42 protein-coding genes, 2 pseudogenes and 1 riboswitch (1 of these 45 running past the window's edge) are annotated in these 57671 nt (G+C 72.0%); of the genes and pseudogenes, 23 read left to right on the top strand and 21 right to left on the bottom strand.

The genetic code is table 11. The features are described from left to right. Positions 1-220, top strand: a pseudogene (locus ACWCQM_RS34785) (coagulation factor 5/8 type domain-containing protein); the annotation flags it as partial. A 193-nt stretch (positions 221-413) separates the two neighbouring features. Here ACWCQM_RS34785 and ACWCQM_RS34790 read toward each other — a convergent pair. Next, a pseudogene (locus tag ACWCQM_RS34790) lies at positions 414-1271 on the bottom strand (FAD-dependent monooxygenase); the annotation flags it as partial. 119 nt (positions 1272-1390) lie between these two features. Further along, positions 1391-4129 (bottom strand): cellulose binding domain-containing protein, encoded by a 2739-nt coding sequence (locus tag ACWCQM_RS34795; protein ID WP_450919067.1) that lies wholly within the window; start codon positions 4127-4129, stop codon positions 1391-1393. A 764-nt stretch (positions 4130-4893) separates the two neighbouring features. On the opposite strand from ACWCQM_RS34795, the gene ACWCQM_RS34800 reads away from it, so the two are divergent. The 4 genes from ACWCQM_RS34800 (at position 4894) to ACWCQM_RS34815 (ending at position 11141) form a co-directional block, all read left to right on the top strand. Further along, on the top strand, positions 4894-5121 hold the full coding sequence (locus tag ACWCQM_RS34800) for a type A2 lantipeptide (RefSeq protein WP_450919068.1): 228 nt from the start codon (positions 4894-4896) through the stop codon (positions 5119-5121). Between the two features lie 83 nt (positions 5122-5204). Next, entirely contained in the window at positions 5205-6011 is an 807-nt protein-coding gene (locus ACWCQM_RS34805) for an HlyD family efflux transporter periplasmic adaptor subunit (protein WP_450919069.1), read from the top strand. Beyond that, positions 6008-8281, top strand: a complete 2274-nt coding sequence (locus ACWCQM_RS34810) for an NHLP family bacteriocin export ABC transporter peptidase/permease/ATPase subunit (protein ID WP_450919070.1) — start codon at positions 6008-6010, stop codon at positions 8279-8281. The genes ACWCQM_RS34805 and ACWCQM_RS34810 overlap by 4 nt, the downstream gene beginning before the upstream one ends. A gap of 1 nt (position 8282) precedes the next feature. Continuing rightward, positions 8283-11141: an NHLP bacteriocin export ABC transporter permease/ATPase subunit gene (locus ACWCQM_RS34815; RefSeq protein WP_450919071.1), complete on the top strand. Its 2859-nt coding sequence runs from the start codon at positions 8283-8285 to the stop codon at positions 11139-11141. Between the two features lie 52 nt (positions 11142-11193). Here the strand turns inward: ACWCQM_RS34815 and tkt are convergent, their stop codons facing one another. Continuing rightward, positions 11194-13395: a transketolase gene (tkt, locus tag ACWCQM_RS34820; protein WP_450919072.1), complete on the bottom strand. Its 2202-nt coding sequence runs from the start codon at positions 13393-13395 to the stop codon at positions 11194-11196. A gap of 221 nt (positions 13396-13616) precedes the next feature. On the opposite strand from tkt, the gene ACWCQM_RS34825 reads away from it, so the two are divergent. Beyond that, positions 13617-15524 (top strand): protein kinase domain-containing protein, encoded by a 1908-nt coding sequence (locus tag ACWCQM_RS34825; RefSeq protein ID WP_450919073.1) that lies wholly within the window; start codon positions 13617-13619, stop codon positions 15522-15524. A gap of 92 nt (positions 15525-15616) precedes the next feature. On the opposite strand, the gene ACWCQM_RS34830 is transcribed toward ACWCQM_RS34825, so the two are convergent. Next, positions 15617-17281, bottom strand: a complete 1665-nt coding sequence (locus ACWCQM_RS34830; RefSeq protein WP_450919074.1) for an IclR family transcriptional regulator domain-containing protein — start codon at positions 17279-17281, stop codon at positions 15617-15619. A gap of 127 nt (positions 17282-17408) precedes the next feature. Here ACWCQM_RS34830 and ACWCQM_RS34835 point away from each other — a divergent pair, with 127 nt between their 5' ends. From ACWCQM_RS34835 to ACWCQM_RS34855, 5 genes are all read left to right on the top strand, one after another. Beyond that, complete coding sequence (locus tag ACWCQM_RS34835) at positions 17409-18179, top strand: CoA transferase subunit A (RefSeq protein ID WP_450919075.1); 771 nt, start codon at positions 17409-17411, stop codon at positions 18177-18179. Then, entirely contained in the window at positions 18179-18826 is a 648-nt protein-coding gene (locus ACWCQM_RS34840) for a CoA transferase subunit B (RefSeq protein ID WP_450919076.1), read from the top strand. Before ACWCQM_RS34835 ends, ACWCQM_RS34840 begins: the two co-directional genes overlap by 1 nt. Then, a complete protein-coding gene (locus tag ACWCQM_RS34845) occupies positions 18823-20037 on the top strand; it encodes a thiolase family protein (RefSeq protein WP_450919077.1) in 1215 nt (404 codons plus the stop codon). Before ACWCQM_RS34840 ends, ACWCQM_RS34845 begins: the two co-directional genes overlap by 4 nt. Positions 20038-20396: 359 nt before the next feature. Beyond that, entirely contained in the window at positions 20397-22208 is a 1812-nt protein-coding gene (locus tag ACWCQM_RS34850; protein ID WP_450919078.1) for a SpoIIE family protein phosphatase, read from the top strand. A 141-nt stretch (positions 22209-22349) separates the two neighbouring features. Next, on the top strand, positions 22350-22961 hold the full coding sequence (locus ACWCQM_RS34855; protein WP_450919079.1) for a dihydrofolate reductase family protein: 612 nt from the start codon (positions 22350-22352) through the stop codon (positions 22959-22961). A gap of 16 nt (positions 22962-22977) precedes the next feature. Here the strand turns inward: ACWCQM_RS34855 and ACWCQM_RS34860 are convergent, their stop codons facing one another. Together ACWCQM_RS34860 and ACWCQM_RS34865 are read right to left on the bottom strand one after the other, a co-directional pair. After that, positions 22978-23118: a hypothetical protein gene (locus ACWCQM_RS34860; protein ID WP_158070897.1), complete on the bottom strand. Its 141-nt coding sequence runs from the start codon at positions 23116-23118 to the stop codon at positions 22978-22980. Between the two features lie 213 nt (positions 23119-23331). Continuing rightward, complete coding sequence (locus tag ACWCQM_RS34865) at positions 23332-26721, bottom strand: CARDB domain-containing protein (RefSeq protein WP_450919080.1); 3390 nt, start codon at positions 26719-26721, stop codon at positions 23332-23334. A 539-nt stretch (positions 26722-27260) separates the two neighbouring features. Between ACWCQM_RS34865 and ACWCQM_RS34870 the strand changes: the two genes are divergently transcribed. Together ACWCQM_RS34870 and ACWCQM_RS34875 are read left to right on the top strand one after the other, a co-directional pair. Further along, positions 27261-27968, top strand: coding sequence for a DUF2470 domain-containing protein (locus ACWCQM_RS34870; protein ID WP_450919081.1), 708 nt, complete (start codon positions 27261-27263; stop codon positions 27966-27968). Positions 27969-28331: 363 nt separating this feature from the next. Continuing rightward, entirely contained in the window at positions 28332-29399 is a 1068-nt protein-coding gene (locus ACWCQM_RS34875; protein ID WP_450919082.1) for a terpene synthase family protein, read from the top strand. 60 nt (positions 29400-29459) lie between these two features. On the opposite strand, the gene ACWCQM_RS34880 is transcribed toward ACWCQM_RS34875, so the two are convergent. Continuing rightward, complete coding sequence (locus ACWCQM_RS34880) at positions 29460-29537, bottom strand: 50S ribosomal protein bL37 (RefSeq protein WP_371604899.1); 78 nt, start codon at positions 29535-29537, stop codon at positions 29460-29462. Positions 29538-29722: 185 nt separating this feature from the next. Continuing rightward, positions 29723-30241 carry a hypothetical protein gene (locus ACWCQM_RS34885; RefSeq protein ID WP_450919083.1) on the bottom strand — a complete coding sequence of 173 codons (519 nt, stop codon included), beginning with the start codon at positions 30239-30241 and terminating at the stop codon, positions 29723-29725. Between the two features lie 182 nt (positions 30242-30423). After that, positions 30424-30605, top strand: a riboswitch (cobalamin riboswitch). Between the two features lie 30 nt (positions 30606-30635). Here ACWCQM_RS34885 and ACWCQM_RS34890 point away from each other — a divergent pair. Genes ACWCQM_RS34890 through ACWCQM_RS34905 form a run of 4 tightly spaced genes read left to right on the top strand, consistent with a single transcriptional unit; the run spans position 30636 to position 33324 of the window. Continuing rightward, the gene (locus ACWCQM_RS34890; protein ID WP_450919084.1) at positions 30636-31346 is read left to right on the top strand and encodes an energy-coupling factor ABC transporter permease; all 711 of its coding nucleotides are present in this window, start codon (positions 30636-30638) and stop codon (positions 31344-31346) included. Further along, the gene (locus ACWCQM_RS34895; protein WP_450919085.1) at positions 31346-31714 is read left to right on the top strand and encodes an energy-coupling factor ABC transporter substrate-binding protein; all 369 of its coding nucleotides are present in this window, start codon (positions 31346-31348) and stop codon (positions 31712-31714) included. Before ACWCQM_RS34890 ends, ACWCQM_RS34895 begins: the two co-directional genes overlap by 1 nt. Positions 31715-31720: 6 nt before the next feature. Then, entirely contained in the window at positions 31721-32470 is a 750-nt protein-coding gene (gene cbiQ / locus ACWCQM_RS34900; protein ID WP_450919086.1) for a cobalt ECF transporter T component CbiQ, read from the top strand. Beyond that, on the top strand, positions 32467-33324 hold the full coding sequence (locus ACWCQM_RS34905; protein WP_450919087.1) for an energy-coupling factor ABC transporter ATP-binding protein: 858 nt from the start codon (positions 32467-32469) through the stop codon (positions 33322-33324). Before cbiQ ends, ACWCQM_RS34905 begins: the two co-directional genes overlap by 4 nt. A 195-nt stretch (positions 33325-33519) precedes the next feature. On the opposite strand, the gene ACWCQM_RS34910 is transcribed toward ACWCQM_RS34905, so the two are convergent. From ACWCQM_RS34910 to ACWCQM_RS34920, 3 genes are all read right to left on the bottom strand, one after another. Further along, positions 33520-34959 (bottom strand): gamma-aminobutyraldehyde dehydrogenase, encoded by a 1440-nt coding sequence (locus ACWCQM_RS34910; protein WP_450919088.1) that lies wholly within the window; start codon positions 34957-34959, stop codon positions 33520-33522. Positions 34960-34975: 16 nt separating this feature from the next. Then, complete coding sequence (locus ACWCQM_RS34915; RefSeq protein WP_450919089.1) at positions 34976-35377, bottom strand: nuclear transport factor 2 family protein; 402 nt, start codon at positions 35375-35377, stop codon at positions 34976-34978. Positions 35378-35537: 160 nt separating this feature from the next. Further along, a complete protein-coding gene (locus tag ACWCQM_RS34920; RefSeq protein ID WP_450919090.1) occupies positions 35538-37073 on the bottom strand; it encodes a purine-cytosine permease family protein in 1536 nt (511 codons plus the stop codon). 101 nt (positions 37074-37174) lie between these two features. On the opposite strand from ACWCQM_RS34920, the gene ACWCQM_RS34925 reads away from it, so the two are divergent. Beyond that, on the top strand, positions 37175-38626 hold the full coding sequence (locus ACWCQM_RS34925) for a PucR family transcriptional regulator (RefSeq protein ID WP_450919091.1): 1452 nt from the start codon (positions 37175-37177) through the stop codon (positions 38624-38626). Positions 38627-38914: 288 nt separating this feature from the next. Here ACWCQM_RS34925 and ACWCQM_RS34930 read toward each other — a convergent pair whose 3' ends face one another. Next, positions 38915-40138: a cation:proton antiporter gene (locus tag ACWCQM_RS34930; RefSeq protein WP_450919092.1), complete on the bottom strand. Its 1224-nt coding sequence runs from the start codon at positions 40136-40138 to the stop codon at positions 38915-38917. 361 nt (positions 40139-40499) lie between these two features. On the opposite strand from ACWCQM_RS34930, the gene ACWCQM_RS34935 reads away from it, so the two are divergent. From ACWCQM_RS34935 to ACWCQM_RS34945, 3 genes are all read left to right on the top strand, one after another. Then, on the top strand, positions 40500-41162 hold the full coding sequence (locus tag ACWCQM_RS34935) for a DNA alkylation repair protein (protein ID WP_450919146.1): 663 nt from the start codon (positions 40500-40502) through the stop codon (positions 41160-41162). Positions 41163-41289: 127 nt separating this feature from the next. Next, positions 41290-42117: a siderophore-interacting protein gene (locus ACWCQM_RS34940; RefSeq protein WP_450919093.1), complete on the top strand. Its 828-nt coding sequence runs from the start codon at positions 41290-41292 to the stop codon at positions 42115-42117. A gap of 120 nt (positions 42118-42237) precedes the next feature. Next, positions 42238-43035 carry a helix-turn-helix domain-containing protein gene (locus ACWCQM_RS34945; protein WP_450919094.1) on the top strand — a complete coding sequence of 266 codons (798 nt, stop codon included), beginning with the start codon at positions 42238-42240 and terminating at the stop codon, positions 43033-43035. Between the two features lie 14 nt (positions 43036-43049). On the opposite strand, the gene ACWCQM_RS34950 is transcribed toward ACWCQM_RS34945, so the two are convergent. Next, positions 43050-44321 (bottom strand): alpha-L-fucosidase, encoded by a 1272-nt coding sequence (locus ACWCQM_RS34950; RefSeq protein WP_450919095.1) that lies wholly within the window; start codon positions 44319-44321, stop codon positions 43050-43052. A 252-nt stretch (positions 44322-44573) separates the two neighbouring features. Between ACWCQM_RS34950 and ACWCQM_RS34955 the strand changes: the two genes are divergently transcribed. Then, positions 44574-45458, top strand: a complete 885-nt coding sequence (locus ACWCQM_RS34955; protein ID WP_450919096.1) for a fructosamine kinase family protein — start codon at positions 44574-44576, stop codon at positions 45456-45458. A 69-nt stretch (positions 45459-45527) separates the two neighbouring features. Here the strand turns inward: ACWCQM_RS34955 and ACWCQM_RS34960 are convergent, their stop codons facing one another. The 7 genes from ACWCQM_RS34960 to ACWCQM_RS34990 all read right to left on the bottom strand — a co-directional run bounded on the left by ACWCQM_RS34960 (position 45528) and on the right by ACWCQM_RS34990 (position 55230). Continuing rightward, a complete protein-coding gene (locus ACWCQM_RS34960) occupies positions 45528-47609 on the bottom strand; it encodes a SpoIIE family protein phosphatase (protein ID WP_450919097.1) in 2082 nt (693 codons plus the stop codon). A 229-nt stretch (positions 47610-47838) separates the two neighbouring features. After that, positions 47839-48903 (bottom strand): peptidase C39 family protein, encoded by a 1065-nt coding sequence (locus ACWCQM_RS34965; RefSeq protein WP_450919098.1) that lies wholly within the window; start codon positions 48901-48903, stop codon positions 47839-47841. A 124-nt stretch (positions 48904-49027) separates the two neighbouring features. Further along, the gene (locus ACWCQM_RS34970) at positions 49028-51118 is read right to left on the bottom strand and encodes an iron ABC transporter permease (RefSeq protein WP_450919099.1); all 2091 of its coding nucleotides are present in this window, start codon (positions 51116-51118) and stop codon (positions 49028-49030) included. Positions 51119-51129: 11 nt separating this feature from the next. Next, the gene (locus ACWCQM_RS34975; RefSeq protein ID WP_450919100.1) at positions 51130-52191 is read right to left on the bottom strand and encodes an iron-siderophore ABC transporter substrate-binding protein; all 1062 of its coding nucleotides are present in this window, start codon (positions 52189-52191) and stop codon (positions 51130-51132) included. A gap of 68 nt (positions 52192-52259) precedes the next feature. Next, positions 52260-53123 (bottom strand): ABC transporter ATP-binding protein, encoded by an 864-nt coding sequence (locus ACWCQM_RS34980; RefSeq protein ID WP_450919101.1) that lies wholly within the window; start codon positions 53121-53123, stop codon positions 52260-52262. Positions 53124-53291: 168 nt separating this feature from the next. Next, the gene (locus ACWCQM_RS34985; RefSeq protein WP_450919147.1) at positions 53292-54131 is read right to left on the bottom strand and encodes a helix-turn-helix domain-containing protein; all 840 of its coding nucleotides are present in this window, start codon (positions 54129-54131) and stop codon (positions 53292-53294) included. Positions 54132-54387: 256 nt separating this feature from the next. Continuing rightward, a complete protein-coding gene (locus ACWCQM_RS34990; protein WP_450919102.1) occupies positions 54388-55230 on the bottom strand; it encodes a helix-turn-helix transcriptional regulator in 843 nt (280 codons plus the stop codon). Positions 55231-55464: 234 nt separating this feature from the next. On the opposite strand from ACWCQM_RS34990, the gene ACWCQM_RS34995 reads away from it, so the two are divergent. Continuing rightward, a complete protein-coding gene (locus ACWCQM_RS34995) occupies positions 55465-56409 on the top strand; it encodes an SDR family oxidoreductase (protein ID WP_450919103.1) in 945 nt (314 codons plus the stop codon). Between the two features lie 147 nt (positions 56410-56556). Here ACWCQM_RS34995 and ACWCQM_RS35000 read toward each other — a convergent pair whose 3' ends face one another. Further along, positions 56557-57671 carry the 3' portion of a protein kinase domain-containing protein gene (locus ACWCQM_RS35000; protein WP_450919104.1) on the bottom strand. 1111 nt of this gene lie beyond the right edge of the window, so 1115 of the gene's 2226 nt are visible here — the last part of the coding sequence; its start codon lies beyond the right edge, outside the window — the gene reads right to left on this strand; the stop codon is at positions 56557-56559.

Raw genomic sequence — 57671 nt, forward strand, 5'->3', positions numbered from 1 at the left:
CGAGGGCTGGGGCATGGGCAGCTACTGCTACTACAACGTCGACCCCACCATCCGCCAGCACCACGGCTTCCAGGCACCCGTGAAACCCGGAGTGAAATTCCACGACCTGCTCGTCGTCTCGCTCGGCGGCAACGGGCAGTACGAACACGTCATCAACAACACCGGCTCCCCCACATCCGGTACATCGACCATCCCGTCGCAGGTGGTGTCCTTCCCCTGAGCCGGGGTGAGATGAGCGGAGTCGGCTCATCGGACGGCGCGGGGCCCGGCAGCGAGTCGCTGCCGGGCCCCGCGTCATGCCCCGTGCGCGGGGCGTACGTGTTCCTGCGCGCCGGCGGCCCTCCGCCTGCGGACGGCGTGGAAGAGGCCACCCCGCGATCACCGCTGCCGCCGCCGCGCCCACCATGGGGAGGGAAGACCGAGGACCAGCGCAGCCGGGACGCGGTCGTGGGCCGGGGCGAGAGGCGGTCGAGTACCGCCTGTATGTGTTCGATCCCCGGCAGCGGGCCCTTCTCGCCGCTCAGGCCGTGCGTCACCCCGTCGGCGTCCGGCCGTGCCTCCCGGGAGAGTTCGGGAGGGGTGGGCATCGATATCCGGTACCGGCGCTCGCCGGGCAGCGGGATGCACACCATCATGTCGTCGGTGTGCCCGTCGAGTACGTGCGAGGCCCTGACGCCGTAACCGGCCGGCAGGTCCCAGTCGACCTCGACGTCTCCCAGCATGTACTCCTCGGGGAGTGCCGCGCCTTCGAAGGACAGGCCCAGCCCCTTGCGTACGGCGCTGTGGGCGCCGTCGCAGCCCACGAGGTAGCGGGTTGTCAGCTCCTCCGTGGCGCCCGAAGGCAGCGAGAGGACGGCCCTGGCCTCGCCGGAGTCCTGCTCGAAGGAGAGGAGTTCGGTCTCGCGCTCGATCCGGCCGCCCCAGCGCTCCAGGAGTTCCTCGAGGAGGCGCTCGGTCTCGTACTGCGGGAGGGCCGCGAATCCGTAGGGCGCCTCCGGCGGGAGTTCCAGATCGATCCGCGGGCCTTCTTCCCCGTTGACATAGAGAAGTTGCCCCTTCAACGGAACAGCGGTCTCCAGCGCCTCGCGGATCATCCCCATCCGGTCCCAGATCCCCAGCGTCCGGGGCTGGACGCCCACCGCCTTCGCGTACGGGAGACGCGCCGGGAGCCGGTCGACGGCCCTGCACGACACCCCGCGCCTGCACAGCTCGGACGCGGCCGTCAGACCGACCGGTCCCGCCCCTGCGACCAGCACATCGACGTCGACCACAGGTGCCTCCCAGGCGAGGTGCGTTCCCTCCAATGCAGCACGCCCGGGGAGCGGTGTCCATTCGGTGACCCGCGGGCCGGTGCGGGAGCCGCTCCCCCCGCACCGGCCCGCGGCGCACGTCAGCTGACGCCGCAGGCCTCACCGCCCAGCGTGAACGCGGACGGCTCGGTGCCGACGGACGTCCCGGTGCCGGTGAAGCCGAAGCCCACCGAGGAGCCCGGTGCCACCGTGCCGTTCCAGCCGACGTTCTTCGCGGTCACCTTCGCACCGTCCTGCGTGTGGGTGGCGTTCCACATCTGGCCGACCTTCTGGTCCCCCGGGAAGGTCCAGCCCAGCTGCCAGCCGTTGTAGGCCGAGTCACCGGTGTTGGTGACCGTCACATCGGCCTGGAAACCCCCGGACCACTGGTTGGTGATCGTGTAGGTCACCGCGCACTCCGTGTCCGCCGGAGGGTCCGTCGGGTCCGGAGTCGGTGTGGGGGTGGGCGTGGGTGTCGGTGTGGGGGTCGGCGTGGGGTCCGTGCCCCCGCCGCCGGTGTCCGAGGACTCGCCGACCTGGATGCCGCGCCCGTTCGTCGAGACGTACACCCGGCCGTAGACCCTCGGGTCGCCGGTGATCGCCGCACCGGTCCAGGCCCACTGGTGCGCGTCGTCGTTGATCCGCGTCCAGGTCGCGCCCGCGTCGGTGGACCGGAAGATGCCGCGCACCCCGCCGATCTTCGCGCTGACGAAGACGGTCTGGTACGAGGCCCCCGACGCGGCCTTGCCGAAGCCGACGCTGTCGGCCTGCTCCACTCCGGAGAATCTGGTGAAGCTCGACCCGGAGTCGTTGGAACGCCACAGTCCGTACGTCCCGTTGGCCGCGCCGCCCGCGAACCAGATGTCGCCCTCGGCGCCGGGGAGCGCCTTGAAGCGGACGTTGCCCTCGGCCGGGAGGCCGGACGCCTTCGCGGTGAACGTCGCTCCGCCGTCCGTCGACACGTAGAAGGTGCCGGCCTTGAACCCGTAGAACTTCTTGGGGTTCTTCCGGTCCGATTCGACCGTCGCCCCTGCCGGGATGCCGGTGGAAGCGGTCCAGGAGTTGCCGTACCCGGTGGTGCGGTGGACCCCCGCGCCCTCCGGGCTCCAGACGAATCCGCTGCCGTCGGCCGCGGCCGCCACCGTGCCGCCGCCGGTGACCCCGGAGGGCTCGGAGCCCTGGAACCAGTTGGCGCCGTTGTCCGTGGAGAAGCCGATGTGCGGTGCCGCGTCGGCGTTGCCGACCCGTACGACCGTCCCGGGCGAGGTCTCCGCGAAGTCCAGGCTGGTGGTCGAGTCCAGGTTCGGCGAGGTGAACATCATCGCGGGCACCGCGTCGAGGTCCGTGTGCCGGAAGCCTCCGATGTCACCGAGCGCGCTGAGCAGCGGCGCGCCGGACGGCGGGCTCGCCAGGTCGTTGACGGCCGTCTCCTCCAGCCCCTTCACCATGGGGGTGATCTTGAACTGACCGCCGGTGTCCCACGCGGTGAGGTTCTCGGTCCCGAAGACGGTCGCACCCGTGCCGTACATCATCCGGTCGGAGTCGAAGGGGTCGATCTCCAGCGACTCCATCATCCAGCCGAGCTTGGGCGCGGTCTCGGGCGGGGAGGGGTTGGCGCCCCAACTGAGCCACGGGACCGAGGAGATGTCCTGGGTGTAGCGGTTCGCGCGGTTCGGATAGCTGGTGTAGTCCCACGCCTTCGTCCAGGTCGCGCCGCTGTCCGTGGACCTGAAGATCTGGGTGTCGGGCCACCAGGAGCTGTAGGCGGTGGCCATCAGCGTGCCGGGCTTCTGCCGGTCGACGGAGAGACCGCTGAATCCGTAGTAGGTGTCGGCGAGGGCGACGGGGCTGACGTCCTTCCACGCGCCGGACGCGGTGTCGTAGCGCCAGACCTGTCCCTTGGCGCCGTCGTACGGGCCGCCGGTGTCGCTCGTCGTCAGATAGAGGTAGCCGGTCGAGGAGTCGAGTACGCCCTTGTGCGCGAGGTACCCGGTCGGCTGGCCCGCGATGCGGGACCAGGTGCTGCCGCCGTCCGTGGAGCGGTAGACGGTGTTCTCCTTGTCGGCGACGCCCACGTAGATGTCCTTCGTGGCGCTGCCCGCACTGCCGGAGCGCTCGTCGAAGGTCACCCACACGATGCCCTGGTTGTCGTTGCCGTATCCGCTGGTGTCGGACGGGTCCTGCGCGTAGTTGCCGGGGTTCGGGAAGGCGGTCACCTCGGACCAGGTGACTCCCGAGTCGGTGGAGCGCCAGAGGCCCTTGCCGCTGGGGGCGCCCAGATACAGCACGGAGTTCTTGTTCGGGTCGACCGCGAGCCGCTCCCCCATCCCTCGTCCCGGCATGTTGCCGCCGAGCTTGAAGGGCAGGGTGGTGGCCTTCCAGGAGGCGCCGCGGTCCGAGGAGCGCAGGACCGCTCCGTTCGTCGGGTCCCAGCTGTTGGTGTACGTGCCCACCGCCGCGTACACGTTGTCGGGGTCGGCGGTGTCCGATGCGAGGCTCACGACCCCGGACCAGCCCCATCGGTCCCAGTCCACCCAGTCCAGCAGCGGCTTCCACTGCTTGCCCGACTGGTCCCAGCGGTAGGCGCCGCCGATGTCGGTGCGCGCGTAGGCGAGGTTCTTCTCGGACCGGTTGAAGACGATGCCGGGGACGAAGCCGCCGCCGTCGATCCGCGCGTTCTTCCAGGTGTAGGTGTCCGCCGCGATGGACACATCCGATGCTTCGGCCGAGGCGGGCCCTTCGTCGGAGCGTGCCACCGCCTGGGTGCCGGTGATCGACAACCCGGCTGTCAGGGCGAGTGCCGCCAGTAGGGCGGCGATGGGTCTGGCGCTCAAGCGCACGGAAACGTCCTCTCCGAGCTGGTCCGCCGCACAGCGGCGGTACGGGACTGAACAGAGGTGGGAGCGCTCCCATGAAGCAACCCGATGGTAGCGCCGCGTGTCGCCCGAGAGAAGGGTGGTGCACGCGTTTCATCGGATGAATCCGCCACCCTCCTCCGCGCACCGCCCGCACCCGCGGGTGCGCGGCCCTCCATGTCGTCCACGGACGACAGGAATGCGGCACAGCTCCTCCACACATCCGCACGCATGTGACCCCGAATACACAGCATCAGGGAAAGCGCTCCATAAATGCGCCGCTCGATCACATTCGACGCACACGAAAAAGAGAGCCGCACTCACCTTTACGCCGTCGTGAATACCGACACCTTCCGAACCGGTCTGGCGGCGCACTCAAATCGACGGGGAATTCGCCTGGCAAACGGAATCGGGAAAACCTGCACACGGCGTGCGCACACCGATCACGCACCCCCGCACGGAACGCCAGGTCCGCACCGGTCCGGACGCCGTTTGAGGTGGGACTGCCCGACTTGAGGGGCATGCGCCCGCGCCGGTGCGGAATTCATCCGGTGAAGTTCGTGAAGGATCTGCCCCCACAGAATGAACAGTTCTGCACGTACGGCCATTCCAGCGGCCCGACAACCACAGATCCACCGCAGTTCGATTGGCTGTTCGTGGTGCAAGCGTGCTTTGATCCTGGGCCATACGGAGGCCGCACAACGGGTTTCCGTATATAAGCAATTTCCATACGAAGGGCAGCGCTCATCATGAACTACACCCCCCAGGTCGAGACCGCCGAGATCTCCGACGCCGACCTCGACAACGTCTCGGGCGGCCTCGTGGGCGGCCTCGTGGGCAACGTCGCCGGCACCGTCGAGGGCATCGTCCCGGTCGCCGGCATCGTCGGTTCGGTCACCGGTCTCGTCGAGGGTGCCACCGGCGTGAACACCGGCGCGGTCACCGGTCTGGCCTCCGGCCTGACCGCCGGTCTCTGAGAGACGGCAGTACCCCGCCGAGCCCCGGAACCACCCGGTTCCGGGGCTCGGTGCCGACCGCTGACAGGTGAGGAAAGAGTTCCGTGCACTTCCGCCAACAGGCCCTTTCCAAGCTGCAGTCGCCCGAACAGCTCGATCTCCCGGTGCGCTTCGCCCGTCCGCAGGGGCTGCTCGTCCTGGCCGTCACCGTCGCGGTGATGGCCGCCGCGTGCTTCTGGGCCGTCACGGGCTCCGTCGCCAGCACCCTCGACGCGCCCGGCATCCTCACGCACGCGCGAGGCAGTTACCTCCTGCAGAGCCCGGTGGCCGGACAGATCACCGAGGTGCTCGCCGACGAGGGCGAGACCCTGCCCCGCGACTCCCCGCTGCTCAAGGTCCGTACGGAGCAGGGCGAGCGCGTCGTCCGGACGATCGACGCCGGCCGGCTCACCTCGGTGACGGCCACGATCGGCGCGGTGGTGACCACCGGCGCGGACGTGGCGAGCGTCGAACGGATCGACGGCGCCGACGACCCGCTGGTCGTCCTCCTCTATGTGTCCGGCAGCAGCGCGGCGTCCGTCCCCGTGGGCGCCCCGGTCGACCTCACCGTCCAGTCCGTGCCCTCCCAGCAGTACGGGGTGCTGCGCGGCGAGGTGGCCGCGGTGGGCAGGTCCGCGCAGACACAGCAGCAGATCACCCGCTTCCTCGGCGACGCGCAGCTCGGCAAGCAGTTCTCCCGTGACGGCAGGCCGCTGGCGGTCCTGGTGAAGATCGAGCGCTCGGATTCCACGGAGTCGGGCTACCGCTGGTCCTCGGCCGAGGGCCCTCCGTACGCGATCGGTTCCATGACCCTGGCCACCGGCTCCGTCCGTCTCGCCGACCAGCGCCCGATCGATTGGCTGCTCCCGTGACCGCACCGCACCCCTCCCCCACCGCCCAGCAGCTGGCGCCTCCCGGGCGCGGCAGACACCGCCCGGAGAGCCTGCCGGGCAGCGGACGGCGCCCGCGTCCCGCGCCGAAGCCCGGGCGGACGAAGACCGTGCGCACCCCCACCGTGCTCCAGATGGAGGCCCTGGAGTGCGGCGCGGCCTCGCTGGCGATGGTGCTGGGCCACTACGGCCGCCATGTGCCCCTGGAGGAGCTGCGCATCGCCTGCGGCGTCTCACGTGACGGTTCACGGGCGAGCAACGTCCTGAAGGCGGCCCGGAGTTACGGTCTCCAGGCCAAGGGCATGCAGATGGAGGCGGCGGCGCTCGCCGAGGTCCAGGGGCCCGCGATCCTGTTCTGGGAGTTCAACCACTACGTCGTCTACGACGGAGCGGGACGCCGGCTCGGGCGGCGCGGGGTGTACGTCAACGACCCCGGCAAGGGACGCCGGTTCGTCCCCGCCGAGGACTTCGACACCAGCTTCACCGGGGTCGTCCTCGTGCTCGAACCCGGCGAGAACTTCCGGCCCGGCGGCCGGAAGCCCGGTGTCCTGTCCGCGATGCCGGCCCGGCTGCGCGGCACCACGGGCACGATGCTGGCCGCCCTGCTGGCCAGCCTGCTCCTGGTGGCCGTCGGTGCGACGCTCCCGGCCCTGAGCCGTACGTACATCGACATGTTCCTGATCGGTGAACAGACCTCCCTGCTGGGTGTGCTGTTCGCCGCCATGGGCGCCACGGTGGCCCTCACCGTCGTCCTCACCTGGCTCCAGCAGGCGAATCTGCTGCGCGGGCGCATCATCTCGTCCACGCTCGGCAGCGCGCGCTTCTTCCGGCATCTGCTCCGGCTGCCCGTGACCTTCTTCTCCCAGCGCAGCCCCGCCGACCTCGTCCAGCGCCTCCAGTCGAACGACGCGGTGGCCGAGACGCTCGCGCGGGATCTGACCGCGGCGGGTGTGGACGGCATCGTGGTCCTGCTCTACGCCGTCCTGCTGTGGACGTACGATCCGCAGCTGACCGTCGTCGGCGTGGGGATCGCGCTGCTCAACGTGGTCGCGATGCGCATCGTCGTACGGCTGCGGGCCACCGGCACCCAGAAGCTGCGGGCCGACAGCGCGCGGCTGACGAACACGTCGTACACCGGCCTCCAGCTGATCGAGACGATGAAGGCCACCGGAGGCGAGAACGGCTGGTTCCGCCGGTGGGCGGGCCAGCACGCGACGACGCTGGAGGAGCAGCAGCGCCTCGGGGTGCCGAGCGCCTGGCTGGGTGTCGTCGCCCCCGCGCTGGCGACGCTGAACAGCGCGCTGATCCTGTGGATCGGTGGTCTGCGGGCCGTCGAGGGGCATCTGTCGATCGGTCTGCTCGTCGCCTTCCAGGCGCTGGTGACCCGCTTCACCGCGCCGGTGACCCGGCTCAACGGGGTGGCGGGCCGGATCCAGGACTTCGCCGCCGACGTGGCCCGGCTGAAGGATGTGGAGAACTTCCCGGTGGACGCGCTGTACTCCCGTCCCGAACCCGCCGCGAGCACCCGCCGGCTGAAGGGCCATGTGACGCTGGAGGACATCACCTTCGGCTACAGCCCGCTCGACAAGCCGCTGCTCACCGGTTTCTCCCTCTCCGTGGGGCCGGGGCAGCAGGTGGCGCTCGTGGGCGGTTCGGGCAGTGGCAAGTCGACGGTCTCGCGGCTCATCTCGGGGCTCTACAGCCCGTGGGAGGGCTCGATCCGGATCGACGGGCAGCGTCTGGAGGACATCCCCAGGGGCGCGCTGGCCGCGTCCGTCTCCTTCGTCGACCAGGACGTCTTCCTCTTCGAGGGGACCGTCCGGGACAACGTGGCGCTGTGGGACCCCTCGGTGCCCGACGAGGCGGTGGCCGAGGCCCTGCGGGACGCCGCGCTGTACGACGTCGTGGCCCGCCGGCCCCGTGGCCTCCACAGCCGGGTGGAGCAGGACGGCCGCAACTTCTCCGGTGGGCAGCGCCAGCGTCTGGAGATCGCCCGCGCGCTCGTACGCCGCCCCAGCATCCTGGTGCTGGACGAGGTGACCAGCGCGCTGGACGCCGAGACGGAGCGGATCATCATCGACAACCTGCGGCGGCGGGGCTGCGCCTGTGTGGTCATCGCGCACCGGCTGAGCACGGTGCGCGACAGCGACGAGATCGTGGTCCTGGACCACGGGACCGTCGTGGAGCGCGGCCGGCACGAGCAGCTGGTGGCGGCCGGAGGCCCGTACGCCGAACTGGTCAGGGAGCACTGACGTGGCATCCGCACATCCCCTGGCGGGCACGGAGGCTCCCGGGCAGGACCCGGTCGTCGGCGCGCTGGGAGCGCTCGGCGCGCCCGTCGACTGCACCGGGCTGCGCAGCCTGTCGCTGGAGGGCCCGCAGGTGCTCTGGCTGGTCGTGGGCGGCGCCCTCGACCTGTTCGCGGTCGACGCGGCCGAGCAGGGACACTGGCACTTCCTGGGCCGCCTGGAACCGGGCACCCTGGTGCTGGGCCCGGTGGAGGGCCCGCAGCACACCCTGGTCGGACGCCCCCTGCAGGAGTGCGTGCTGCGCCGGATCCCGCTGCGTGAGCTGTACCGGCCCCAGTACCCCGACCACGGGGCGTACGACGGGCAGTACCGCAGTCACTACGACACGGGGGACGCGGCGCTGAGTCTGCTGGAGCACGCGTTCTCGCTCGGTGTGGGCCGCAGCCAGCGTGTGCTGTTCGAGGCCCCGCTCGACGGGCGGACCGCCTTCGACGGTTCGGTGGGCGACGACGACATCCTCTGGCTGCCGGTCTCGCCCGGCAGTGTCCAGTACGGCGCGGCCTTCAGCGCGGAGGCCGCCGGTGATCTGCTCGTGGACGCGGCGATGTGGCAGGGGATGGTCGACCAGCAGTACCGCCTGCTGTCGGCGCTGGACCGCTGGATCGAGCAGCTGGAGCGCGCACACGAGGACCGGACCGCCGCCGGGATGAGGGCGGGCGAGGCCGTCCGCAAGGAGGCGGACCAGGCGCTGCTGACCTCGATCGGCCGTTCCGGGAGGGGGACTTCGACTGCCCGGGGGGCCTCGGACGACGCGGTGTACGCGGCCTGCCGCCTGGTGGCCGGGGACTCGGGGATCGTCCTCGCGGAGCCCTCGGCGGGCGGCGCGGTGAGCGAACGCGTCGATCCGGTCGAGCGGGTGGCGGTCGCCTCGCGCGTCCGTACCCGGGCGGTGCGGCTCGACGGGCGCTGGTGGCGGGAGAACTCGGGACCGCTGGTCGGTCGCCGGGCCGCGTCCGGGGCGCCGGTCGCCCTGCTGTGGCGCCGTGGCCGCTACGAGGCGGTGAACCCGCTGACCGGCCGGCGCAGCCGGGTCGACAGCGCGTCCGCGTCCGAGTTCGAGGAGCGTGCCGTGATGTTCTACCGGCCGCTGCCGGACCGGCCGCTGGGCCGACGGCAGCTTCTCCGCTTCGGTCTCTTCGGCACCAGGGGCGACCTGCGGAGGCTGGTCCTGACGGGCCTGGTGACGGTCGTGCTCGGCTCGCTGGTGCCGATCGCGACGGGCAAGGTCCTCGGGGTGTACGTGCCCGACGCCCGGACGGACCTGATCGTTCAGGTCTCGCTGGCCGTGATCATCACCGGCGTCGTCTCGGCGGCCTTCATGCTGCTGCAGAATCTGACGATCCTGCGGATGGAGGGGCGCGTCGAGAGCACGCTCCAGCCGGCGGTCTGGGACCGTCTGCTGCGGCTGCCGACGAGGTTCTTCACCGAGCGCTCCACGGGGGAACTCGCGAGCGCGGCCATGGGTGTCAGCACCATCCGCCGGGTGCTGTCCGGCACCGGTCCCGTCGTGGTGCAGGCGGGGACGCTCGGGGCGATGAATCTGGGTCTGCTGCTGTGGTTCAGCGTCCCGCTGGCGCTCACGGCGGTGGCGATGCTGGTCGTGATCGCCGGGGTCTTCCTCACCATGGGCATGTGGGAGCTGCGCTGGCAGCGCCGGCTGGTGGAGCTGGGGAACAAGCTGAACAACCAGGCGTTCCAGACGCTGCGCGGGCTGCCCAAGCTGCGGGTCGCAGCGGCGGAGAGCTTCGCGTACGGCGCCTGGGCGGCGGAGTTTGCCCGCAGCCGTGAGCTGCAGAAGCGGGCGGGCCGGATCAAGAATCTGACGACGGTCCTCAACGCGGTCTATCTGCCGCTGTGTTCGCTGATCATCTTCGTCCTGCTGGCGGGGCCGGCGCGCGGCTCGCTCACGGCCGGGGAGTTCCTGACCTTCAACACGTCCGTGACGATGCTGCTGACGGCGGTCACACAGCTCACCGGGGCGTTCGTGTCGGCCGCGGCGGTGCTGCCGATGTTCGAGCAGATCAAGCCGGTGCTCGACGAGGCGCCCGAGGTGCGCGGCACCAGCACCCAGCCGGGAGCCCTGTCCGGGGAGATCGAGGCCCGTGGTGTCTCGTTCCGCTACTCCGAGGACGGCCCCCTCGTGCTCGACGAGGTGTCGCTGACCGTGCGGCCGGGCGAGTTCGTGGCCGTCGTGGGCCCCAGCGGCTGCGGGAAGTCGACGCTCCTGCGGCTGCTCATCGGCTTCGACAAGCCGGCCTCGGGCAGCGTCCTGTACGACGGCCAGGACCTGGCGGCGCTCGACCAGGCGGCCGTGCGCCGTCAGTGCGGTGTCGTTCTGCAGAACGCGCAGCCCCTGGCCGGATCGGTCCTGGACTGCATCTGCGGCGCCGAGGTCTACTCCCAGGAGGAGGCCTGGGAGGCCGCCGCCCTGGCGGGTCTCGCCGAGGACATCAAGCGGATGCCGATGGGGCTGCACACGATGATCTCCGGCGGCGGCTCGATCTCCGGCGGCCAGCGCCAGCGTCTGATGATCGCGCAGGCGCTGGTCCGGCGCCCGCGCATCCTGTTCTTCGACGAGGCCACCAGCGCCCTCGACAACGAGACCCAGCGCACGGTGATCGAGAGCACCAGGGCCCTGAGGGCCACCCGTGTGGTGATCGCGCACCGGCTGTCCACGGTGCTGGACGCCGACCGTGTGATCGTCATGGCGGACGGCCGCGTCGTCCAGGAGGGGCCGCCCGCCGAACTCCTCGCGGACACGTCGGGGCAGCTCCATGAACTGGTGCGCCGCCAGATGGCCTGAGGGCCGGCCGTGCTCCCGCCGGGGAGCACGGCCGGGAAGCCGCTCGTAGCGGTCAGGCCGGACCACCGGCGCCCTCGACCCGCTGCCCGCCCGGCCTGGGGGCCTCCACCGCGTCGCGGATGCTGCCGCGCGCGGCGGCGGCCACCGCTTCGGCCGTGATGCCGAACTCCTCGTACAGCCGCTGGTAGTTGGCGGACGCGCCGTAGTGCTCCAGGCTCACGATCCGGCCCGCGTCGCCGACGACCTCGCGCCAGCCCTGGCCGACGGCGGCCTCGACGCTGACGCGGGCGCGCACCTCGGGCGGCAGGACCTCGTCCTGGTAGGACACCGGCTGTTCGGCGAACCATTCGCGGCAGGGCATGGAGACCACGCGTACGGCCAGTCCCTCGTCGATCAGCAGCTTGCGGGCGCCGAGGGCGATGTGGACCTCGGACCCGGTGGCCACCAGGATGACGTCGGGGGCCTTTCCGGACGCCTCCGCGAGGACGTAGGCGCCGCGCGCCGCACCCTCGGCGGGGGCGTGGACACCGTCTGCGCGGTCGAGCACCGGCAGGTTCTGCCGGGTCAGGACGAGCCCGGCCGGGCGGTCGGTGTGTTCCAGGATCGTCCGCCAGCAGACGGTGGTCTCGTTGGCGTCGCCGGGGCGTACGACGTCGAGGCCGGGGATCGCGCGCAGGGCCGCCAGGTGTTCGACGGGCTGATGGGTGGGGCCGTCCTCGCCTAGCCCGATCGAGTCGTGGGTCCACACATAGGTGGCGGGGAGCTTCATCAGGGCGCCGAGGCGGACGGCGGGGCGCATGTAGTCGCTGAAGGTGAGGAACGTGCCGCCGTAGGGGCGGGTCAGGCTCTGCAGCGCGATCCCGTTGAGCACGGCTCCCATGGCGTGCTCACGGATGCCGAAGTGCAGGGTGCGGCCGTAGGGTCCTCCGGCGAATTCGGCCGTCTGCCGGTTCTCGGGGACGAAGGAGGGTTCGCCGTCCATGGTGGTGTTGTTGCTGCCCGCGAGGTCCGCGGAGCCGCCCCACAGCTCGGGGAGCACGGGGGCGAGGGCGTTGAGCACCTCGCCCGAGGCCTTGCGGGTGGCCATGCCCTTCGCGTCGGCCGGGAACACCGGCAGCGCGTCGGTCCAGCCGTCGGGCAGTGCCTGCTCGCGCAGCCGGTCCAGCAGCGCGGCACGCTCCGGGTTCGCGGTGCGCCACTCCTCGTACGTCTGCTGCCAGCGCTCGTGTGCGGCCCTGCCGCGCTCCCCGGCCGCCCGGGTGTGGGCGAGGACCTCGTCCTCGACGGGGAAGTACGTCCCGGGGTCGAAGCCGAGAAGCCGCTTGGTGGAGGCCACCTCCTCGTCACCCAGGGCCGCGCCGTGCGCCTTGCCGGTGTTCCGCTTGGTGGGCGCGGGCCAGCCGATGATCGTGCGCAGCATGATCAGCGACGGCCTGGTGCGCTCCTCCTTCGCCGCCTCGATCGCGGCGAGCAGCGCGTCCACGTCCTCGACGTAGTCGCCGGTGCGGGTCCAGTCCACGGTCTGGACGTGCCACCCGTAGGCGGCGAAGCGGGCCGGGACGTCCTCGCTGAACGAGATGTCGGTGTCGTCCTCGATGGAGATGTGGTTGGAGTCGTAGAAGGCGATGAGGTTGCCGAGCTGCTGATGACCGGCCAGGGACGCGGCCTCGGACGCGACGCCCTCCATCATGTCGCCGTCGGACGCCAGCACGTAGACGTGATGGTCGAACGGGCTGGCACCGGGGGCGGCGTCGGGATCGAGCAGCCCCCTCTCGCGGCGTGCCGCCATCGCCATCCCGACGGAGGCGCCCATGCCCTGGCCGAGCGGACCGGTGGTGATCTCGACGCCCCTGGTGTGCCGGTACTCCGGGTGGCCGGGGGTCGCGGAGCCCCAGGTCCGCAGGGCCTTCAGATCGTCCAGCTCCAGGCCGTAGCCGGCCAGGTAGAGCTGGATGTAGAGCGTGAGGCTGGTGTGGCCGCAGGAGAGGACGAAGCGGTCCCTGCCGAGCCAGCGCTCGTCGGCCGGGTCGTGCCGCATGACCCGCTGGAACAGCAGGTAGGCGAGCGGTGCCAGACTCATCGCCGTACCGGGGTGGCCGTTGCCGGTCTTCTGTACGGCGTCGGCCGCGAGGACACGGACGGTGTCCACCGCCCGCAGGTCCACGTCGCTCCAGCCGGCGCGTTCGGCCACCGGGCGGGCGAGGCCGGGGTCCCGCGACGCGGTGCTGCCGGAAGAGGATCGTTCGGGCGCCATGGTGTGTCTCCCTGTCTCCCCCGGATGTCGCTTCTCGGTGCGACGGGGCCGGTCGGCACGGCTCGCCACTCTTCGCATCCTCTGTTTCCTCCTCACCCTCCGCACCCGGAGCGGGCCCAGCGGTGCGGTGGGCGCTGTCGCCACGCGGTCCACGGGTCGGGCCGTGCCCCGGATTCCGGGACGCCGGGTCCGGGGACCGCTGATGTGGCACAGTCGTGCCGGTGGACGAGCTGCGGCCCCAGGACCCCACGCGCACAGGCGCGTACCAGCTGATCGCCCGTCTCGGGGCCGGCGGAATGGGACAGGTGTATCTCGGCCGGTCCCCCGGTGGGCGGCTGGTCGCCGTCAAGGTGATCCGGGACGAGATCAGCGATCACCCGGAGGCGCTGGCCCGGTTCCGGCGGGAGGCCGCGACCGTGGAGGCCGTACGCAGCGCGTACACGGCCCAGTTGATAGAGGCCTCCCTCGACGCCCCGCCCTACTGGCTGGCCACCGAGTACGTACCGGGGCCGACGCTGCGCGCGGCGGTGGTGGCGGGCGGACCGTTCCCGCCCGGCAGCGCGCTGAAGCTGTTCGCCGCGCTCGCCGAGGGGCTGGCGGCGGTCCATGTCCACGGCGTCACCCACCGGGACCTGAAGCCGCAGAACGTGATCCTCTCCCCGCAGGGCCCGCAGCTGATCGACTTCGGGATAGCCCGGGGCCTCGGGCAGACGGTGCTCACGAGGGACGGGTCGGCGCCGGGAACCCCGGGGTTCGCGGCCCCCGAGGTGGTCCTGCGCAACGAGGTCGGCCCCGCGGCGGACGTGTTCGCGCTGGGTGCGACGCTCGCGTACACGGCCACGGGCAGACCGCCCTACGGCTCCGGGGACGCGGCGGCGGTGAGCTACCGCGCGGTGCACGAGGACGTCGACGTGGCCGGTGTGAGCCCGGCGCTGGCTGCCCTGATCCGGGAGTGCGTCGCGAAGAATCCTGCGGACCGGCCGGACCCCTCGGCCGTGATCGCACGGTGCGCGGTGGATTCTCCCCTCGCGACGGACGCCCACTACCGGTCGCTGACCGGCGACAGGGCGACGGACGTGCGGGGCGGGACGGCGACCGTGGCCCTGCCGACGGCCGACACGGCGAAGTGGGGCGGGCCGGTCGTGTCCGGGTCGCCGGTCGGCCCCGGGGAGTCGGTCGTATCCGGGGAGTCGGTCGTATCCGGGGAAGCGATGGCGCCCGGAAGGGCGGTCGGCCCGGGCGAGGCGGTCGTGCCCGGCGGGACGGCTGAGCACGGAGAGACCGTCGCCCGCCGGGAGGCACGCGTACCCGGGAGCGCCCGTACGGCCGCGAGGGCCGCCGGGCCCGAAGGGCCCCTCACCGCGCCCGTGAGCACGCCGGGTGCCACTCCGTACGACGATCCCGGTCGCACCGCGCGCCCCGCCCGTACCGGCCGCCGGGGAGCACTCGGGCTCGCGGCGGTCGCCGCCGTGCTGGCCGCTTCGGCGACGGCCTGGCTGCTTACGGGTGACCCGGGCGACCGGGCGGCGGAGGGCTCCTCGGGCTCGGCGGGCGGGTCAAAGGCGTCGCCCGGGACCACGGCCACCACCCCGGCCGCGGGGCCGCCCGACCACATCCTGAACGGCCGTGAGTCGAAGGACCGCTGGACCCTGTCCGAGGACCCCGAGCAGGCGGCCATGGGCATGGGCTCCTGCGCCCTGTCCGGTCTGGACGCGGCCTCGCTCCCCGTGAACCTCCAGTCGTCCGTCTCGCACACCACGGGCTCGGACACCGCTTCGGTGCAACTGCGCCCGGCGGACGTCGGCGAGGGGAAGCGGCCCTCGCCCTACTACGTGGCCGTGGGCGTCCGTCCGCCGCACGGGACCGACCCCGCGACCGGCGGCCCCACCGGGGCCGCCGGCAAGGGCATCGGCTTCACCAGCAAGCCCGTTGACATCTTCTCCGCCTGGTCCTCCGGCGGCACCCTCACGTTCAGCTATCCCGAGGACTTCCGGGCGCACTTCGAGGACCGGACCCTCGACGCGATTCCGGTGGGCGACGACCGGGGTGACTGGACCGTCGTGCTCTACCACGTCGAGGGCGGCCCCGAGGACTTCACCGCCGTCTCGTGCAACGGCTTCCACGCCTGAGACGACAGGGAGGCAAGGACCGGGGAGGCGGGCGCGGAAAGGGCGGGCGGGACGCCCCGCATCGCCTGATCACCCGGCGCGGAGCGCACCGGTCACACCACTGCCACGTGGGTGAACCGGGACGCGGTGTGGAGTTCGGACTCGATGCTCCCGGCTGTGAGGCGGAGCTGGGGCAGCACCTGCTCCAGGCACTCGGCGATCGTGCGGCTGCTGCTGTGCATCGCCACGTTGATGGAGGCGGCCGTCGTGCCCGCCAGGTCGCGGACGGGCACCGCGATCGAGCGCAGGCCCGCTTCGAGCTCCTCGTCCACCAGGGCGTACCCCTTCTCGCGCACCCCCTCCAGGACCACTTCGAGTTCGTCGCGGCGGGTCAGGGTGTGCGGGGCCAGCGGACGCAGCTCGGCGTGGGCGAGCACGGACCGGAGTTCGTCGGCCGAGAGGTCCGCCAGCAGGACACGGCCCAGGGAGGTCGCGTAGGCGGGGAAGCGGGTGCCGACGGTGATGTTGACGTTCATGATGCGGTGGGTCGCGGCACGCGCCATGTACTGGACGGAGTCGTCCACCAGCACGGCGAGGGAGGCGGAGTCGTGGATCCTCCCCGCGAGGGCGGCCAGGTGCGGTTCGGCGATCCGCGCCAGGGTGATGCGGGAGAGCGGCGGGTAGCCGAGTGCCAGGACGCGCGGGGTGAGCCGGTGCTCGCGCCCGTCGGCCTCGACGTAGCCGAGGTGTTCGAGGGTGATCAGCGCACGGCGCGCGCTGGCGCGGGAGAGCCCCGTGGCACGGGCGACGTCGCTGAGGGTAAGGGCCGCGCCCGTGTCGCCGAAGGCGGTGATGACGGTCAGGCCCCTGGCGAGGGACTCGACGAACTCACGGCCCAGTTCCTGCTTCGAGGCCGCCGTCCACGAGGCGAGCGGCCCGGGGGCGGGTGCGGAGGGTGCGGGAGGCGCGTCGCGCAGCCGGGACTCCATGGCCGCCGATGCCTCGCGCAGCCGGGGCAGCAGGCTGTCACGCAGCCCTCGCGCGGTGTGCCGGCTGGTGTGACTGACCACGCTGAGCACGCACGCGATGCCTCCGGCCGGGTCGCGCACGGGCACGGCGAGGGCGAGGAGCCCCGGCTCGATCAGCTGGTCGTCCAGCGCCCAGCCGTCGGTCCGCGCCGCCTCCACGCGCTCCTCGAACCGGTCGTCGGCCGCAGGGTCGCGCCGCGGCAGGGAGGGGAAGCCCGCGCCCTGCGGATCGTCCTCCCGCCTCTTCCTCCAGGCCTGCCACTCCCCCGGACCCCAGAGGGTGGCGAAGAGCGTGCCGGGGGCGGTGCGTTCGGCGGGCAGGAGGTCGCCGATGCGGAAGCGCAGGGACATGGCCCGGCGCCTGGTGGCCTGGTGCACGAAGCGGATGCCCTCTTGGTCGGGCACCGCGAGGGAGACGGACTCGTCGAGTTCGTCCGCGAGTGCGTCCACCGCCTCACCGAGGAGCCCGGGGATGCGGACCGAGGACAGATAGGCGTTGCCCAGCTCCATCAGGCGCGGCGCGAGGGTGACGGTCCGCCCGTCCAGGCGGACGTATCCGGTGCGGGCGAGGGTGAGCGTGATCCGGTCGACGGTGGAGCGGGCGAGTCCGGTGGCACGCTCCAGGTCGCTGAGGCTGAGGGAACCGTCCGCGTCGGTCAGCCGCCGCAGCACGGCGATGCCGCGCATGAGCGGGGCGACGGCCTCCGCGGGCGCCTGCGCGCCGGACTGTGACGTGCTGGTCGGTGCCATGTGCTCTCCGTCGGCTGGGTGGCGGCAGGGGTCGGGACCGTTGACAGAGCCCTGATACGGGCGGCAGACTCATCCCATCATAGTGAAGGAAACTTCACTATGCGAACACTAAGGGATGGGCGGTTCCATGGACAAGGTGGTCGCGTCAGCGGCGCTGGCCGTCGCCGACGTGCCGGACGGCGCCTCGGTGGCGGTGGGAGGCTTCGGTCTCAGCGGTGTGCCGAACGTGTTGATCGATGCCCTGCACGCGAGCGGCGTGAGCGGGCTCGCAGTCGTATCCAACAACTGCGGGGCGATGGACACCGGCCTCGCCGTGCTGCTCTCCGCGGGCCGGATCAGCCGGGTCACCGGCTCGTACATCGGCGGGAACAAGGAGTTCGCCCGGCAGTACCTCGGGGGCGAGCTCGAGCTCGAACTCATCCCGCAGGGCACCCTGGCCGAGCGGCTGCGCGCGGGCGGGGCCGGTATACCCGCGTTCTACACGCCCGCGGGCGTGGGCACGCAGGTCGCCGACGGCGGACTCCCCTGGCGCTACGACGGTGAGGGCGGCGTGGCCGTGGCCTCCCCGCCCAAGGAAGTACGCGACTTCGACGGCACCGAATACGTCCTGGAGCACAGCATCCGCACCGACTTCGCCCTCGTCAGGGCGGCGAAGGGCGACCGGCACGGCAACCTCGTCTTCAACAAGTCCACCCGCAACTTCAACCCGCTCGCGGCCATGGCCGGCCGCATCACGATCGCGGAGGTCGAGGAGCTCGTGGAGCCGGGCGAGATCGATCCGGACCATGTCCATCTGCCCGGCATCTTCGTGCAGCGGGTGGTCGCGCTGACCCCCGAGCAGGCCGTGGACAAGAAGGTCGAGAAGCGGACGATCACCGAGCGGGAGGCACGGGGCTGATGGCCTGGAACCGGAACGAGATGGCGGCCAGGGCCGCCGCGGAGCTGCGCGACGGCGAGTACGTCAACCTCGGCATCGGGCTGCCGACGCTGATCCCGAACCATCTGCCCGAGGGCGTGAACGTCGTCCTGGAGTCCGAGAACGGCATCCTGGGCACCGGCGCCTTCCCGTACGACGAGGACGTCGACCCCGACCTGATCAACGCGGGCAAGGAGACGGTCACCGTCCGGCCGGGCGCCTCGTTCTTCGACTCGGCGCTCTCCTTCGGCATGATCCGCGGCGGTCACATCGACGCCGCGGTGCTCGGCGCCATGGAGGTCTCCGCCCGCGGCGACCTCGCCAACTGGGCGGTGCCGGGGAAGATGGTGACCGGGATCGGCGGCGCCATGGACCTCGTGCACGGCGCCCGCCGGGTCATCGTGACCATGACGCACACCGCCAAGGACGGCAGTCCGAAGATCGTCGAGGAGTGCACGCTGCCGCTGACCGGCAAGGCGTGCGTCCAGCGCATCATCACCGATCTCGCGGTGCTCGACGTGACCGAGGACGGCCTGGTGCTGGTGGAGACCGCCCCCGGGGTGAGCACCGCCGAGGTGCTGGCGAAGACCGCCGCTCCGGTCCGTACGCCCGAGAGGGTCGCCTCATGAGCTTCCGCCCCCGCGACGTCTACGTCGTCGACGCCGTCCGCACCCCGATCGGCAGGTACAACGGGGCGCTCGCGCAGGTCCGGCCCGACGACCTCGCCGCCCATGCCATCCGCGCGCTGCTCGACCGCACCCCGGAGCTCGACCCGGCACGCATCGGGGACGTGGTGCTCGGCAACGCCAACGGCGCGGGCGAGGAGAACCGCAACGTCGGCCGGATGGCCGCTCTCCTCGCCGGGCTGCCGGTCTCCGTCCCCGGCGTGACCGTCAACCGGCTGTGCGCCTCCGGCCTGGAGGCCGTCGTGCACGCGGCGCGTGCCGTGGCGCTGGGTGACCACTCGCTGGTGGTGGCCGGCGGCGTCGAGTCGATGACCCGCGCCCCGTACGTCCTGCCGAAGAGCGACCGCGCCTTCCCGGCCGGGCACACCGAGATGTACTCGACCACGCTGGGCTGGCGCATGGTCAACCCCCGGATGGATCCGCAGTGGACGGTGCCGCTCGGCGAGAGCGCCGAACTGATCGCGGAGAAGCACGCCATCAGCCGTGAGCAGCAGGACGAGTTCGCGCTCTCGTCCCACCGCAAGGCTTCGGCGGCGCGGGCCGCCGGGCTGTTCGACGACGAGATCGCCCCGCTGACGATCCCCCGCCGCAAGGGCGATCCGCTCGTCGTGGACCGGGACGAATGCATCAGGGACGACGCGTCGCTGGAGGCCATGGCCAAGCTCCGCCCGTCCTTCCGCACGGAGAACGGCACCGTCACCGCGGGCAACTCCTCCCCGCTCAACGACGGTGCGGCGGCGCTGCTGCTGGCCGACGAGGAAGGCCTGCGGGCGACGGGCCGGGAGCCGCTGGCCCGGATCACGGCCTCCGCCGTGTCCGCCAACGAGCCGCACTACTTCGGGCTCGCTCCCGTCGAGGCCGTGAACAGGGCGCTGGACCGGGCGGGCAGGACCTTCGCCGATCTCGCGGCCCTCGAACTCAACGAGGCGTTCGCGGCGCAGGTGCTGGGGTGCGTCGCCGAGTGGCCCGGTCTCGACCCGTCCGTGCTCAACCCGCGCGGCGGCGCGATCGCGATCGGCCACCCGCTCGGTGCTTCGGGAGCCCGTCTGGCCGGCTCCATCGCCCACCAGCTCAGGGCCGCAGGGTCCGGGGTCGGTGTGGCGACGCTCTGCATCGGTGTGGGCCAGGGCTCCGCGCTGGTGCTGGAGAGGTAGAGGACACAGCGCGTCGGACTCGTACCGGCCGGGGCGGGAACCACCGTGCCCGGCCGGTACGGCCGTGTCAGGGCCGGTGCGCGGGCTCCCTGTCCGCGTCCCGGCTGTGCGGGGTGAAGTCCGCGCGGGCGGTCCCACCGGGCCGGATGAGCTGCTGCCGGGCGAGCGGGCTGCCGTTCGTCGCGGCCTCGACGAGGTGACGTACCCCTCGGGCAGGCCGTCCCCCGAGCGGCGAAACCGGCGTGCCGGATGAATGATGAACAGATGCTGAGCGGAAGGATGGAGCGCACGGCCTCCCGGACCGCGATCCCGGCGGCGGTCCGGTCCGGGACCTGCCCCGGTACGGCGAGGGCCGCCCGATGAGGTCCACGGACGGGCTGCTGGAGATCGGCTTCATGCGCACGGTGTTCGACAGCCTGGGGGCCGGGGTCTTCGTCGCCGACACCAGTGGCCGTCTCACCGCGAGTAATCCACGGGCGCAGGAGCTCCTCGGCCGTCAGCAGGAGGAGATGCTCGGCCGGGACATGCACGATCTGCTGCACCGGGACCGGGACGGAGGCACGATCCCTCGCGACGAGTGCGGTCTGATGGCCGTCCTGGACACCGGCCGGCCCGCCGAGGGCAGCGAGGAACTCTTCCTGCGCGGGGACGGCAGCCTGGTCCCGGTCATCTGGGCGGCCACCCCGCTGCGGCACCAGGGGCGTATGGAGGGCGCGGTGGTCGTCTTCCACGACTTCAGCCTGCACCGCGACGCCGCCGAACAGACCGCTGCCTATCTCGCCGCACTGGAGGGGCTCACCGCCCGGCTGACGATGGTGGCGGAGGTCTCGACGGTCCTCATCTCCGCCCTGGACACCCCGGAGATGCTGAACAGGCTGGCCGCCCTGCTCGTGCCGGACATGGGCGACTGGTCGGCCATCGACGTACACGCGGCGGGGCATCCGGGCGGGATGCGGCGGGTGACGGTCCGTACCGCCGGGGACGAGGCGACGGCGGCGCTCACGGGGCCGCTGCCGCCGGTGCCCGAGTTCACCCGTTCGGCCGTGGTGCACGCGCTGCGGAACGCCGAGCCCGTCCTCCTGGACGCGGACGCCCTCGCGGAGCGGCCGGACAGCCCGCTCGCGGCGGCGCACCGTGCTCTGTTCGACCGGCTGGGCGGCACCTGCGCGGTCGTGGTGCCCCTGCACACCCGGCGGCAGGTCTTCGGCGTGCTGACCGTGGCGCGCGTCGATCCGGATTCCTCGTACACCGAGGCCGAGCTCTTCGTACTGACCGACATCGCGCGGCGGGCCGGCCTCGTCATGGAGGCCGCCGTGCTCTTCGAGCAGCAGCGCCACGTGGCCGAGACCATGCAGCGCCAGCTCCTCACTCCCCTGCCGCAGGTCGACGACCTGACGCTGGCGGCCCGCTACCGGCCCGCCGAGACCGCGGCCGAGATCGGCGGCGACTGGTACGACTCCTTCCTCCTCGGTGACGGGGCCCTGACGATGGTCATCGGCGATGTCGTCGGCCACGATCTCAAGGCCGCCGCCCACATGGCCGAGGTCCGCAACATGCTGCGCGCCCTGGCCTGGGACCGGACGGAGCCGCCCAGCCTGATCATGCGCCGGCTGGACGAGGCCATGACCCACACGAGCGACGCGCCCATGGCCACCTGCGTCTTCGCGCGCATCGAGGGCGAGGCGGGCGGCCCCCGGCGGCTCCACTGGGTCAACGCCGGCCACCCGCCGCCCCTCCTGGTCACCGCCGAGGGGGACGCGCGTTTCCTCGAAAGCGGCCACGGACCCCTGCTCGGTCTCAGCTCGGCCCTGCACATGGGACTGGGGTGGCCCGACGCGCACACCGACCTCCCGCCCCGTTCGACCCTCCTGCTCTACACCGACGGACTGGTCGAGAGCCGCACCCGCGACATCGACGAGGGCCTCGCCGCGCTGCGCGCGCATGCCGCGGACCTGGCCGGCCATGACATCGAGGACTTCCTCGACGAACTCCTGGCCCGCATCGACCCCAGCGGCGACGACGTCGCGCTGCTGGTCCTGCGCGTCCCGCCGGAAAGCGCGGAGGGCCAGGCCCCTCCGCAGCACGCGCACAGCCCGGCCGCCGACGACCGCGGGGCCCCCGGCTCGCGTATCGAGGACTCACCGGTCAGGGACACGTCCGAACAGGCCTGACCCACGGCGGGCACGGCCACGGAGTCCGGACCCCGCGACACGCGGACCGATGAGTTCTCGCCTGCCAGGGCGTCCGGGAAGTGGGCACAATCGTGGCTCGCGGCGAAGAGGCCGGCCCGGACCGGAGGAGAGTGGTGCGTGATGAGGCTTGTCGTACAGCAGTTCCTGACGCTCGACGGGGTCTCGCAGGGCCCGGGGGCACCGGACGAGGACCGCAGTGACGGCTTCGACCAGGGTGGCTGGTTCGTGCCGCACATGGACGAGGTCTTCGAGGAGGTGGCCGCCTCCTGGCTCGGCACGGCGGACGCGCTGCTGTTCGGCCGTCGTACGTACGAGAACTTCGCACGGGACTGGCCGGTCATGACCGACCACCCGTTCGCGCCCCTGATGAACGGCCTGCCGAAGTACGTCGCCTCCCACAGCCTGACGACGGGCACCTGGAATCCGACGACGGTCCTGAACGGGGATGTGCCGACCCAGGTCGCCGAGGTGAAACGCCTGCCCGGCCGGGATCTCCAGATCCACGGCAGCGCCCTGCTGGCCCAGTCCCTGCTGGCGGCGGGCCTGGTCGACGAACTGCGGCTGGCGATCGCCCCGGTCGTGGTGGGCCGCGGCCGGCGGCTCTTCCCGGACGGCGGCGCCCCGGCCGGTCTGCGGCTCGTCAGCCACAGGACGACCCCGGGCGGGCTCTCGGTCCACATCTTCGAGTCGGCGGGATCACCCGCTCACGGGATCTACGGGGCCGGGGCGTAGAGCCCTTCCCCCTGGATCAGGCAGAGTGCCCCGGAGGGGGCTCCTTGTCCTGGAGGCGGCGGCCCTCTTCCCGCAGCCGCGGGTTCTGGAGGGCCTTGCCGTCCGCTTCCATCATCCGACCGCGCACGTGCTTGAGCGCGGACGCCATCTTGCCCATGAAGTTCACCTCAACCGACGAAAAGCGACATAAGTCTCTCTCCTTCACATTTTTCCCACCCGTAGAAACAGAACGCAAGTCCCACAGGGGCGGCCGTGCCACCGGCACGACCGCCCCTGGCCCGTCGGGGCTGGTCAGTCCTTGCTCATGACGGCTCCCCGCTGAGGGGAGCACCCGTGTCGCCCGTACCGTCCGGTGACGGCGGGTTCGCTCCTACTCACGGGCGGTCGCCCTCCCCGCGCCGCCCTCGATGACGAACTGCGACCCCGGCTCGACCACGACGTCACCTTCGGCGGAACCGGTGATGGTCACATCGGTCAGCGTGGCACTGCCCCGCGCGCCTCCATGGGCCAGGATCCCCGCGCCGTTGAGCGAGTTCTCGATGCGGACACCCGTGATCCGCGCTCCCGGTACGGACCCGCCGCCCGACTTGAACTGGATTCCGTCGTAGGTCGAATCGAGGATGTCGGTGTCGCGGATGGTGACACCGGGGATGTCCTGCCCGGCCGCGAACAAGGTGATCGCGCCGAACTCCTGGGCCTCTCCCCAGAACGCCCCTCCCGTGCGGTGCAGCGCGTTGTCGGCGATCAGCGTCTGCCCGGAGAAGGGCAGCGGGTCGTGGTCGGTCGCCAGCATGATGCCGGGGTAGTTCATCGTGTCGGAGATGATGTTGTTCTCGATCGTGTTGCCGTAACCGCCGTATATCGCGATGCCGTTAGCCCTCCAGGGCAGTTGGACGGTGTTGTTGCGGAAGTGGTTGTCGTGGCCGACGTCCACCGAGGGGTTCTTCACGTACTTGCTCGACCACACCGCCAGCGCGTCGTCCCCCGTGTTCCTCAGGGACGAGTTGAACACCGTCGAATCGCGAGTTCCGTTGGCGAAGTTGATGCCGTCCGCGTACGTGTTGCGGATGCGCATGCCGGTGAACTCGACACGCTGGGCGGGTCCCCAGAGGTCCGGGATGTTGTCGTAGTCACGGCCCACCCAGACACCCACGTTGGCGTGCTCCAGCCATACGTTGGTGATCGCGGTGTCCTCACCGAAGCGCCCGTTCAGGCCCACTCCGCCCTCGGCGTTGCCGTCCCCGCCCCGGATGGTGCCCGAGCCGAAGATCGCGATGTCGGAGATCCTGGTGTTGTCGTCGATGTCGAAGCCGAAGTTCCCCTCGTGCGGGTGGTTGATGCCGCCTGCGTCCTGGGGCGCGGTGAGGGTGTAGAGCTGGGAGTGCCACATGCCGGCGCCGCGGATCGTGACGTCCCTGATGCCGACCTGGTTGAACTGCCCCCGGTTCAGCGGGTCGTCGGTCAGGATCTTCTGCTCCTGCCTCCACTGCCCGGGCGGGATCCATACGCAGCCGATGTCACCGTTCTGGTCGGCGGTCACCGCCCGCTGGATGGCGTCCGTGTCGTCGATCCCGTCGTTCGGAACGGCTCCGTAGGTCGTGATCGAGGTACATCCGGCCGGCTGGGCGGCAGCGGGTGCCACCTGCTCCAGGTCCACCAGATCGATGACGTAGAAGGAGGCCGTGTCGCCCGCGTCGCGCTGGAGGCGGAACTTCGTACCGACGGGGTAGCTCCGGCCGAGCAGGGCATGGGACTCGTCGAACAGCCGGCGGGCGTCCGTTCCCGGCCGGTTGCTCAGGCCCTCCGGGCTGTCCGTGTCGCCGTAGAGCCAGCTGTGCTTGGAGGAGAGGGTCAGCTTCCGGACGAAGGTGCCGTCGGCGTAGAGACTGATCGTGGCCTCCGCCCCTCCGCCGCCCGGGGCATCGGGCACGGAGTTGCGGACCACGATCGAGTTCGACGGCACGGTGGAGGTGACCTCGACGTATTCGCCGGCGGAGTCGAGCCGCACGGCCTCCCGGCCCGAGGACTCGGTCGCGAAGTTGGTGTGCCCGAAGGTCCGCTTCTGGTCGGACCTCAGCAACGTGCCCTTGTAAGCGCTCTGTTCGGCCTCGTACTCCGTGTAGGGGACTGCGGCCCCGCGGCCGACCACCATCGCCCGCGAGTAGACGTTGTTGCCCTCGTTCGTCTCCGCGACGGCACCGGTCGCGTCCGCCGTGGCCGTCAGGTTGACACCTCCGCTCTTCGCGGTCCAGCTCCCGCTCACCGGCACGGTGGCGGTAGCTCCGGCGGCGATCGCACCGGTCGCGCCGTTCAGGGTGGTGCTCTCCACCTGGAGGCGGGTGACGGTCGAGGCGCTCACCGCGGTCGTACCGCGGTTGTGGACGGACACGCTGAAGGTGACGGCCGCGCCCACGGCGGGGTTCGACGGGCTGGAGGTGATCCCGAGCACCTCCAGGTCAGGACCTGGGCTCTGGCCCACCACGAGCTTCGACGAGGCGGTGCGGCTGTTGTTGCTGTCGTCCTGCTCGGCGACCGTGCCGGTCGGGTCGACCACCGCCGAGACGCTGTACGAGCCCATCGGCCGCTTGCCGACGGCGACGGCCACGGTGGCCGAGGCCCCGGCTGTGAGGCCTCCCACGGACGCGCTGCCCGCGACGACGCCTTCCACGCTGACGTCGACGGTCGTCGCGGCGGACGCCGCCGTGCCCGTGTTGCGCACGGTGGCGGTCACGGTGACGTCGTCCTTCTCGGACGGTTCCGTGGGTGACCATGTCAGCTCGGAGACGATCAGGTCCGGGTTCGGGGCGGCCGTGCCGACAACCTGGATCTCAGCGACCTGGGCGCCCGGAGCACCCGTGTTGGCGAAAAACTTGAGCTGTACGTCCGCGAAGCGCCCGCTGACCGGGATCGTCACGGTGTTCTCGTTGCCGGAGGGGCTGAACACATGGTCCGCCCGGTCCTTCAGCGAAGTGAAACCGGTGGCCGACTGCGCCCGCCCGAGGACCTGGAAACTCTGGGTGCGGGTGGCCCACGCCTGCTCCGGGGAGAGCCTGACGACGACGGCCTCGATGTCGGCGTCGGCGCCGAGCTTCACCGTGAGGGTGGAGGGATGGCCGTCGGACTCCCAGTACGTGGCGGGCTTGCCGTCATTGGCGTTGGCCGCCACATAGATCTGGGTGACGGACGACGCCTCGATGGGTCTGTTCAGTGCCAGGTTGGAGCCGTTCGCGGGCGGCGGGCCCGATTCCTCGTCGCCGTAGACCTCCACCTGGGAGAGCTGAGCGGCGTTCCAGCCGGTGTTCGCGGTCACCTGTACGCGGATGTAGCGCACCTGCTCGGCGGTGAGGCCGATGGTGACGGAGTTGGCCGCCGACGGGCTGAACACCCGTGCGGCCGAGGCGGCGAGGGCGCTGTACGTGTTTCCGTCCGTGCTGCCCTGGACGGCGAGCGTCTGGGTGCGCGCCTCCCAGGTGGTGGGGAGTCTGAGCACCACCTGATCGATGTCGAACCGCCCGCCGAGGTCGATCCGGACCCACTGCGGGAAGGTGCCCGCGCTCTCCCAGTAGGTCTGCTGGCTGCCGTCGGTGACGTTCGACGCCGGATAGGCGCCGTGCGAACCGCCGGCCGTCACCTGCTTGCCCAGGGCCAGGTCGGTGCGTTGCGCGGCTGCCGTGGCGCTGACCGGCAGGAGGCCGACGGTCATCAGCGCGGCCGTTACCGCGCCGAGGACCAACCGTCGGCCGAGTTGCTTCCATCTCATGCTGTCCTCTGTTCCGTTGGCCTCACCGATGGGGGGTATGACGGGACGCCGACAGGAGCGGGGAGCATGCCTCCCGCCGGGAACTCGCGCATATTGCTTAGGATTTTGAGTGATCTCGTCAATATTTTGCGGTGTCGCGGAGACAGGTTTCTAGCAGCCCGGACTTTTGTCAACGGTCCTCGCACGGACACCACGGGCACACCCGCCCGCCGCGCCGCTCGGGGCGGGGGCGGGGCGTCGCAAGGCGGCAGGCCGGATGCCTACATGTGAACGGCGTTCGCGGCCGCACGCGGGGCCGGAGAGACGTGGGGGCGGATCAGAAGAACCGCGACAGGCAGAACTCGTGCCCACGGGCACGGCGCAGCGCCTGAGCAGGCGCCGGGCAGGCCGCCCGGCGTCCGCTCAGGCGTGCGCGGGACAGGGAATCGGCCTATGGATACGGGTGCAGTGCTGTCCCGGACCCGGTCAATAGGTTAGGTTAGGCATGCCTAAGTAATCGCCATGAGGTCTCCCCCACCCCGCTCCCCTGGAGAACTTGGATGCGTCCTTTCGACTCCCGCGTCACACACCCGACCCCGGCCGAACGCGTGCTGTCCATCCTGATGGCGGCCCACTCGATGACGGTGGTGAGCGACGGGCACGAGCCCGTCGAGGTCCACCGCCTCGACGGCACGGGCGCGATGGGCCACATCCACCTGCACGAACCGGCCGAGGCCGGCCAGCCGCAGTCCGGTCCGCGCATCCCGGTCCGGCTGGAGTTCACCGACATCGCTCCCACCCCCGTGCGGGACCGGACGCGCGCCCGCGTCACCGTGACCGGGCTGCTCTCGGCCCCGTACAGCACGGAGACCGCGGAGAGCACCTGCATGGAGTTCGGGCAGGCGGTCATCGAGGACCACACGGGGCGGGCCTTCGTGACGCTGGACGAACTGCAGGACACGGAGCCCGATCCCATCGCCACCAGCGAGGCGGGGATGCTGACCCACCTCGTGGACGAGCACGGCGAACTCGTCCCGCTGCTGCTGCGCCTCGTGCAGCCGCAGCCGGGCAAAGGCGTCCTGCGTGTGCACCCGCTGGCCATGGACCGGTACGGCGTGACGCTGCGCCTGGAGTACCCCGGCAGCCACCGCGACGTCCGGCTGCCGTTCGCGAAGGCCGTGACCCGGATCGACCAGGCGGGCCCTCAGATCCACGCCATGCTGGCCGCCGCCCGCCGCGCCTCCCACCGCAACCAGCTGCTGGCCTGAACCAGCCGGAGCGCGCGGCCCCCGGGTCCCACGGGCTCGTGGGGGCCGGCGGCTCCCGGCACGGGCACGGCAGGCTCCCCGGGATGCCGTCCACCACGGCCCGGAGAAACAGACGGACCGTCAGCACAAGAGTTGGCTTCAGGCCAAGTGCGCCCCGGAGGCGATCACCCGCGAATCATGCATGATCGACGGCATTTGCCCCCTCTACGAGGCCAAATGGCGCCGCCGCACGGCGAACCCGTTACTCGGTGGATACCCGTGCGTAAGCCCAACCCGGCTCAAATCGGCCGTAGCCGCTGCTCGTACGCCTTGCTAACTTCCCGGTCCCAGAGGCAGTGAGACGTACGTGTGAAAGGGAAGCACATGACCTCCCCGGCTCCAGCGCCCAAGATCCCTCAGCTGTGGGTTCCCCTTCCCTCGGGTATCCACCCGCAGTGGCGTGAGATCGACGCCAACTCGGCTGCCTGGCTCGACCGTTACGGCCTCTACTCCGACCCGGCGCAACGCGAGCGGCTGACGCGCATAGCCGTGGGCGAGATCACGAGCCGGGGAGCGCCCGACGGACGGCTCGCGCCCCTCCAGTGGACCGCCGACTTCCTGATGTGGCTCTTCGCGTTCGACGACGAGTACTGCGACGAGGGGCCGGTCGCGATGTCTCCCGACGCCACCCTGCTGATGATCACCAAGCTCCAGCGGATCATCGACGTCCCTTGGACCGCCGCCACCGACGACAACTACAGCGCCGCGCTGCACGAGCTGCGCATGCGGCTCGACGGACTGACGACTCCGGTGCAGACCGCCCGCTGGGCCGCCAGCTTCCGGGCGTACCTCCAGGGTCAGGTCTGGATGGCCGCCAACAGTGCCTACGGACGGATACCCACGCTCTCCGACCATCTGGCGGTCCGGCTGGACTCCTCCGGGGTCAAGATCTTCTCGACGCTCAGCGAGATCATCCACGGGTACGACCTCCCCGCGGCGGACTACGAGCGCCATGACGTACGGGCGTTCGTCGAGGTCTTCGCCGCGATCATCGGCTGGTCCAACGACCTGGTCTCCTACCACAAGGAGCGCGAACGGAGCCACGAGGGATTCGGGAACATCGTCGACCTGATCGCCCACGAGCGGAACTGCCCGCTCGACGAGGCGGTGGCCGAGGCCGCCACCATGCACACCAGCGCCATGACCCTCTACCTCCGGCTCCGCGACCAGATCCTGGCCGCCGCCGGCCCGGAGCTCCGCCGGTGGATCACGGGCTGCGACTCCTGGATCCGTGCCGACTACGACTGGTCGCTCACGACCAACCGGTACGTCAATCCGGAGAACCCCGCCGACCTGCCGTCCGGCTCCGCGGCGGCCCCGCTGCGCGCGGCGGCGGACAAGCCGCTGCCGATCGACAGCATCGCCTGGTGGTGGACCCATCTGAAGGACTGAGACTGCCGGGAGACGCTTCGGGGAGCGGCGCGCGCCGCTCCCCGGTCCGTCGGCGCGCCCTCAGGTCTGGGGACGGCTGCCGTGGTTCGCGCCGTTCTTGCGGCGGGCCTTCTTCTTACGACGTCGCTTCGAGGACATCGATCCCTCCTCATCCTGTAGTTTCTGCACACTTTCAACCGAAATGTCACTTCCGGCAACCACAGTGCCCCTTACCCGTCGGCGCGGCGGTAAACACCAGGTCCGGCCGCATCCGGGTGGCGTGCGCCACGGCGCCGGGGAGGGCCGGCGGAGCACGACGGGCCGACGGGCGTCCGGGGCCGGCGTCAGTGCCCGGCGGAGACCTTCACCAGCACGACCGCGACCCCGATCGCCGCGTCGGCCACGCCCGCCAGCACCGCCGTGAACACACCGCCTCCCAGGCGCACTCCACCCACGCAGCCCCAGAGGAAGAGCGAGACGACGCCCAGGACGGCCGCCGTCATCAGCGCGGTGGACAGATACAGGACGTCCAGGGCGGCGAGGGCGATCATCACGGACGGGCTCACCGCGCACGACAGCAGAGGGCTGCTGACGTAGAGCATGCGGCGCAACTCGTGCCCCCTGGCGAAGTGCCGGTGGACCGTGCGGTGGGCCTGCTGGTCGGCCACGAGCGCCGCGAGCCACAGCCCCAGTGCGGTCGTCAGGACCGTGGCCAGGGCGCCTGCGGCACCGGCGTTGCTCAGGGACAGGCCCACCACCACGGCGATCATCGTGATCGTCGCGTAGATGCGCTCCTTGAGCCGGCCCGCCATCACGTCGGCCGCCTTCTCCTGCGGCACTCCTGATCGCCCGTCCTCCGACATCCGGTCTCCCTCACCGCGCGTACGTCACGCGACCCCGTTCCGGCACCTTCCGGCGCCGTGGCCGCGGCCCTCAGCATGCCTGGCCGGCCACCGTGATCCCGGAACCGTCCCCGGCGGGCCGCACGGGGAGTCACGCAGGGCGCGCGCGGGTGGGCCCGCTTGTCACCGTCCCCGGCCTGGGGCTAGTGTCGCCACGCCTTGGTGAACGGGAAATCGGTGCGATACCGGTGCGGCCCTCGCCACTGTGATCGGGAAGTCCGGCTCCGGCCCTCACGGGCAGCCACTGGGTCCTCGGACCCGGGAAGGCGGAGCACGGGCGGTGTCACCCGTAAGCCAGGAGACCGGCCAAGGCACTTCAACCATCCACGAGGTGCTGGAGAGGGTCTGCTGAGCCATGCACATAGCCGAGGGTTTTCTGCCTCCGGCGCACGCGATCGCCTGGGGTGTCGCGTCCGCGCCGTTCGTCGTCCACGGAGTCCGTTCACTCACCCGTGAGGTCCGGGAGAACCCCGAGAGCACACTGCTCCTCGGGGCCGCCGGGGCCTTCACGTTCGTCCTGTCCGCGCTGAAGCTCCCTTCGGTGACGGGGAGTTGCTCGCATCCCACCGGCACCGGGCTGGGAGCGATCCTGTTCCGCCCGCCGATCATGGCGGTCCTGGGCACCATCACCCTGCTGTTCCAGGCCCTGTTGCTGGCCCACGGCGGCCTGACCACGCTCGGCGCCAACGTCTTCTCGATGGCGATCGTCGGGCCCTGGGCCGGATACGCGCTCTACCGAGTGCTGCGCAGGAGCGGCGTGCCGCTGATGGCCGCGGTGTTCTTCGGAGCGTTCGCCGCCGACCTGTCCACCTACTGCGTCACCAGCGTGCAGCTGGCGCTCGCCTTCCCGGACCCGGGCAGCGGTTTCCTGGGCGCGCTCGGCAAGTTCGGCTCCATCTTCGCGGTCACCCAGATCCCACTGGCGGTGAGCGAGGGGCTGCTCACCGTGCTGGTGATGCGGCTGCTCGTGCAGTCCAGTAAGGGCGAGCTGACGAGGCTCGGCGTGTTCCTCAGCGGGAAGCGGGCCGGCACGAAGACGGCGGAGAAGACCGGGGCGGTGGCGTGATGAACAGGAACGCGAAGATCAACGGTCTGCTGCTGCTCGTGGTGGCCGCGCTGGCCGTCCTGCCTCTGGCCCTCGGCCTCGGCGACGACGAGAAGGAGCCGTTCGCCGGCGCCGACGCCCAGGCCGAGACGGCGATCACCGAGATCGATCCCGGCTACGAACCCTGGTTCTCCCCGCTGTACGAACCGCCTTCCGGGGAGATCGAGTCGGCCCTGTTCGCCCTCCAGGCCGCGCTCGGCGCGGGCGTCCTCGCGTACTACTTCGGCCTGCGGCGCGGACGCCGCCAGGGCGAACTGCTCGCCACGGCACGGCTCGATGCCGCGGGCACCGGAAGCGGCGCCGGGCAGTCCCCGGCGCGGGGGGCCTGAGGGCGGGTGCTGCCGATCGACGCGGCGGCGCACAGCAGTCACTGGCGCCGCCGCCATCCCCTGGACAAGGCCGTGCTCGGCCTCGGTTTCACGGTGCTGGCGATCTCGCTGCCGCCCTGGCCCGGAGCCGCCCTCGTCCTCGTCACCGCGCTCGCCGTGCTGCTCGGCCCGGCGGGCGTGCCCGTGCGCCGGCTGTGGCGGGCCTACCGGGTGCCGCTGGGCTTCTGTGTCACCGGGGCCGCCACCCTCCTCGTCCAGGTCGGCGGCCCCGGGGGGCTCGTCTCCCTGGCCGACGGCGGTCCCGTACGCGCCGGGGAGCTGCTGCTGCGCACCTCGGCCGCTTCGCTCGGTGTCCTGCTGTTCGCCTTCACCACCCCGATGTCCGACCTGCTGCCCCGTCTGGTCCGGGCGGGGGTGCCCGCGCCGGTGGTGGACGTCGCCCTGGTGACGTACCGGATGAGTTTCCTGCTGCTCGACTCGATGCGCCGGATCAGGCAGGCGCAGGCCGCCCGGCTCGGGCACACCGGCCGGGCCGCTGCCTGGCGGTCCCTGGCCGGGCTCGGCGCCACCGCGTTCGTCAGGGCTTTTGACCGCGCGGCCCGGCTCCAGGCGGGGCTCGCCGGACGCGGTTACGACGGCACCTTGCGTGTCCTGGTGCCCGAGGCCCGCGTCTCCGTCAGGTTCACGGCCGTGAGCGTCACGCTGCTCGCGGCGCTCGCCGCCCTGACCTTCGTCCTTGAGAGGCCGCTGTCATGAGCGACTCCGTACTCCTCGCCCTGCGGGGCGCTTCCTTCGCCTACGAGGACGGGCCCGAGGTGCTGGGCGGCCTCGACTTCGACGTACGCGAGGGCCGTGCTCTCGCCCTGCTCGGCCGCAACGGCAGTGGCAAGACCACGCTGATGCGGCTGCTCAGCGGCGGACTGCGCCCGCGCGAGGGCCGGTTGACGGTCCAGGGGGGCCCGGCCACCTACGACCGCAAAGGGCTGACCCGGCTGCGGACGACGGTACAGCTGGTCGTGCAGGACCCGGACGACCAGCTGTTCGCCGCTTCCGTCGCGCAGGACCTGTCGTTCGGGCCGCTGAATCTGGGGCTGCCCGACACGGAGGTCCGGGGCAGGGTGGACGAGGCGCTCGCCGCCCTCGACATCGGGCACCTGGCCGACCGTCCGACCCATCTCCTCTCCTACGGACAGCGCAAGCGGACCGCCATCGCGGGGGCGGTCGCGATGCGCCCTCGCGTGCTGATCCTCGACGAGCCGACCGCCGGGCTCGACCCGGACGGCCAGGAGCGGCTGCTCGACACCCTCGGCTCGCTCCGCGCGAGCGGCACGACCGTGGTGATGGCCACGCACGACGTCGATCTCGCCCTGCGCTGGGCCGACGACTGCGCGGTCCTCACCCCGGGAGGTGTCCGCTCCGGTCCCGCGCCCACCGTGCTGGCCCGGACGGATCTCCTCCGGGAGGCGGGGCTGCGGCTGCCCTGGGGCATCGCCACGGCCCGGCTGCTGCGCGCCCACGGACTGCTGGACGCGGGGGCACCCGGGCCGCGCACCCCCGAGGAGCTCGCGGCCGTCGCCTCCGGTGCGGAGCCGCCTCAGGGCCCGGGATAGATCTGCCGGACCCGTTCGTCGTGGGCGCGCTCCTCCGAGGTGCCCGGCATCGCTGCGGACCCGTGCTCGGTCACCAGGCAGTGGCTGGTGACGCGGCGTGCCGCGCATGAGGTCCCGCAGGGCTCGCCCGCGTACACGTGCGCCGCCCGGCCCTGTGACGGGCCGGGCGGCGGACGCACCGGTGCGGGAGCTGTGTCAGAGCGAGGTCATGACGTGCTTGATCCGGGTGTAGTCCTCGAAGCCGTACGCCGAGAGGTCCTTGCCGTAGCCGGACTTCTTGAACCCGCCGTGCGGCATCTCGGCGACGAGTGCCATGTGGGTGTTGATCCACACGCAGCCGAAGTCGAGATTCTTGGACATCCGCATCGCCCGTGCGTGGTCCTTGGTCCACACCGAGGAGGCCAGGGCGTAGTCGACGCCGTTGGCGAACTCCACGGCCTGGGCCTCGTCCGTGAAGGACTGGACCGTCATGACCGGGCCGAAGACCTCGTTCTGGACGATCTCGTCGTCCTGGCGCAGGCCGGAGACGACGGTCGGGGCGTAGAAGTAGCCCTTGTCGCCGACCCGGTGGCCGCCCGCCTCGACCTTGGCGTGCTCGGGCAGCCGCTCGACGAAACCGCTGACCTGGGCGAGCTGTCCGGCGTTGTTGAGCGGGCCGTACAGCACGTCCTCGTCGTCCGGCAGGCCGGTCTTCGTGTCGGCCGCCGCCTTGGCGAGGGCGGCGACGAACTCGTCGTGGACCGACTCGTGGACGAGGATCCGGGTGGCGGCCGTGCAGTCCTGGCCCGCGTTGAAGAAGCCGCCGACGACCAGGTCCTCGACCGCCTTCGCCAGGTCCGCGTCCTCGAAGACCACGGCGGGAGCCTTGCCGCCGAGCTCCAGGTGGACCCTCTTGACGTCCTTGGACGCGCTCTGGGCGACCTGGATCCCGGCGCGTACGGAGCCGGTGATGGACGCCATCGCCGGGGTGGGGTGCTCCACCATCAGGCGGCCGGTGTCACGGTCGCCGCAGACCACGTTGAAGATGCCGCGGGGCAGTTCCAGCTCGGCGAGCACCCCGCCGATGATCTCGGCGATCAGGACCGTGGACGCGGGGGTGGTGTCCGAGGGCTTGAGCACGACCGCGTTGCCCGCGGCGAGCGCCGGAGCGAACTTCCAGACCGCCATCAGCAGCGGGTAGTTCCAGGGCGCGACCTGTGCGCACACACCGACCGGCTCGCGCCGGATGATGGAGGTCAGACCCTCCATGTACTCGCCGGCCGAGCGGCCCTCCAGCATCCGCGCCGCGCCCGCGAAGAAGCGCACCTGGTCGATGGCGGGGGCGAGTTCCTCGCTGTGGGTGAGGTGGAGCGGCTTGCCGGTGTCGCGGCTCTCCGCGGCGACCAGCTCGTCCGCCCGCGCCTCCATCGCGTCGGCGATCTTCAGCAGCGCGCGCTGGCGCACGGAGGGCGTGGTGTCGCGCCAGACCGGGAAGGCGGCTGCCGCGGCGGCCATCGCCGCGTCGACGTCCGCCGCGCCGGAGAGCGGGGAGGTCGCGTAGACGGCGCCCGTGGAGGGGTCCACGACGTCGAGCGTGCGGCCGTCGGCGGCGTCGGCGAACGCACCGTCGATGTAGTTGCGGAAGGTGGTGCTCATGGAACGTCGCTCCTGGTCAGGCGGTGGTGCGGGCGGAAAGGTGCTCGTGGACGGCGCTCCAGCGGCCGTCGGCGGCCCGGGCGAAGACGACGGTCTCCCGCTCGTGGACCGTCTCCTCACCCGCGTGCGTGGCGACCCGTGTCTCGACGTCGTGGCTGAAGACGGCCGTGTCGCCGAAGGGCTGGATCAGCTGGGCGGACGAGACGCAGCCGACTATCCGGAAGCCGTCCTGCTCCTCCCACTGCCGCCAGAGGGCGCGGTACTCCGCCGTGGAGCCGAGGCGCTGGGGGGTGGTGTGGAAGACGAAGGTCGCTTCGGGGGCGAAGGCGCCGAAGTAGTCGTCGACGCGGCCTTCGGCGAAGGCGGCGACGAGCGCGTCGGCGGCGTCGCGGACCTCCTGGACGGTGGTGGTGCTCATGTTCTGCTCCTGGTCACGGGTGTTCGGCGGCGGGTGCCGGAACGCCCGGTCGGGGGTGGCGGCGCGGGTCAGCCGGCGGGTGCCGGAACGCCCGGTCGGGGGTGGCGGCGCGGGTCAGCCGGCGGGTGCCGGAACGCCCGGTCGGGGGTCGCGGCGCGGGTCAGCCGGCGGCTGCGGGCTCGGGGAGGCTCTTCTCCGTGTCGCTGGTGATCGGGGGCACGGGGGTGTCCGAGGCCCGGACGAAGCGGGGTCCGTCCGGTCCGTACACGGCGCGCGGCTCGGGGAAGAGCCTGAGCAGGGTGAGGTAGAGGACGGTCGCGAGGACCAGGCCGACCGGCAGGGAGATGTCCGCGCCGTCGGCGAGGTCGCCGAGCGGGCCGACGAACTGGCCGGGCAGGTTGGTGAAGAGGAGCGCCACGACGGCCGAGACGAGCCAGGTGGCCATGCCGCGCCAGTTCCAGCCGTGCGTGAACCAGTAGCGGCCACCGCGCTGGCGGCGGTTGAAGACCTGGAGTGCCTCCGCGTCGTACCAGCCGCGCCGGGTGACGTAGCCGAGGGCCATCACGATCATCCACGGTGCGGTGCAGGTGATGATCAGCGTCGCGAACGTGGAGATGGACTGCGCGAGGTTGAGCGCGAAGCGGCCCACGAAGATGAAGGCGATGGACAGGACGCCGATGAAGAGGGTGGCCTGGACGCGGCTGAAGCGGGTGAAGACGCTGGAGAAGTCCAGGCCCGTGCCGTAGAGGGCCGTCGTGCCGGTGGAGAGACCGCCGATCAGGGCGATCAGGCAGAGCGGCAGGAAGTACCAGCCGGGCGAGATCGCGAGGAGCCCGCCGACGTAGTTGGGGGCGGCGGGATCGACGTACTTCGCGGCCTTGGTGGCGATGATCGACGCGGTGGCCAGGCCGAAGAGGAACGGCAGCAGGGTGGCGACCTGGGCGAGGAACGCGGCGCCCATCACCCGGCGACGCGGGGTCCCGGACGGGATGTAGCGGGACCAGTCGCCGAGGAAGGCGCCGAAGGAGACCGGGTTGGAGAGCACGATCAGCGCGGCACCGATGAAGGAGGGCCAGAACAGCGGGTCCGCGGTCGAGGCGAAGGCGCCCGCGTAACCGGGGTCGAAGTCGCCGGCGAAGGCGAACGCCCCGAGCACGAAGAGCGCCGAGGCGGCCAGTACCGCGATCTTGTTGACCAGCAGCATGAACCGGAAGCCGTAGACGCAGACGACCAGCACGAGGCCGGCGAAGAGGGCGTACGCGATCCCGTAGGTGACGTCCGACTCGGGCACGTCCACGAGCCGGTGGGCACCGCCCACGAGCGCGTCGCCGGAGGACCACACCGAGATCGAGAAGAAGGCGATCGCGGTCAGCAGCGAGAGGAACGAGCCGACGACCCGGCCGTGGACACCCAGGTGCGCGGAGGAGGAGACGGCGTTGTTCGTGCCGTTGGCCGGGCCGAAGAGCGCCATCGGGGCCAGCAGCAGCGCCCCCGCGAGGAGACCGAGGACGGTCGCGGCGAGCCCTTGCCAGAAGGAGAGGCCGAAGAGGATCGGGAACGCGCCCAGCACACAGGTCGCGAAGGTGTTGGCGCCGCCGAAGGCGAGCCGGAACAGATCGAGCGGGCGGGCCGTGCGGTCCTCGTCCGGGATCCGCTCGACACCATTGGTCTCGATTTCGGTGATCGAGTTCGTCACGGACACTTCACCTTCCGTTCGTGCATAGGGGCCCCAGCAGTCTGTGGCCCGCCGACGATCAGCGACAACTGTGTTCATCACAAAGATGTAGGGTCCGGTCTGTGGCCAGCAACAAACTCACGGTCGAGGATCTCCTCTCCTTCCCGGCGCTCCAGCTCTCGGTGAAGGCGGGCAGCGGCGGCCTCCGCCGGTCCGTCTCGTGGGCCCACGCGAGCGAGCTCGCCGATCCGACCCCCTGGCTGCTGGGCGCCGAGCTGATCATGACGACGGGCCTGGCCGTCCCCCGGGGAGCGGCGGAGCAGCGCGCGTATCTGGAGCGGCTGGACGACGCGGGCGTGTCCGGTCTCGCCCTGTCGGCGCAGCTGCACATGCCGCCGCTCCACGACGTGTTCTTCGAGGCGGCCGAGGAGAGGGGCTTCCCGGTCCTGGAGGTCCCGCTCGCCGTCCCCTTCATCGCCGTGGCCCAGGAGGTCGCGGCCTCGGTCCAGGAGGACGCCCGGCACCGGCTGGGCGCGCAGCTCCAGGTCTTCGGCTCCCTGCGCTGGCTGGTCGCCGAGAACCTCGACACCCCGGCACTGCTGCGCCGGCTCGAAGGACTGTCGGGTTACGACGTCTACCTCTGCACGCCGCAGGGCCGCCCCCTGCTGCCCGGCGTCCCCACGCCCGAACCCGGGGTCCTGCCCGCGTCCGTCGACGCTCCGCCCACGGTGCCCGGCGGCTTCGTGCTCCCCGTTCCCGCGCCCGGCGGCCCGGCGGGCTTCCTCGTGGCGTACGAGCGTCAGGGTGCCCAGCCCGCGGGGCTCGCCGTCGTCCAGCACATCGCCACCGTGGCGGCGCTGCGGCTGGCGATGGTGCGGAACGAGCGCGAGGTGCTGCGCCGTGAGGGGGCGGAGACACTGGCCGAGCTGTTGCAGGAGGTGATCGATCCCGAGACGGCCAGGCGCCGGCTCGCCCGGCACCGGATCGAGGGGGACGCGTCGCTGCTCGTGGTCCGCCGTGCCACGGACGAGGCGCTGCTGAGCTGCCTGGAGGACCATCCGCATCTGCTGCTCACCAGGGGCGAGGACCGCTATGTCCTGGGCGCGCCGGAGCTGGCGGAGGCCGTGGGCGGGCTGGCCGGCGTGGCGGCGGGGATGAGCCGCCCCTTCGCGCCGGGCGTCGCGCTGAAGATCGCCGAGCGCGAGGCGCTCTGGGCGGTGTCGAAGGCCGTGGAGTCCGGCCGCCCGGTCGTGAGGTACGGCGACGACGCGACGGGCCGGTGGCTGCCCGACGACCCCGCCGTGCTGAGCGCGCTGGTCGAGCACGTGCTCGGCGGTGTCCTGCGGTACGACGAGGCCCACGACTCGCATCTGCTGGTCTCCGTCCGTACCTGGATGGAGCGTGACCGCCGCACCGAGTCGGCCGCGGCGGCGCTGCACATCCATCCGAACACCCTCGCCTACCGGCTGCGCCGCTTCGGCGCTCTCGCCGACCGCGATCTGTCGTCCACGGGCGCGATGGCCGAGGTCTGGCTGGCGATCCAGGCGGCGGGGGCGCTGGGCCTCACCGACTGACCGGCGCACCGCCGGTCGGGGGCGGGTGTTCTCAGGTCCGTGTGTACGGCTCGTGCGGGTGACCGGCCGGTCCGCGGCGACTGCTCCCGGGGCGTGAATCCATGGTTAACGGCACGTCGGAGCGACGGCAAGGAGTGGTGGTACTACACGCCTGCGTAGGCCGTGCCCGTCGGGCCGGCCCGGGCGGCCGGACCCAGGGAGCCCGTGCACCGGGCCCTACTACCGCGCCTCGTATGTGATCTGCGGCCTATGGGTCGAGTCACACGGCGCGGCCCGGGGAAAGCGCCCTCACCAGGCCTCGGTGCCGGTCGCCTCGTCGGTGGGGGCCGGCGCCCGGCCCGGTCCGTCGGCCCTCGCCCGCAGTCGCGTCGCGAGCAACGGCAGCACGAGGACGGACAGCATCGCGGCACCGACCAGCGAGGCCGCCTCGTTGGATTCGAGGAGCTTCTGGTCCAGGCCGATGGTCGTGATCGCGACGACCAGGGGCAGGCACGTCGAGGCGTAGAGGGCCAGGCCCGCCCGGTCGGCGGAGCCCAGGTCCTTCGGAGCGAACGCGTACACCGGGCCGCCCCGCACCAGCACGAACAGCAGCAGGAACAGCGGCACCACCAACAGGGCGGACACGTCGTGCAGGAGCGCGTCCAGGTCGAACTCGATGCCGGTGACGACGTAGAACAGCGGGACGAGGAAGCCGAAGCCCATCGCCTCGACCTTGCCGAGGATCTCGTCGCTGCTCGCGGGCGCGGCCCGGTGCAGGACGAGGCGGGTGAGGATGCCCGCGGCGAACGCGCCCAGCAGCACGTCCAGGCCGAACACTTCGGCGAGGCCCAGCATGCACGCGAGCAGCAGCATCACGAACCGGACGGCGAACTGTCCGCTGCTGTGCAGGGTCCGTTCGGTCAGCCGTGTGAACCAGGGCGGCCGGGGCCGGGTGGCCCAGTAGACGGCCGCGGCGGCGATCACCCCGAACGCGGCCAGCAGGGCCGCCGACTCGGCCGGGCGGCGCCCGCTGAGCAGCAGCGCCATGGCGACGACGGGACCGAACTCGCCGACGGCGCCGAACGCCGTCATGACCGTACCGAAGCGGCCCTTCAGCTCGCCCCGGTCCCGCAGCATCGGCAGCACCGTGCCGAGGGCCGTGCTGGTCAGCGCGGTACCGATGACGAACGCCTCGAACACCTGACCTGCGGTGATGAGCATGGCCAGCCCGATGCCGGCGGCGAGCGAGACCAGCCAGGCCCACAGCGAACGGCGCAGGGTTTCGCCGCGCACCGCCGCGAACTCGATCTCGTACCCGGCGAGGAAGATCAGCATGGACAGCCCGAGGTCGGCGAGCGTGTCGATGACCGTGTCCGTGTGCGCCCAGCCGAGCACATCGGGACCGATGAGGATTCCGAGGGCGATCTCGAAGATCACCAGCGGGATCCGCAGCCTGCGTCCGGTCGCGTACACGAGCAGCGGCGCCAGTACGGCGGCCGCCATGATCAGGACGAGCGTGCCGGGGTGCGTCATTCGGCAGCTCCGTGGTGCCGGGTCACAGGGCGGGCGCCGGATGCCGTCGGCGGCCCCCGTCTTCCCGGTGCTCGGGACGGGGTTCCGTGGTCCGGGACATCGGGATCTCCCTCACAGGCGGGATGCGGCGGCCGGGCACGCGGCAGAGGTGCACGGTCTTGCCACTCTCGCCCGCGCACCGGGGTCGTACGAGCGGGTGTACGCCGTCGGGGTGAGGCCCGCCCGGCAGCGAGGCGCTCGCACGGCCGGGCCCGCCGGCTTCGGCCTCGCGCACGCACTCCCGGCCGGGCGCCGGGGAGTGCGCCGTAGGCTGCTCGCAGGTGCGGGAACGGAGACCGAGGAGGCCCAGGTGGCGGAGACGATGGTGACCGGGGTGATGGCCGAGCTGGCAGCACTCGACGACCCGAAGGTCCGCGCGGTGAACGAGAGACACGGTGACGATCACGGTGTGAACCTCGGCAAGCTGCGCGCGCTGGCGAAGCGGCTGAAGACCCAGCAGGACCTCGCGCGCGAGCTCTGGGAGACGGGTGACACGGCGGCGCGACTGCTGGCGACGCTCATCTGCCGGCCGAAGGCGTTCGAGCGGGACGAGCTGGACGCCATGGTCCGCGAGGCACGCACACCCAAGGTTCAGGACTGGCTCGTGAACTACGTGGTGAAGAAGAGCCCGCACTCCGGGGAGTTGCGCGTGTCCTGGTCCGCCGACCCGGATCCGGTGGTCGCGAGTGCCGGCTGGGCGCTGACCACCGAAAGCGTGGCGAAGAAGCCGGAGGGCCTCGACCTCGAAGGGCTGCTGGACGTCATCGAGGCGGAGCTCAAGGACGCCCCGGCCCCGCTGCAGTGGGCGATGAACCACTGCCTGGCCCAGATCGGCATCGAGCACCCGGAGCACCGTGCCCGTGCGATCGGGATCGGCGAGCGCCTGGGGGTGCTCAAGGACTACCCGGTCTCCCCCGGCTGCACGTCTCCGTTCGCGCCCGTCTGGATCGACGAGATGGTGCGGCGGCAACAGCACAAGCGGTAGACGGGCGCCCGGTGGTTGTGCCGGGCGCCGCCGGCTCGTGCGCCCATCGCCCGACGGCCAACTGTCCCAACGCTCGGTGGCATACCGAGGCTTGGACGGAAACTTAGCTTAGGCTACCCTTCATTACGTGGCGAAAACCCCCAGACTCATGCCCAAGCATCCCGGTCTGTTCCGTGGCGAAGTGGTCCGCAGCGAGCGCTTCTCCCCGTCGATACAACGGGTGACGATCACCGGTGCCAACCTCGCCGACTTCCCCTGGCTGGGGTACGACCACTGGTTCCGTCTCTTCCTGCGCCTGCCGCACCAGGCGGACTTCGTGCTTCCCGAGCTCTCCGGCTCGCGATGGTGGGACCCCTATTACGCCATCCCGCAGGAGGTACGGCCGCACTGCGCCAACTACACCGTCGCCGGTTTCCGCCCCAAAGCGGCCGAGATGGACATCGACTTCGTCGTGCACTGCGGCCCGGAGGGTGAGCCCGAGGGTGCCGCGGCGATCTGGGCATGCGCGGCCGGCTCCGGCGATCCGGTCGCCGTGCTGGACCAGGGCCTCATATTCGACCGCCCGGACGACGCCTCCGAGGTACTCGTGGTCGCCGATGAGAGCGGCCTGCCGTCGACCGCCGGCATCCTGCGCTCCCTCCCGCGCGACACCACGGGACGGGTCATCCAGGAGATCCCGCTCGCCGAGGACCGCCGCCCGCTCGACGCACCGGCCGGTGTCTCCGTGACCTGGGTGGTCCGCGACGACGCGACCGCGGTGCCCGGCGCCGCCGCGCTGGAGGAACTCCGCCGCCACGACACCGTCGACGAGGCGGGTTACGCGTTCGTCGTCGGCGAGTCGACACTCGCCACCGAGGGCCGCCGCCACCTCGTGCGCGCGGGACTCCCGAAGGACCGCATCACCTTCTCCGGTTTCTGGAAGAGCGAGAAGAAGGAGAAGCTGGTACGCGTCTGACGGGCCGGGGCCGGCGGGCGGAGCATCACGCCAGCTCCTTCAACGGCCTTGCGTCGCCGAGTTGACCGGGCCGACTCGCGTCCGGCTGTGGACGGACAGGGCCGCTGGTAGATTTTTCGCATGACGGAGAGTGCCTGGGTGCGGCCCGGGCGGTCCTGCGCGGTGCGGCTGGACGAGCCGCCGCGCGTGCTCAGCCTCGGCAGGGGCGTCCATGGGACGACGAGCGCGGTCGACGTCTTCCGGCTCCCCGACCTGTGGCAGCTCCACCTGTACCAGTACAGCGCCGACCTGCTCGTCGACGGAGTGCTCCATGCCGTGCGGCCCGGGCACCTCAGCCTGGTCCCGCCGGGGGCCGAGGTGCGCTACCGCTACCGCGGGCGGTCCCAGCACCTGTACGCGCATCTGCGGCTGCCCGGCACGGGAGAGCCGCTCACCGTGCCGGTGGTCCAGGACGCCGGTGCGCAGACCCCGGAGTTCGCGGGGCTGCTGCTGGGGGCCATCGCCGCCGCGCCGCGCAGTGCGCGGCGGGCCGATGCCGAGGTGTGGGCGGCCCTGTGGCGGCTGGCCGAGCTCGCCGAGCCGAAAGGGCGGGGCGGCGGACCGCACGCCTCGTTCTCCTGCGCCGTCGCGCACATCGAGTCGCATCTCGCGGAGCGGCTGGTCGTCCCGGAGGTGGCGCGGGCCGCCGGGGTGTCGCACAACCAGCTGATCCGGCTGTTCCGCGCGGAGACCGGCGGCACGGTCGTGGCGTACATCCGGCGCAGGCGGATGGAGCGGGCACGCCACCTGCTGCGGGAGACGACGCTGCCGATCCAGGCGGTCGCGGCGGCCGTCGGCATGGACGACCTCCAGGCCTTCAACAAGGCGTGCCGGCGCGAACTCGGCGCCTCCCCGCGCGCCGTCCGCGCCGGCGGCTGACCGGCCGGGGCGGTTCAGCTGCGGCCGCTGCCCCGGTACAGGTCGAGCTCACCGTCGAGTTCGACGGCCAGCACGGTCGCCTGCTCGTCGAGGTCCTCCCCGCGCGGCGCGTCGATCCACAGCACTCCCGGTACGTCGCCGAGTCCTCCCGTGACGCGGTGGGCCAGTTCGGTGCCCGTACCGAGGACGCTCACCCGCCGGACCTTGTTGCGCAGGCCGCGCAGCGAGACCGACTCCCGGGGGGTGTCGAAGCAGACCAGGTGGAGGGTGCGCCGGTCCGCCGAGAGGGTGCTGGGGCCGTAGTGGTGCCCGGCCGGCAGGCCCGCCCCCGCGCCGTACACCGCGGCGGAGTGCTTGGCGATCCAGGCCCCGAGGCCCTCCAGCCGCTCGGCCTGTTCCCCGGGGATCGTGCCGTCCTCGCGCGGTCCGACGGCGAGCAGGAGATTGCCGCCCGCGCCGATCGTCTCGGCGAAGTAGCGCACCAGCCGGCGGACGGACTTCTGGTCGTGGTCGTGGTGCTGGTATCCCCAGGAGTTGTTGACGGTCAGGCACAGTTCCCAGGGCCCGTCCGGGGGCAGAAGCGGCACGCCCTGTTCCGGGGTGGCGTAGTCGCCGTGGCTGAGCATGCGCGCGTTGAGGACGGTCTCCGGGTTGCCCGCGATGATCTGCCGGGCCAGCTCCCCCATCCCCCACTGCTCCTCGCTGCGCTCCCATTCGCCGTCGAACCACAGGAGGTCGGGCCTGTAGCGGGCGACGAGTTCGCCGACCTGGGCGTCGCGGTACGCGATGAACCTGGCCCAGGCCTCCGGGTCGTCCACGCCGTCCCCCGGGGTGACGAGGGGGTGGGTGGCCACGTCCTCGGTCGGAGGCTCGGGATGGACCACGCTCGCGTAGTCGGGGTGGTTCCAGTCCGAGTGCGAGTAGTACAGGCCGACCTTGAGGCCCCGTTCCCGCAGGGCGTCGGCGTAACCGGCCACGAGGTCGCGTCCGGCGGGTGTGCGGCGTACGACGTCCAGGTCACCGTGGGCGGTGTCCCAGAGGGCCACGCCGTCGTGATGACGCGCGGTCAGTACGGCGTACCTGGCACCGGCGCGGGCGAACAGGTCCGCCCACGCGGCCGGGTCGTATCCGGAAGCGGTGAACCCGTCCAGCTGCCGCATGTACTGCTCGCGCGGCACCTGTCCGGTGTAGAACGCCCACGACTCGGGGACACCGTCGACCGCGTAGATCCCGTAGTGAATGAAGATGCCCAACTTGGCGTCGGGGAACCAGGGTTGCATCGGCATGGGGAGCTGTCCTCGGTGAGTGCGGTGGCGGGGGGCGCGAGGCCCGCGCACCGGCCACGTTAGGTCGCACCGGCCGCTCCGCGCGTGGGTGGCGCTCACCTGGACTGGTCGATTTTCACCATGCGGGCGCACAGGCATGAGCACAGCACGCGGGTGTGCGGACCACGTGGTCGGCGTTCGACGTCCGCCTGCAGGGGCGACCAGGCAGGATGACCGCATGCCCGTTCACACGACGACGACAGGAGCACACCCGTGACGGACGCGATGTCCTTCCTGCTCGAACGCCTGCATGCGGCGGGCCTGACCGATGTCGTCGCGGCCGAGCCGGCCACCGGAGGCCTCGCCGCGACCGCGGGGCTCGCGCGCCGCGGTGACGGCACGTCGGTGTTCGTCAAGGCGTTCGGCGACCCGCCGTCGGACGACGCCTTCGCCGCGGAGGCCGAAGGGCTCACCGTGCTGCGCGAGGCGGGCGGTTTCGTCACGCCCGAGGTCGTCCTCGCGGACCGCGACCTGCTCGTCCTGTCCGTGCTGCGGCCCCGGCCGGGCACCGATGCCTTCTGGGAGCAGTTCGCGCATGCGCTCGCCCACCTGCACACCACCACGCGGTACCCCCGGTTCGGATGGCACCGGGACAACTGGCTGGGCCGTCGTCGGCAAGTCAACGCCTGGGGTGACGACGGGTTCGAGTTCTTCGCCCAGCACCGCCTGCTGCGCTGGCTAGGCGAGCATCGCGTCCGGGAGGCGCTCGGCCCCGCGGACCGGGCGGCGCTGGAGCGGCTGTGCGACCGGCTGCCCGAACTGCTGCCGGTCAGGCCCGCGTGCCTGACGCACGGCGACCTGTGGGCGCAGAACGTCATGGCCACCCCCGACGGGCGGCCCGCGCTGATCGACCCGGCCGTGTCGTACACGTGGGCCGAGGTCGACCTGGCCCACCTGTGGACGACGGCGCCGCCGCCCGAGGCACAGGTGTTCTTCAGTATGTACGCCGAGCTGACCGGGCTCGACCGAGACTGGCGCGCACGCATGCCGATCCTCCAGCTGCGCCAGCACCTGGCCGTCATCGCCCAGTTCGACCCCGACTGGGGCGCCGCCGATCTCGTGCGCACCACACTCGCCCCGTTCCGGCGGCGGCCCTGAGCCTGAGGCCGGCCGACTGGACGGAAGTCGGGTGACGTCTCCGCCCCGCGCAGTCCCCCGGCCCCCTCCTCACCCCGATTCAAGCACCTGCTCGGTCCAGATCGTCTTGCCCCGGGCGCCGTAGCGGCAGCCCCACCGGGTGGAGAGCTGGGCGATCAGGAACAGGCCCCGTCCGCCCTCGTCCGTGTTCAGTGCCCGGCGAAGGCGCGGCTGGGTGTTGCTGGGGTCGGAGACCTCGCACACGAGCACCCGGTCTCGGATGAGCCGGAGGACGATGGGGCCGCTGGCGTAACGCATCGCGTTGGTGACGAGTTCGCTGACGATGAGCTCGGTGGCGAAGGCCTCCTTCTCCAGCCCCCAGACAGCCAGCCGGCCGAGGACGTCGGTACGGGCGTCGTGGACCGCCGCGGGGTCGGCGGCGTACTCCCAGGTCGCCGTGGACTGTTCGGCCACCGCGCGCGTACGGGCGAGCAGGAGGGTGACATCGTCCTCGGGCTGCTCCGGTACGGCGAGGCGGCCGGTCATCCAGGAGGCGATGTCGTCGAGGCTGTCGCTGGTCGCCACCAACTGGCCCAGCTCCGCGGGGAGTCCCGCTCCCAGCGCGGTCGCGCCGCCCCGGCCGGCTTCGTCGTCGCGCCGGAGCAGGCCGTCGGTGTAGAGGGCGAGCACGCTGCCGACCGGAAGCGTCGTGGTGTACACCTCGAAGGGATTGTCGCCGACGCCGAGGGTCGGCCCGGGGATCACGGGCGCGTACTCGGCGCTTCCGTCGGGCAGCACGATCACCGGCGGCGGGTGCCCGGCGCTGGCCATCTGGCACACCCTGGTCACCGGGTCGTAGACGGCGAACAGGCAGGAGGCGCCGACGGTGTCCGGCTGTTCGGACTCGGCCATCATGCGCTGGACGAGGTCGTCGAGGCGGGTGAGCAGTTCGTCCGGGGGCAGGTCGAGGTCGGCGAGGGTCTGCACGGCTGTCCGCAGCCTGGCCATGGTGGCGGTCGCCTGCAGACCGTGGCCGATGACGTCCCCGACGACCAGCGCCATCCTCAGCGACGAGATCGGGAACGCGTCGTACCAGTCCCCGCCGACGCTGATGCCGCCGCCCGCGGGCAGGTAGAGACCGGCGGTCTCGGCGGCCGCGGTCTCGGTGGCCGCGGGCGGCAGCAGGCTCTGCTGGAGCACGACGGCCGTCCGGTGTTCGCGGGTGAACCGGAAGGCGTTGTCGATCGCCAGGGCCGTGCGGTGGCACAGGTCCTGCATGAGCTCGACGTCCGTGTCCGAGAACGGTTCCGGGTCCTCCACGCGGTACACCTGGGCGTAGCCGAAGAACCGCCCTCGGTGGTGGAGGGGGCAGCCGAGCACGTGCCGCACGCCCTCCGGCAGGAAGCGCTCGATCAGCTCCGGGTCGTGGCCGAGGAAGGCGCGGGCGGTCTCCGCGTCCGCCACGAGCGCACCCCCGACGGCGGGGGCGGCGGTCGCGGGCTGCTCGGGGACGAACGGAACGGCTTCGCCGACCTGCACGAGAGCGGCGGGCCACGTGCCGTCCGCCGCCTTGACCGCGACACGGCGCGGAGCCGAGGCCTCCCGGCCGATGTAGCCGGGCTGCGGGTCGCGTCCTCTGAGGACGTCCTCGGGGAACTCGACGCAGGCGAGGTCACCGAGGGCGGGCACGAGGACCGCGACCAGGTCGCGGGCGCTGTTGACGACGTCCAGCGAGCCGCCGATCTCGAAGGCGTCGCGGTACGCCGCCGACAGCCGCTGCTGGGTCCGGTGCCGCTCGGTGACCTCGACGGCGGCGATCGCGACCCCGACCGGCGCGCCGAGAGGGTCGGCGAGGCGGACGCAGGTGAGCGACACCACCCGGTCGGATCCGGGCGGCCCGAGCGGGTACTCCGCCCCGACCACGGGCGTCCCGGTCCCCGCCACCCGCGCCATGAAGGTCCGTACGGCCCCGTGGGCAGCGGTACCGGGCAGGTCCAGCAGCCACTCCTCGCCCGCGCCGGCCGGGCGCATCGCCTTGTAGGCGGCGTTCATGCGGACGGGGCGGAACTCCGTGTCGAGCTCCAGGACCGCGATGTCGTCCTGGGAGAGCAGCGCCCGGGCGAGGGCCGAGTCCCGGTCCCACCCTCCGGCATCGTGAGAGCCAGCCGCCACGGCGTCACCTCCCTCGGTCACGGCGGCAGCCGGACACCACCGCGAAGCCTCTCAACGGCCAGGATGCGCCCTGGCGGAAGACGGGGCACCTCGACGGCGCAGGACGACGACGGTGCCCGGGGCTGTGCCGGGCAGCGTAGCGGCTACGGCTCCCGTCGGCCACGGCCCGGCAACGGGCGACGTGCGGGCCGGCGGGACGCGCGGTTCAGCGGTGAACGGCGTCGGGGCGTCAGCCGATGGTCACGGCGCCGCGGAAACCGTCCGGAGACATCGTCGACATCGTGTCGAGCTCCGGGTCGGGGACGGGCAGCAGATGGGCGTCCACCCAGGTGTCCCCCGCCGCCGCGTTGGACCACGGGTCCTCGATCACCATGGCGCCGGGCACGGCTCCGTGGCAGAGCACCCAGTGCGGCACGTCGAACCCCTGCATCCCGGCGAGCGAGACCAGGAGCAGCACATGCCCTTGCCGGCCGATCACGCCGCGGATGCCGGACATGGGGAGGTGGCGCGGATCGATGGGTACGCCGGCGTGTTCGGCGTCCGTGCGCGAGCTGCGCTGGAGCAGGGCGCGCCACTCCTGCTCGCCCTCCGGGAGGTGGCCGAGCAGGACGGGCTCGTCCGTGTCGAGATGGACCTCGACGGGGGACGACGGCCACGCCCGGCGCACGGCGACGCCCAGCCCGACGGGCTCGCACGCGGGGAAGTTGGTCGCGCCGCGCCACAGCGTCAGTTCCGCCGGGCGGTCGAGTTCGTCCCGCCGCAGCGTCCCCGCGTGCGCCTGCGCGACCAGGGCGGTGACCGCGCCGCAGGTGAAGTGCGTGGTCTGCCCGTAGTACGGGGGCTCGGGCACCGTGCCGTCGTGCAGCCAGCGGACGTAACCGGTGCCGGGCCCGGCCGCGTCCTCCGACTGCCCGAGCGGAGGGCACAGGGCGGTGAAGCCGCAGGCTGCGGCGTCCTCGGGGCGCGCCGTCCATCCTTCCCACTTGACCTGCGCGAGCCCCCGGCCGTGCGCGTGGGCGACGACGGCTGCCACCGCTGCCCGCACATCGCCGACGGCGTCCACGATCTTCAGGTAGCCCGTGTGCGGGCGGGATGTCACGAGTGCGGCGGCGGCCCAGTCCTCGCCGTCGTCACCGGGGACGGCCACGATGCGGGGGCCGTGGGCCGAGCGGTCGACGGCGTGCCAGCGCTCCAGCACCTCGTGGTGCGCGAGCCGCTCCAGCGGGGCCGGTGAGGTGTCGGGCTCGAACGGGACGACGATGCTGTTCACGGGCGCTTCCTGCTGAGGTGGCATGGGGTGTTCCTGACGGATCGGGTAGGACATGGGCGCTCTGACGGCCCCGGGCGCGGGAGGGCGTGGGCGCTCCGACTGCCCCGGGCGCGGGAGGACATGGGCGCGGGGGCGCCGCTGCCCGGCGTCATGCGCGCGACCGCCGGAGCACCCAGATGAAGTACGGGGCTCCGACCAGGGCGATCATCAGGCCGGCGGGCATCTGTGCGGGGGCGACGAGCGTACGGCCGAGGGCGTCCGCCACACAGACCAGCAGGCCGCCGAGCAGCATCGCCACCGGGATCGCGCGGCCGTGCCGGGCGCCGACCAGCGACCGGGCGAGGTGCGGGGCGACGAGCCCGACGAAGCCGACGACTCCGACGGCGATCACGCTGAGTGCCGCCAGCACCGCGGCGACGGCCAGTGCGACGAAGCGTGTGCGTTCCAGTCGGACACCGACGATGCGCGGGGTGTCCTCGTCGACGGCGAGCAGGTCGAGCCGGCTCCGCATGGCGAAGAGCACGGGAAGCGCGAGCGCCAGGGCCACCGCGACGGGCACGACGTCGGGCAGCGTGCGCCCGTAGGTCGTACCGGAGAGCCAGGTGAAGATCCGGGGCGTGTTGTACGGGTCGGCGCGCAGCAGCAGGAAGGTGGTGAGGGAGCTGAGGCCGTAGCCGCAGCCGATTCCGATCAGTACGAACCGGTCGGGCAGGAAGCCGCCGCGCCAGGCCAGCAGGGCGATCACCCCGAACGTGGCGAGCCCCGCCGCGACCGCGACGGCGATGAGCACCGGCCGCCCGCCGGGCATGCCCGAGGTGACGACGCTCGCGGCGCCCAGCCCGGCGCCCGCCGTGATGCCGAGTACGCCCGGTTCCGCCAGCGGGTTGCGCACCGCGCTCTGCACGACGCATCCGGCCAGTCCGAGTGCGGCGCCCGCGAGGACCGCGGCGGCCACCCGTGGGACCCGGTCGTCGAGCGCCTGGCCGATCAGGTCGGGGGCGGCGCCCCGGGCCCAGAGCGCGATGTCCCCCGTACGCAGCCAGAGGCTTCCCGCGAGTACGGCGACGAGGACTGCCGCGGCCAGGAGCGCGACCGCGCCGAGCACGACGAGGAGGAACGCGCGGGGTGACCGCACGGCGATCCGTGCGCCCGGCGGCTGCCGGAGCTGGCCCGTGTCGCGGAGGCGGAGTGCGAGGACCACGATCACGACGGAGCCGAGCAGGGCCGTCGGCACGCCGGTGGGGATGGAGGCGGCGCCGTCCGCACCCTGGATCGCGCGCAGGGTGGCGTCCGCGAGCAGGATGAGCAGCGCGCCGAGCAGCCCGGCCGCGGGGAGCAGCAGCAGGTGCTTGCGCAGCGCTCTGACCCGCCCCGCGATGAGGCGGGCCAGGACGGGGGCGCCGAGCCCGACGAAGGCGATCGGGCCCGCGAGCGTCACCGCGGTGCTGGTCAGGAGTACCGCGCAGACCACGGCGGTCACGCGGGTGGTCCTGATCGGCACACCGAGGGTGGACGCGGCGTCGTCGCCGAGGTTCATCACGTCCAGCCGCCGGGAGAGCGCCAGGGCGGCGCACAGCACCACGGCCACGAGGGGGAAGGCGCGTATCGACGCGTCGATGTTCAGCTGGGCGAGCGAGCCGCTCCCCCAGGCGAAGAGTCCGGTGGTGTTCTGGTTGAACAGGATGAGGAGCATCCCGGTCGCCGCGTCCAGGGCCATCGCCATCGCTGATCCGGCGAGGATGAGGCGGGTGCCCGCGGTGCCCGCGGCCCGGCCCGCGAGGAGCAGCACGAGGGCCGCCGCCACCAGGCCGCCGGCGAAGGCGACGGCTCCCGACGCCCAGAGCGGGACGGCGAAACCGAAGGCGGCGACGAGCGTGATCGTGAAGTAGGCCCCGGCCGTGACCGCGAGGGTGTCCGGGGAGGCGAGCGCGTTGTGCGTGACGGACTGGAGGAGGGTGCCCGCGCAGCCGAGGGCGAAGCCCACCGCCACGCCCGCGAGCAGACGCGGCAGGCGCGAGCCGGTGAGGATCTCGCCGACCGACGCCCCGCCCGTGTCCTCCTGCTGTTCCCCGGCGATGTGGCGCAGCAGGTCGCCGACGCCGACGCCCGACGTCCCCTGCGTCAGGTGCCACATGCCCACCAGGGTGGTCACGGCGAGGAGGAGTACCAGGACGGCCACCCCGGTGGGGCCGCCGCCGCGCTCGTCGCGCGGCAGCGTCTCCCCACCGGTTGCCGTCATCTGCGGTGTGCTCACTTCTTGTCGAGCACGTCGACGTACGCGTCGATCGCCTGCTCGCAGGAGCGCGGACCGCCCGCGCCCCACACCCGCGCCGGGAAGGCGTGCGCGCGGCCTTCCTTGACGGCCGGGAGGGACTTCCAGATCGGGTTCTTGCCGAGCGCGGCGACGTATCCGCCGGCGCCTTCGTCGTTGGCGTAGAAGAGGTTGGCGTCGCCGACCGCGGTGAGGCCCTCGACATCGGTCTGCGCGAGGCCGTAGGAGGGGTCGACGCCGCCGTCACCGTGGGCCTTGTCGACGTCGCTGGTCCACGCGGGCTTCATACCGAGTTCCTTGCCTATCTCGGTGAAGAGGGCGCCGTCGCTGTAGGGGCGGACGGTGAGGTTGCCGCCCTGGAGCCATCCGTCGAAGAAGAGGAAGTCCTTCGTCGGCAGTTCGGCGTCGATGACCTGCTGCTTCGCCTCCGCCAGACGGTCGTCGAACTGCTCCAGCACCTGGTCGGCCCGCTCGGTGCGGCCGGTGGCCTCGCCGATCATGCTGAAGACTTCCCGCATGTTCCCGATCGGGTCCTTCGGGTCCGCCCCTCGCGTCACCATGACGGGGACGCCGCGCTTCTCCAGCTTCTTGACGGTCTCGTCGTCGGCGTCGAACGCCTCCACGACGATGAGGTCGGGCTTCGCCGCGTAGAGGGTGTCGAGGTCGGGCTCCTCACGGGTGCCGATGTCCGTCACTCCGTCCGGGAGCTTCTCCGCGCTGACCCAGGTGCTGTAGCCCTTCGCGTCGGAGACCGCGGTGGGGGTGACGCAGAGGGTCAGCGCGTCCTCGACCTGCTGCCATTCCAGGACGGCGATGCGCTCGGCGGGCTTGTCGAGCTTCACCTGCCGGCCGACGCCGTCCTTGAAGGAGACCGGCCCGGCCGAGGTGGCCGTGGTGTCGTCGGCGCAGCTCTTCGACGCGGGCGGCGCGCTGGTGCTGCTGCCGCCGGCCTCGTCGACGCTGGTCGTGCCGCAGGCCGTCGCGGCCAGGACGATGAGCCCTGCGGAGGCCGACGCCGCCAGGCGATGGGCACGGTTCATGAAGGGTCCTCTTTCTCGATCGGTGTGGGAGCGGCGGAGGTGCCGCTGGGTGCGGGGGCAGCCCGGTTTCAGGCGGGGTGCCGCCCGATGGGGTCGATGCGGAGCCGGCCCGTGCGGGGATCGGTGCCGACCTCGACGCGGATGTCGTAGACCTCGCCGATGTTCTCGGCGGTGAGGACGTCGGCGGGTGCTCCGGCGGCGTGGACGCGACCGGAGCGCATCAGGACCAGCGTGTCCGCGACGCGGGACGCCTGGTCGAGGTCGTGCAGCACGATGCCGACCGCGATGCCGTGCTCCTCGACGAGGTCGCGCACCAGGTCGAGCGTCTCGATCTGGTAGCGCAGGTCCAGGTGGTTGGTGGGTTCGTCCAGGAGTACGACGCCGGTGTCCTGGGCGAGGCAGGCCGCGAGCCAGACTCGCTGCATCTCCCCGCCGGAGAGTTCGCCGACCGGCCGGCCTGCCATGTCCCGTACGCCGGTGACGCCCATGGCGTGGTCGACCGAGGTCCGGTCGTCGGCGGTGAGTCCGGCGAAGCCCCGGCGGTAGGGGTGGCGTCCGAACGCCACGACCTCCGCGACCGTCAGCCCCTGGGGCGCGGGCCTGGACTGCGAGAACAGCGTGACCTCGCGGGCGAACCGGCGGGCGCTCAGCAGGGCCGCGTCGCGCTCGGGCTGCCCGTCGGTGGCGCCGAGCGTCACCCGGCCGCCGTCCAGCCGGTGCAGCCGGGAGAGGGCACGCAGCAGCGTGGATTTCCCGCTGCCGTTGGGTCCGACGAGGGCGGTGGCGCGGCCGGGCTCCAGGCTCAGCGAGACGCCGTGGACGACCGGCTTGCCGCCGTAACGCAGCACCAGTTCGTGCCCGTCGAGGGCGGCGGCTGGGGCGGCGTCGCCGGCCGCCGGGCGACCGGCGTGCCGGGAGGAGCGTATGAACATCGGTGGGTTCCGGAGGTCAAAGGGGCAGGGGCCGCGGCACCCTCCGTCCGGCCTTCGCCGGCCGGGCGCCGCAGACTCTCCCGCGCACGGAACGCACCGTTCGCGTCGAGCAACAACTAAGGGTTACCTAACTCCGGGAAGGTTATATTCCGCTCGCGATGTCGGCAATCAGGAGTTACGGACACGCGATACGGGATTCCGGACATCGCCAGGGGTGCCGTCGGCCGAGTCGAAGAAGGCGCCGGGCGTGGTTCCCATGACCCGCCGGAAGGCCGCGATGAAGGAGCTGGGCTGCGCGTAGCCGAGCACCTCGGAGACGGTCGTCACGTCGAGCCCTTCGGAGAGGAGCGTCAGCGCCCGGTGCACACGCAGCACCTGCCGCCACTGCGCGAAGGACAGGCCCGTGGTGTGGCGGAACGCGCGGGTGACCGTGCGGTCGCTGATCCCCAGGGCCCGCGCCCACTCCTCCAGCGAGCGGTCGTCGGCGGGATCGTCCAGCAGGGCTTCGGCGATCGCGTCGATCCGGGGGTCGCCGGGCAGCTGCAACGCGAGCTGGCGCTCCGAGGGCTGGAGCACGTCGAACACGACGGCCTCCGCACGTGCCCTGGCCTCGGCGTCGAGATCCGGGCGGGACAGATGGGTCAGCAGCGATTCGAGCAGCGGCGTCATCGCGATCGCCTGGGGCTCCTCGAACGCGAACGGCGTGCGGTCGGGGGCGAAGAAGGCGTCGTGGAACTCCGCGCCCGCCGTCGCCCGCCCTCCGTGCACGACTCCTGCGGGCATCCACAGCCCGTGCCCCTCGGACACCGTGAAGACGCGGTCCTCCACCCTGGACGTCAGCGTCCCCCCGCGCACCCAGACAAGCTCGTGCCGGGGATGCGAGTGCGGTGCCCACTCCGTGGGAACGCTGGGGATCCGGAGCCCGGCGCTGATGACGAAGGGGGCCCCGGTCTGCTCGGGGAGCGCGGCGGCCCGGCGCACGACGGTGCCCGCCTCGCGCCGCCACATCCCGGGGTTCGCGGGGGTGCGGGACGACAGGGCCATGCGAACGAGTCTATCCAGTGCCGGACACCCCGTGGCCTGCGGGAACAGTCCCGGGCCGCATGCCGCTACGCGGGGCGAGGCGTCCCGGACCGCGGGCGGCCCGCCCACGCGGGCCCGCACGGACTACCGTTCCCCGACGACTGGCGCGGGCACGAAGCCGGCCCGGACACCACGGGGGACGGGCCGTCTGCCGTACGCCGCCGAAGGCGCCTCCGGACCGTCAGCGGAGCGTCCGGGCTCCTATGACGGACAGGAGTCGCAGCTTCTCGTAACTCTCGCTGCCGGGGACGGCGGTGTAGACGAGCAGGAGAAACGACTGGCTCGGATCGAGCAGCGTCTGGCAGGTCAGTTCCAGAGCGCCCACCTCGGGGTGGATGAAGTGCTTCACCTCACGGGGACGGATGCCGATCTCGTGGTCGTCCCACACCCGCCGGAACTCTTCACTCCCGGCGAGCAGCAGGTCGGCGAGGTGGGCCGCGCGGGAGCCGGGCCCCCGCAGCGTGACGACCCCGCGCAGGCCCGAGACGAACATGCGGGTGAGGAAGGCGTGGTCCTCGGGGGCGTAGAGCAGGCGCGTGGCGGGGTCGGTGAACCATCGGTAGCCGAGGCTGCGGGCAGGGCCGCTGTAGGCGGTGAGGTCGCCGGTGAGCGCGACGCCGAGCGGAGTCTGCCGCAGGGTCTCGCCGAGCTCGGTGACGATCTCCGCAGGAGTGTCGTGCAGGCGGTCCAGGATGCGCAGGAGCCCAGGGCCGACGTGCTCGCTGACCGCACCGCGCGTGGGCGGGTGGTGTCCGGCGAGCCGGAACAGGTGGTCACGCTCGTCGAGAGAGAGGTGGAGGCCCTGCGCCATGGAGGCGATCATCTGCTCGGAGGGCTGCGGTCCACGCTCCCGTTCGAGCCGTGCGTAGTAGTCGGTCGACATGTGGCAGAGTGCGGCGGCCTCCTCCCTGCGCAGTCCGCTCGTCCTGCGGCGCTGCCCCCGGGGAAGGCCGACGTCTTCGGGCTGCAGCGACTCCCTGCGGCGCCGCAGAAACCCGGCCAGTCCTGTCCGGTCGATCACCATGCCTGCCTCCGTAAGGTGCTGCCTCATTTCTACCGCCCGTATGGCGGCGCATCCACGGCCTGCTGATCCCCCCTTACGGCGGCGAGGAGCAAGGCCGTGCCGTGCGTCACCCGCGCCAGGTCCCGCAGCCAGGCCCTGCCGATCAGTGGATCGGGCGGCCCTGCATACCGGCCCCTTCTTCCGGGACGGTGTAGGTGGAGAAGGCCGACGACACCGCGATCCAGGAGCGAAGACATGCCACGCACACCCCTCGACATCGTGGTCCCGGACCTGACCGGCAGGCGCGCCGTCGTCACCGGAGCGAGCGACGGCATCGGGCTGGGCATCGCCGCCAGGCTCGCCGCGGCCGGGGCCGAAGTGCTCCTGCCCGTACGCAATCAGCGCAAGGGCGAGGCCGCACTCACCGCGATCCGCCGGACGGCACCCCGGGCGGACGTGTCGCTCCGTACGCTCGACCTGTCCTCGCTCGCCTCCGTCGCCGCCCTCGGTGACGCCCTGCGCGAGGAGGGGCGGCCGATCCATCTCCTCGTCAACAACGCGGGCGTCATGACCCCGCCCGACCGGCAGACGACCACGGACGGGTTCGAGCTCCAGTTCGGCACCAACCACCTCGGCCACGCCGCCCTGGTGGGCAGGCTGCTGCCTTTGCTGCGCGCCGGCGGAGCGCGGGTGACCTCGCAGATCAGCATCGCGGCGAACCGAGGAGCCATCAACTGGGAGGATCTGAACTGGGAACGCTCCTACGACGGTATGAAGGCGTACAGCCAGTCGAAGATCGCCTTCGGCCTCTTCGGCCTGGAACTCGACCGGCGCAGCCGGGCCGAAGGCTGGGGCATCACGAGCAACCTCTCCCATCCGGGGGTCGCTCCGACGAACCTGCTCGCCGCTCGCCCCGAACTGGGCCGCGCCTCGGACACGCCCGGCCGCAGGCTCATCCGCGCCCTGTCCGAACGGGGCATCCTCCTCGGGACCGTGGAGACCGCGAAGCTCCCCGCCCTGTACGCGGCGACCTCCCCCGACGCCGGTCGGGGCCTGTTGTACGGGCCGGGCGGGCCCGGTCACCTGGGCGGTGCTCCCGCGGAGCAGAAGCTCTACTCCCGCCTCCGCGACGCCGAGGAGGCCGGGCGTGTCTGGCGGATCTCCGAGGAACTGACGGGCGTGCCGTTCTCAGCCGGCTGAGGCGCTCGGCACCGCGCGTCATCGCCCCGGGTGCGGTCGCCGAATCCCTGGCAGCGGCACCGGGCACGCATCGCTGACACCGCCCCGGGGCACGCGTCCCCGGCATCCAGCGCCCGGCCGGGCATCGGGTGCGCCGCCGCCGGGGAGTCAGCCCGACTTCGGCGGCTTCTGCCCGTCGAAGGCGAAGAGCGTGTTCCCGGCGGCGGCCACGATCACCACTCGCCCCGCGACGGTCACGCGTGAGCTCGCGCCCTGCTCGCCCGTCAGCCCGTCGGCCTGCGGGTCGGTCGACCACAGCGGCGTGCCGTCGCGCGGCGACAGCGCGACCACCCGGCCGGTGGCCGAGCTGAAGTACAGCGCGCCTTCGCCCTCGGCGGGACCCGACGCGCCCTCCACGCCGGTCTGCCGCGACCATTCCTTCCGGCCGGTCGCGGGGTCGATCGCCGTGACGAGGCCGGTCTGCCCACTGATGTAGAGGGTGCCGTCCGCCATGCCGGGCGTCCCCGCGTACGTCTTGGCCAGTCGTGAGTACGTGACCTTCCGCGAGGCCGGGTCGGCCCGCGCCACCCCGTCGTAGCCGGTCAACGCCGGTCCCTCCAGGTGTTCCTGAAGGAGTACGAGACTGCCGTCGGCGACGCCCACCGGCACGGCGGGGCCGTCGACCGCGAGGGGCCTGCCCAGTGTCCCGGAGGCCGGGTCGACCGTGTGCAGGACGGGGTGGCGCACCTCTAGGGCATCCACCTCCGCGTTCGTCGCGCACATGGCGAAGAGCTGTGAGCCCGCCGTGACGGGCGCGCACTGCGTGCCCGCCGGGAAGGCCGTCCTCCAGGTGACGTCACCGCTGTGCGCGTCCCTGGCCTCGAAGCGGGAGTTGGAGGCGTCGACCGTCACGACGGCGGAGCCGGCCACCACGGCGTCCTGCGTGCGGCCCGTGACGGCCGTCGACTGGGCACCGGACGGCACCGACCACAGCTCCCGGCCGTTTACCGCGTCCACGGCCACCACCTCGACGGGAGGGTCCTGCGGGGCGTCCTCCGCGGCGAAGCGGTAACCGAGCACCGTGTCGTCGGTGGCTCCCACCAGGTGCATGCCCTGCATCGGCACGCCGGAGCTGTTCGCCGTCCACACCCGCGAGCCGTCCCGGGCGTCGATACGGGTTGCCACGACACTGCCGCCGCCGCAGAACACCGCGTCCTCGCGTGCGACGCACCGCAGTTCGTCGGGGATGTCCTCGCGACCGCCCAGCACGCTCTTGCGCCACG

The sequence above is a fragment of the Streptomyces sp. NPDC002125 genome, from assembly GCF_053593715.1.

What these genes read in the sequence shown, in the direction of transcription:
- ACWCQM_RS34800 (WP_450919068.1), top strand. Translation starts at nt 4,894, where the DNA reads ATGAACTACACCCCCCAGGTCGAGACCGCCGAGATCTCCGACGCCGAC.
- tkt (WP_450919072.1), bottom strand. Translation starts at nt 13,395, where the DNA reads ATGGCGCCCGAACGATCCTCTTCCGGCAGCACCGCGTCGCGGGACCCC.
- ACWCQM_RS34830 (WP_450919074.1), bottom strand. Translation starts at nt 17,281, where the DNA reads ATGGCACCGACCAGCACGTCACAGTCCGGCGCGCAGGCGCCCGCGGAG.
- ACWCQM_RS34835 (WP_450919075.1), top strand. Translation starts at nt 17,409, where the DNA reads ATGGACAAGGTGGTCGCGTCAGCGGCGCTGGCCGTCGCCGACGTGCCG.
- ACWCQM_RS34840 (WP_450919076.1), top strand. Translation starts at nt 18,179, where the DNA reads ATGGCCTGGAACCGGAACGAGATGGCGGCCAGGGCCGCCGCGGAGCTG.
- ACWCQM_RS34845 (WP_450919077.1), top strand. Translation starts at nt 18,823, where the DNA reads ATGAGCTTCCGCCCCCGCGACGTCTACGTCGTCGACGCCGTCCGCACC.
- ACWCQM_RS34850 (WP_450919078.1), top strand. Translation starts at nt 20,397, where the DNA reads ATGAGGTCCACGGACGGGCTGCTGGAGATCGGCTTCATGCGCACGGTG.
- ACWCQM_RS34855 (WP_450919079.1), top strand. Translation starts at nt 22,350, where the DNA reads ATGAGGCTTGTCGTACAGCAGTTCCTGACGCTCGACGGGGTCTCGCAG.
- ACWCQM_RS34860 (WP_158070897.1), bottom strand. Translation starts at nt 23,118, where the DNA reads ATGGGCAAGATGGCGTCCGCGCTCAAGCACGTGCGCGGTCGGATGATG.
- ACWCQM_RS34865 (WP_450919080.1), bottom strand. Translation starts at nt 26,721, where the DNA reads ATGAGATGGAAGCAACTCGGCCGACGGTTGGTCCTCGGCGCGGTAACG.
- ACWCQM_RS34870 (WP_450919081.1), top strand. Translation starts at nt 27,261, where the DNA reads ATGCGTCCTTTCGACTCCCGCGTCACACACCCGACCCCGGCCGAACGC.
- ACWCQM_RS34875 (WP_450919082.1), top strand. Translation starts at nt 28,332, where the DNA reads ATGACCTCCCCGGCTCCAGCGCCCAAGATCCCTCAGCTGTGGGTTCCC.
- ACWCQM_RS34880 (WP_371604899.1), bottom strand. Translation starts at nt 29,537, where the DNA reads ATGTCCTCGAAGCGACGTCGTAAGAAGAAGGCCCGCCGCAAGAACGGC.
- ACWCQM_RS34885 (WP_450919083.1), bottom strand. Translation starts at nt 30,241, where the DNA reads ATGTCGGAGGACGGGCGATCAGGAGTGCCGCAGGAGAAGGCGGCCGAC.
- ACWCQM_RS34890 (WP_450919084.1), top strand. Translation starts at nt 30,636, where the DNA reads ATGCACATAGCCGAGGGTTTTCTGCCTCCGGCGCACGCGATCGCCTGG.
- ACWCQM_RS34895 (WP_450919085.1), top strand. Translation starts at nt 31,346, where the DNA reads ATGAACAGGAACGCGAAGATCAACGGTCTGCTGCTGCTCGTGGTGGCC.
- ACWCQM_RS34905 (WP_450919087.1), top strand. Translation starts at nt 32,467, where the DNA reads ATGAGCGACTCCGTACTCCTCGCCCTGCGGGGCGCTTCCTTCGCCTAC.
- ACWCQM_RS34910 (WP_450919088.1), bottom strand. Translation starts at nt 34,959, where the DNA reads ATGAGCACCACCTTCCGCAACTACATCGACGGTGCGTTCGCCGACGCC.
- ACWCQM_RS34915 (WP_450919089.1), bottom strand. Translation starts at nt 35,377, where the DNA reads ATGAGCACCACCACCGTCCAGGAGGTCCGCGACGCCGCCGACGCGCTC.
- ACWCQM_RS34930 (WP_450919092.1), bottom strand. Translation starts at nt 40,138, where the DNA reads ATGACGCACCCCGGCACGCTCGTCCTGATCATGGCGGCCGCCGTACTG.
- ACWCQM_RS34935 (WP_450919146.1), top strand. Translation starts at nt 40,500, where the DNA reads ATGGTGACCGGGGTGATGGCCGAGCTGGCAGCACTCGACGACCCGAAG.
- ACWCQM_RS34945 (WP_450919094.1), top strand. Translation starts at nt 42,238, where the DNA reads ATGACGGAGAGTGCCTGGGTGCGGCCCGGGCGGTCCTGCGCGGTGCGG.
- ACWCQM_RS34950 (WP_450919095.1), bottom strand. Translation starts at nt 44,321, where the DNA reads ATGCCGATGCAACCCTGGTTCCCCGACGCCAAGTTGGGCATCTTCATT.
- ACWCQM_RS34965 (WP_450919098.1), bottom strand. Translation starts at nt 48,903, where the DNA reads ATGCCACCTCAGCAGGAAGCGCCCGTGAACAGCATCGTCGTCCCGTTC.
- ACWCQM_RS34970 (WP_450919099.1), bottom strand. Translation starts at nt 51,118, where the DNA reads ATGACGGCAACCGGTGGGGAGACGCTGCCGCGCGACGAGCGCGGCGGC.
- ACWCQM_RS34975 (WP_450919100.1), bottom strand. Translation starts at nt 52,191, where the DNA reads ATGAACCGTGCCCATCGCCTGGCGGCGTCGGCCTCCGCAGGGCTCATC.
- ACWCQM_RS34980 (WP_450919101.1), bottom strand. Translation starts at nt 53,123, where the DNA reads ATGTTCATACGCTCCTCCCGGCACGCCGGTCGCCCGGCGGCCGGCGAC.
- ACWCQM_RS34985 (WP_450919147.1), bottom strand. Translation starts at nt 54,131, where the DNA reads ATGTGGCGGCGCGAGGCGGGCACCGTCGTGCGCCGGGCCGCCGCGCTC.
- ACWCQM_RS34990 (WP_450919102.1), bottom strand. Translation starts at nt 55,230, where the DNA reads ATGGTGATCGACCGGACAGGACTGGCCGGGTTTCTGCGGCGCCGCAGG.
- ACWCQM_RS34995 (WP_450919103.1), top strand. Translation starts at nt 55,465, where the DNA reads ATGCCACGCACACCCCTCGACATCGTGGTCCCGGACCTGACCGGCAGG.